The 57117-nt window shown below is 34.6% G+C and carries 62 protein-coding genes and 2 pseudogenes (2 of these 64 cut by a window edge); 36 read left to right on the top strand and 28 right to left on the bottom strand.

Features of this window, described 5'->3' with window-relative positions; all coding sequences use genetic code 11:
• From AC1MPL_RS08280 to AC1MPL_RS08240, 9 genes are all read left to right on the top strand, one after another.
• On the top strand, window positions 1–433 hold the end of the coding sequence (locus tag AC1MPL_RS08280; RefSeq protein ID WP_479765361.1) for an enoyl-CoA hydratase/isomerase family protein. The gene continues 689 nt to the left of window position 1, outside the view; the window shows 433 of its 1122 coding nt (coding positions 690–1122); the start codon falls outside the window, past its left edge; it ends in the stop codon at window positions 431–433.
• The gene (gene tadA, locus AC1MPL_RS08275; protein ID WP_479765359.1) at window positions 433–927 is read left to right on the top strand and encodes a tRNA adenosine(34) deaminase TadA; all 495 of its coding nucleotides are present in this window, start codon (window positions 433–435) and stop codon (window positions 925–927) included. Before AC1MPL_RS08280 ends, tadA begins: the two co-directional genes overlap by 1 nt.
• A gap of 45 nt (window positions 928–972) precedes the next feature.
• The gene (gene cmk, locus AC1MPL_RS08270) at window positions 973–1659 is read left to right on the top strand and encodes a (d)CMP kinase (RefSeq protein WP_479765358.1); all 687 of its coding nucleotides are present in this window, start codon (window positions 973–975) and stop codon (window positions 1657–1659) included.
• A 105-nt stretch (window positions 1660–1764) separates the two neighbouring features.
• The gene (gene rpsA / locus AC1MPL_RS08265; protein ID WP_479765357.1) at window positions 1765–3438 is read left to right on the top strand and encodes a 30S ribosomal protein S1; all 1674 of its coding nucleotides are present in this window, start codon (window positions 1765–1767) and stop codon (window positions 3436–3438) included.
• Between the two features lie 156 nt (window positions 3439–3594).
• Window positions 3595–3900 carry an integration host factor subunit beta gene (locus AC1MPL_RS08260; protein ID WP_479765356.1) on the top strand — a complete coding sequence of 102 codons (306 nt, stop codon included), beginning with the start codon at window positions 3595–3597 and terminating at the stop codon, window positions 3898–3900.
• Between the two features lie 28 nt (window positions 3901–3928).
• Window positions 3929–4291 (top strand): LapA family protein, encoded by a 363-nt coding sequence (locus tag AC1MPL_RS08255; RefSeq protein WP_023272082.1) that lies wholly within the window; start codon window positions 3929–3931, stop codon window positions 4289–4291.
• Between the two features lie 34 nt (window positions 4292–4325).
• Window positions 4326–5009: an orotidine-5'-phosphate decarboxylase gene (gene pyrF / locus AC1MPL_RS08250; protein WP_479765355.1), complete on the top strand. Its 684-nt coding sequence runs from the start codon at window positions 4326–4328 to the stop codon at window positions 5007–5009.
• A 70-nt stretch (window positions 5010–5079) separates the two neighbouring features.
• The gene (zapE, locus tag AC1MPL_RS08245; RefSeq protein ID WP_479765354.1) at window positions 5080–6171 is read left to right on the top strand and encodes a cell division protein ZapE; all 1092 of its coding nucleotides are present in this window, start codon (window positions 5080–5082) and stop codon (window positions 6169–6171) included.
• A 54-nt stretch (window positions 6172–6225) separates the two neighbouring features.
• Window positions 6226–6885 carry an SOS response-associated peptidase family protein gene (locus AC1MPL_RS08240; protein ID WP_479765352.1) on the top strand — a complete coding sequence of 220 codons (660 nt, stop codon included), beginning with the start codon at window positions 6226–6228 and terminating at the stop codon, window positions 6883–6885.
• Here the strand turns inward: AC1MPL_RS08240 and AC1MPL_RS08235 are convergent.
• Window positions 6882–7196 carry an AsnC family protein gene (locus AC1MPL_RS08235; RefSeq protein ID WP_479765351.1) on the bottom strand — a complete coding sequence of 105 codons (315 nt, stop codon included), beginning with the start codon at window positions 7194–7196 and terminating at the stop codon, window positions 6882–6884. The two genes, AC1MPL_RS08240 and AC1MPL_RS08235, sit on opposite strands and share 4 nt — an antisense overlap.
• A gap of 33 nt (window positions 7197–7229) precedes the next feature.
• Here AC1MPL_RS08235 and AC1MPL_RS08230 point away from each other — a divergent pair.
• The 3 genes and pseudogenes from AC1MPL_RS08230 to AC1MPL_RS08220 all read left to right on the top strand — a co-directional run.
• A pseudogene (locus AC1MPL_RS08230) lies at window positions 7230–7574 on the top strand (isochorismatase family protein); the annotation flags it as partial.
• Window positions 7575–7826: 252 nt separating this feature from the next.
• Complete coding sequence (locus tag AC1MPL_RS08225) at window positions 7827–8696, top strand: SDR family oxidoreductase (RefSeq protein WP_479765350.1); 870 nt, start codon at window positions 7827–7829, stop codon at window positions 8694–8696.
• A gap of 33 nt (window positions 8697–8729) precedes the next feature.
• A complete protein-coding gene (locus AC1MPL_RS08220; RefSeq protein WP_479765348.1) occupies window positions 8730–9980 on the top strand; it encodes an AGE family epimerase/isomerase in 1251 nt (416 codons plus the stop codon).
• Here the strand turns inward: AC1MPL_RS08220 and AC1MPL_RS08215 are convergent.
• Both AC1MPL_RS08215 and AC1MPL_RS08210 read right to left on the bottom strand, forming a co-directional pair.
• Window positions 9973–10887, bottom strand: coding sequence for a LysR substrate-binding domain-containing protein (locus tag AC1MPL_RS08215; protein ID WP_479765347.1), 915 nt, complete (start codon window positions 10885–10887; stop codon window positions 9973–9975). The two genes, AC1MPL_RS08220 and AC1MPL_RS08215, sit on opposite strands and share 8 nt — an antisense overlap.
• 67 nt (window positions 10888–10954) lie before the next feature.
• Window positions 10955–11380: an HD domain-containing protein gene (locus AC1MPL_RS08210; protein WP_479765346.1), complete on the bottom strand. Its 426-nt coding sequence runs from the start codon at window positions 11378–11380 to the stop codon at window positions 10955–10957.
• Window positions 11381–11520: 140 nt separating this feature from the next.
• Between AC1MPL_RS08210 and AC1MPL_RS08205 the strand changes: the two genes are divergently transcribed.
• Entirely contained in the window at window positions 11521–11835 is a 315-nt protein-coding gene (locus AC1MPL_RS08205) for a hypothetical protein (protein WP_479765344.1), read from the top strand.
• Window positions 11836–11865: 30 nt separating this feature from the next.
• On the opposite strand, the gene AC1MPL_RS08200 is transcribed toward AC1MPL_RS08205, so the two are convergent.
• On the bottom strand, window positions 11866–12297 hold the full coding sequence (locus tag AC1MPL_RS08200; RefSeq protein ID WP_479765342.1) for an OsmC family protein: 432 nt from the start codon (window positions 12295–12297) through the stop codon (window positions 11866–11868).
• 216 nt (window positions 12298–12513) lie between these two features.
• Here AC1MPL_RS08200 and prmB point away from each other — a divergent pair, with 216 nt between their 5' ends.
• The 3 genes from prmB to AC1MPL_RS08185 all read left to right on the top strand — a co-directional run bounded on the left by prmB (window position 12514) and on the right by AC1MPL_RS08185 (window position 15021).
• Complete coding sequence (gene prmB / locus AC1MPL_RS08195; protein ID WP_479765340.1) at window positions 12514–13524, top strand: 50S ribosomal protein L3 N(5)-glutamine methyltransferase; 1011 nt, start codon at window positions 12514–12516, stop codon at window positions 13522–13524.
• A gap of 12 nt (window positions 13525–13536) precedes the next feature.
• On the top strand, window positions 13537–14622 hold the full coding sequence (gene aroC / locus AC1MPL_RS08190) for a chorismate synthase (RefSeq protein WP_479765339.1): 1086 nt from the start codon (window positions 13537–13539) through the stop codon (window positions 14620–14622).
• Window positions 14623–14781: 159 nt separating this feature from the next.
• Window positions 14782–15021, top strand: a complete 240-nt coding sequence (locus tag AC1MPL_RS08185; RefSeq protein ID WP_479765337.1) for a hypothetical protein — start codon at window positions 14782–14784, stop codon at window positions 15019–15021.
• Window positions 15022–15053: 32 nt separating this feature from the next.
• Here AC1MPL_RS08185 and accC read toward each other — a convergent pair whose 3' ends face one another.
• The 4 genes from accC to AC1MPL_RS08165 form a co-directional block, all read right to left on the bottom strand.
• Window positions 15054–16427: an acetyl-CoA carboxylase biotin carboxylase subunit gene (accC, locus tag AC1MPL_RS08180; RefSeq protein ID WP_479765335.1), complete on the bottom strand. Its 1374-nt coding sequence runs from the start codon at window positions 16425–16427 to the stop codon at window positions 15054–15056.
• A 15-nt stretch (window positions 16428–16442) separates the two neighbouring features.
• Window positions 16443–16868, bottom strand: coding sequence for an acetyl-CoA carboxylase biotin carboxyl carrier protein (gene accB, locus AC1MPL_RS08175; RefSeq protein WP_479765333.1), 426 nt, complete (start codon window positions 16866–16868; stop codon window positions 16443–16445).
• Between the two features lie 23 nt (window positions 16869–16891).
• The gene (gene aroQ, locus AC1MPL_RS08170; RefSeq protein ID WP_479765331.1) at window positions 16892–17341 is read right to left on the bottom strand and encodes a type II 3-dehydroquinate dehydratase; all 450 of its coding nucleotides are present in this window, start codon (window positions 17339–17341) and stop codon (window positions 16892–16894) included.
• 240 nt (window positions 17342–17581) lie between these two features.
• Window positions 17582–19006, bottom strand: a complete 1425-nt coding sequence (locus AC1MPL_RS08165; protein WP_479765329.1) for a coniferyl aldehyde dehydrogenase — start codon at window positions 19004–19006, stop codon at window positions 17582–17584.
• A gap of 220 nt (window positions 19007–19226) precedes the next feature.
• On the opposite strand from AC1MPL_RS08165, the gene AC1MPL_RS08160 reads away from it, so the two are divergent.
• The gene (locus AC1MPL_RS08160; RefSeq protein WP_479765327.1) at window positions 19227–19712 is read left to right on the top strand and encodes a hypothetical protein; all 486 of its coding nucleotides are present in this window, start codon (window positions 19227–19229) and stop codon (window positions 19710–19712) included.
• Window positions 19713–19714: 2 nt separating this feature from the next.
• Here AC1MPL_RS08160 and AC1MPL_RS08155 read toward each other — a convergent pair whose 3' ends face one another.
• Genes AC1MPL_RS08155 through tusD form a run of 4 tightly spaced genes read right to left on the bottom strand, consistent with a single transcriptional unit; the run spans window position 19715 to window position 21077 of the window.
• Window positions 19715–20026: a TusE/DsrC/DsvC family sulfur relay protein gene (locus AC1MPL_RS08155; RefSeq protein WP_479765326.1), complete on the bottom strand. Its 312-nt coding sequence runs from the start codon at window positions 20024–20026 to the stop codon at window positions 19715–19717.
• Between the two features lie 9 nt (window positions 20027–20035).
• Window positions 20036–20317 (bottom strand): hypothetical protein, encoded by a 282-nt coding sequence (locus tag AC1MPL_RS08150; RefSeq protein WP_479765325.1) that lies wholly within the window; start codon window positions 20315–20317, stop codon window positions 20036–20038.
• Window positions 20318–20322: 5 nt separating this feature from the next.
• Entirely contained in the window at window positions 20323–20673 is a 351-nt protein-coding gene (locus tag AC1MPL_RS08145) for a hypothetical protein (RefSeq protein WP_479765324.1), read from the bottom strand.
• Between the two features lie 35 nt (window positions 20674–20708).
• The gene (gene tusD, locus AC1MPL_RS08140) at window positions 20709–21077 is read right to left on the bottom strand and encodes a sulfurtransferase complex subunit TusD (RefSeq protein WP_479765323.1); all 369 of its coding nucleotides are present in this window, start codon (window positions 21075–21077) and stop codon (window positions 20709–20711) included.
• Window positions 21078–21813: 736 nt separating this feature from the next.
• On the opposite strand from tusD, the gene AC1MPL_RS08135 reads away from it, so the two are divergent.
• From AC1MPL_RS08135 to AC1MPL_RS08125, 3 genes are all read left to right on the top strand, one after another.
• On the top strand, window positions 21814–22827 hold the full coding sequence (locus AC1MPL_RS08135; protein ID WP_479765322.1) for an SDR family NAD(P)-dependent oxidoreductase: 1014 nt from the start codon (window positions 21814–21816) through the stop codon (window positions 22825–22827).
• 83 nt (window positions 22828–22910) lie between these two features.
• A complete protein-coding gene (gene fumC / locus AC1MPL_RS08130; protein WP_479765321.1) occupies window positions 22911–24305 on the top strand; it encodes a class II fumarate hydratase in 1395 nt (464 codons plus the stop codon).
• Between the two features lie 81 nt (window positions 24306–24386).
• On the top strand, window positions 24387–24878 hold the full coding sequence (locus tag AC1MPL_RS08125) for a hypothetical protein (protein ID WP_479765319.1): 492 nt from the start codon (window positions 24387–24389) through the stop codon (window positions 24876–24878).
• A 46-nt stretch (window positions 24879–24924) separates the two neighbouring features.
• Here the strand turns inward: AC1MPL_RS08125 and AC1MPL_RS08120 are convergent, their stop codons facing one another.
• The 3 genes and pseudogenes from AC1MPL_RS08120 to AC1MPL_RS08110 all read right to left on the bottom strand — a co-directional run.
• Window positions 24925–26214, bottom strand: coding sequence for a dicarboxylate/amino acid:cation symporter (locus AC1MPL_RS08120; protein WP_479765318.1), 1290 nt, complete (start codon window positions 26212–26214; stop codon window positions 24925–24927).
• Between the two features lie 288 nt (window positions 26215–26502).
• A complete protein-coding gene (locus tag AC1MPL_RS08115) occupies window positions 26503–27876 on the bottom strand; it encodes an ABC1 kinase family protein (protein ID WP_479765316.1) in 1374 nt (457 codons plus the stop codon).
• A gap of 166 nt (window positions 27877–28042) precedes the next feature.
• Window positions 28043–28558, bottom strand: a pseudogene (locus AC1MPL_RS08110) (SulP family inorganic anion transporter); the annotation flags it as partial.
• Between the two features lie 303 nt (window positions 28559–28861).
• Here AC1MPL_RS08110 and AC1MPL_RS08105 point away from each other — a divergent pair.
• A complete protein-coding gene (locus AC1MPL_RS08105) occupies window positions 28862–29473 on the top strand; it encodes a superoxide dismutase (protein WP_479765314.1) in 612 nt (203 codons plus the stop codon).
• A gap of 44 nt (window positions 29474–29517) precedes the next feature.
• Here AC1MPL_RS08105 and AC1MPL_RS08100 read toward each other — a convergent pair whose 3' ends face one another.
• Entirely contained in the window at window positions 29518–30405 is an 888-nt protein-coding gene (locus AC1MPL_RS08100; protein ID WP_479765312.1) for a LysR family transcriptional regulator, read from the bottom strand.
• A 134-nt stretch (window positions 30406–30539) separates the two neighbouring features.
• On the opposite strand from AC1MPL_RS08100, the gene AC1MPL_RS08095 reads away from it, so the two are divergent.
• Both AC1MPL_RS08095 and AC1MPL_RS08090 read left to right on the top strand, forming a co-directional pair.
• Complete coding sequence (locus AC1MPL_RS08095) at window positions 30540–30938, top strand: CidA/LrgA family protein (RefSeq protein ID WP_479765310.1); 399 nt, start codon at window positions 30540–30542, stop codon at window positions 30936–30938.
• Between the two features lie 12 nt (window positions 30939–30950).
• The gene (locus tag AC1MPL_RS08090) at window positions 30951–31634 is read left to right on the top strand and encodes an LrgB family protein (protein WP_479765308.1); all 684 of its coding nucleotides are present in this window, start codon (window positions 30951–30953) and stop codon (window positions 31632–31634) included.
• Here AC1MPL_RS08090 and AC1MPL_RS08085 read toward each other — a convergent pair whose 3' ends face one another.
• Entirely contained in the window at window positions 31635–32840 is a 1206-nt protein-coding gene (locus AC1MPL_RS08085) for a sigma-54 interaction domain-containing protein (protein ID WP_479765306.1), read from the bottom strand.
• Between the two features lie 170 nt (window positions 32841–33010).
• On the opposite strand from AC1MPL_RS08085, the gene AC1MPL_RS08080 reads away from it, so the two are divergent.
• The 3 genes from AC1MPL_RS08080 to AC1MPL_RS08070 all read left to right on the top strand — a co-directional run bounded on the left by AC1MPL_RS08080 (window position 33011) and on the right by AC1MPL_RS08070 (window position 35768).
• Window positions 33011–33712, top strand: coding sequence for an MBL fold metallo-hydrolase (locus AC1MPL_RS08080; RefSeq protein WP_479765305.1), 702 nt, complete (start codon window positions 33011–33013; stop codon window positions 33710–33712).
• Between the two features lie 4 nt (window positions 33713–33716).
• Window positions 33717–34505 (top strand): sulfite exporter TauE/SafE family protein, encoded by a 789-nt coding sequence (locus AC1MPL_RS08075; RefSeq protein WP_479765303.1) that lies wholly within the window; start codon window positions 33717–33719, stop codon window positions 34503–34505.
• Between the two features lie 72 nt (window positions 34506–34577).
• Window positions 34578–35768: an aldose 1-epimerase family protein gene (locus tag AC1MPL_RS08070; protein WP_479765301.1), complete on the top strand. Its 1191-nt coding sequence runs from the start codon at window positions 34578–34580 to the stop codon at window positions 35766–35768.
• A gap of 89 nt (window positions 35769–35857) precedes the next feature.
• Here the strand turns inward: AC1MPL_RS08070 and AC1MPL_RS08065 are convergent, their stop codons facing one another.
• The 3 genes from AC1MPL_RS08065 to AC1MPL_RS08055 all read right to left on the bottom strand — a co-directional run bounded on the left by AC1MPL_RS08065 (window position 35858) and on the right by AC1MPL_RS08055 (window position 38342).
• Window positions 35858–36058 (bottom strand): hypothetical protein, encoded by a 201-nt coding sequence (locus AC1MPL_RS08065; RefSeq protein ID WP_479765299.1) that lies wholly within the window; start codon window positions 36056–36058, stop codon window positions 35858–35860.
• A gap of 471 nt (window positions 36059–36529) precedes the next feature.
• Complete coding sequence (locus AC1MPL_RS08060; RefSeq protein WP_479765297.1) at window positions 36530–36871, bottom strand: class I SAM-dependent methyltransferase; 342 nt, start codon at window positions 36869–36871, stop codon at window positions 36530–36532.
• Between the two features lie 7 nt (window positions 36872–36878).
• Window positions 36879–38342, bottom strand: a complete 1464-nt coding sequence (locus AC1MPL_RS08055) for an FAD-dependent oxidoreductase (RefSeq protein WP_479765294.1) — start codon at window positions 38340–38342, stop codon at window positions 36879–36881.
• Between the two features lie 301 nt (window positions 38343–38643).
• Between AC1MPL_RS08055 and AC1MPL_RS08050 the strand changes: the two genes are divergently transcribed.
• A complete protein-coding gene (locus AC1MPL_RS08050; protein ID WP_479765292.1) occupies window positions 38644–39810 on the top strand; it encodes an aminotransferase class V-fold PLP-dependent enzyme in 1167 nt (388 codons plus the stop codon).
• A gap of 39 nt (window positions 39811–39849) precedes the next feature.
• Here AC1MPL_RS08050 and tauD read toward each other — a convergent pair whose 3' ends face one another.
• From tauD to AC1MPL_RS08025, 5 genes are all read right to left on the bottom strand, one after another.
• A complete protein-coding gene (gene tauD / locus AC1MPL_RS08045; RefSeq protein WP_479765290.1) occupies window positions 39850–40692 on the bottom strand; it encodes a taurine dioxygenase in 843 nt (280 codons plus the stop codon).
• A gap of 12 nt (window positions 40693–40704) precedes the next feature.
• On the bottom strand, window positions 40705–41568 hold the full coding sequence (gene tauC / locus AC1MPL_RS08040) for a taurine ABC transporter permease TauC (protein ID WP_479765289.1): 864 nt from the start codon (window positions 41566–41568) through the stop codon (window positions 40705–40707).
• Window positions 41565–42344 carry an ATP-binding cassette domain-containing protein gene (locus tag AC1MPL_RS08035; protein ID WP_479765287.1) on the bottom strand — a complete coding sequence of 260 codons (780 nt, stop codon included), beginning with the start codon at window positions 42342–42344 and terminating at the stop codon, window positions 41565–41567. Before AC1MPL_RS08035 ends, tauC begins: the two co-directional genes overlap by 4 nt.
• Window positions 42345–42358: 14 nt before the next feature.
• Complete coding sequence (gene tauA / locus AC1MPL_RS08030) at window positions 42359–43375, bottom strand: taurine ABC transporter substrate-binding protein (RefSeq protein WP_479765285.1); 1017 nt, start codon at window positions 43373–43375, stop codon at window positions 42359–42361.
• A gap of 456 nt (window positions 43376–43831) precedes the next feature.
• A complete protein-coding gene (locus AC1MPL_RS08025; RefSeq protein ID WP_479765283.1) occupies window positions 43832–44593 on the bottom strand; it encodes a glutathione S-transferase family protein in 762 nt (253 codons plus the stop codon).
• 178 nt (window positions 44594–44771) lie between these two features.
• Here AC1MPL_RS08025 and ychF point away from each other — a divergent pair, with 178 nt between their 5' ends.
• Window positions 44772–45863, top strand: coding sequence for a redox-regulated ATPase YchF (gene ychF, locus AC1MPL_RS08020; protein WP_479765281.1), 1092 nt, complete (start codon window positions 44772–44774; stop codon window positions 45861–45863).
• A gap of 134 nt (window positions 45864–45997) precedes the next feature.
• A complete protein-coding gene (locus tag AC1MPL_RS08015) occupies window positions 45998–46462 on the top strand; it encodes a MarR family winged helix-turn-helix transcriptional regulator (protein ID WP_479765279.1) in 465 nt (154 codons plus the stop codon).
• Between the two features lie 70 nt (window positions 46463–46532).
• Here the strand turns inward: AC1MPL_RS08015 and map are convergent, their stop codons facing one another.
• Entirely contained in the window at window positions 46533–47327 is a 795-nt protein-coding gene (gene map / locus AC1MPL_RS08010) for a type I methionyl aminopeptidase (protein ID WP_479765277.1), read from the bottom strand.
• 191 nt (window positions 47328–47518) lie between these two features.
• On the opposite strand from map, the gene brnQ reads away from it, so the two are divergent.
• The 3 genes from brnQ to AC1MPL_RS07995 all read left to right on the top strand — a co-directional run bounded on the left by brnQ (window position 47519) and on the right by AC1MPL_RS07995 (window position 49712).
• Window positions 47519–48817 (top strand): branched-chain amino acid transport system II carrier protein, encoded by a 1299-nt coding sequence (gene brnQ / locus AC1MPL_RS08005; protein WP_479765275.1) that lies wholly within the window; start codon window positions 47519–47521, stop codon window positions 48815–48817.
• Between the two features lie 328 nt (window positions 48818–49145).
• Entirely contained in the window at window positions 49146–49346 is a 201-nt protein-coding gene (locus AC1MPL_RS08000; RefSeq protein WP_479765273.1) for a hypothetical protein, read from the top strand.
• A gap of 150 nt (window positions 49347–49496) precedes the next feature.
• A complete protein-coding gene (locus AC1MPL_RS07995; RefSeq protein ID WP_479765271.1) occupies window positions 49497–49712 on the top strand; it encodes a hypothetical protein in 216 nt (71 codons plus the stop codon).
• Between the two features lie 47 nt (window positions 49713–49759).
• Here the strand turns inward: AC1MPL_RS07995 and AC1MPL_RS07990 are convergent, their stop codons facing one another.
• Window positions 49760–50209 carry a hypothetical protein gene (locus AC1MPL_RS07990; protein WP_479765269.1) on the bottom strand — a complete coding sequence of 150 codons (450 nt, stop codon included), beginning with the start codon at window positions 50207–50209 and terminating at the stop codon, window positions 49760–49762.
• A gap of 172 nt (window positions 50210–50381) precedes the next feature.
• Between AC1MPL_RS07990 and purT the strand changes: the two genes are divergently transcribed.
• From purT to dapC, 3 genes are read left to right on the top strand one after another with little or no spacing between them, the layout of a single operon-like run.
• Window positions 50382–51584 (top strand): formate-dependent phosphoribosylglycinamide formyltransferase, encoded by a 1203-nt coding sequence (gene purT, locus AC1MPL_RS07985; protein ID WP_479765267.1) that lies wholly within the window; start codon window positions 50382–50384, stop codon window positions 51582–51584.
• A 17-nt stretch (window positions 51585–51601) separates the two neighbouring features.
• Window positions 51602–54274, top strand: coding sequence for a [protein-PII] uridylyltransferase (glnD, locus tag AC1MPL_RS07980; RefSeq protein ID WP_479765265.1), 2673 nt, complete (start codon window positions 51602–51604; stop codon window positions 54272–54274).
• An 8-nt stretch (window positions 54275–54282) separates the two neighbouring features.
• Complete coding sequence (gene dapC / locus AC1MPL_RS07975; RefSeq protein ID WP_479765263.1) at window positions 54283–55452, top strand: succinyldiaminopimelate transaminase; 1170 nt, start codon at window positions 54283–54285, stop codon at window positions 55450–55452.
• Between the two features lie 33 nt (window positions 55453–55485).
• Here dapC and AC1MPL_RS07970 read toward each other — a convergent pair whose 3' ends face one another.
• Window positions 55486–55956: an Lrp/AsnC family transcriptional regulator gene (locus tag AC1MPL_RS07970; RefSeq protein ID WP_479765261.1), complete on the bottom strand. Its 471-nt coding sequence runs from the start codon at window positions 55954–55956 to the stop codon at window positions 55486–55488.
• Between the two features lie 466 nt (window positions 55957–56422).
• Here AC1MPL_RS07970 and AC1MPL_RS07965 point away from each other — a divergent pair, with 466 nt between their 5' ends.
• A protein-coding gene (locus AC1MPL_RS07965; RefSeq protein WP_479765259.1) for a GNAT family N-acetyltransferase crosses the window boundary here: on the top strand, window positions 56423–57117 show its 5' portion. Its footprint extends 19 nt past the window's final position; 695 of the gene's 714 nt are visible here — the first part of the coding sequence; its start codon is at window positions 56423–56425; the stop codon falls past the right edge of the window.

Here is a 57117-nt window from a genome sequence, read left to right as displayed (position 1 = left end):
TCCTGTTGCTGTTGGGCCATTACAAAGTTCATTGGACGCAATACATATGGTTTGTCGTGGGCATCATTTTGAACAAGACTATGACGCTATTGTTGGCTTAAGTGAAGCAAGAAGTGATTGGCTAAGGCAAGCAAGTGAGAACCTACAAAAAGGATCTCCTGCAACAGTTGCTATTACTTGGTTATTGTGGAAATGGGGGCGTCAAGGGCACTCATGGGCTGAAGTTTTTGCTTTAGAGAAAGAAATTTCTGCATGGAAGATTAGACATTTAGATTTTGTAGAGGGTGTTCGAGCACGTCTTATAGATAAGGATTTATCTCCTCAATGGCAAGCAATTAAAGAATATACACTTATGGGTATTCTTGCTTCGTGTCCACCTGTGACTACGATTGAAAGTTGGAATACTCTGCTAAAGCAGTACGATATTATTTAATGAACGAAGAGTTTAGTGTAGAAGATTTTCAGTGGATGCAGCTTGCTTTTGAGCAAGCAGAAATTGCTGCAAATAGTCAGGAAGTTCCTGTAGGTGCTGTTATTGTAAGTGAGCATAAGCTACTTGGCATAGGCCGAAACCAACTGATAACCTCTCATGACCCTACAGCACATGCTGAAATTCTTGCAATTCAAGATGCTTGTAAGAATATTCAAAATTATAGATTACCTAAAGATGCTGTGCTTTATGTGACATTAGAGCCTTGTACGATGTGTGTTGGTGCACTGATTCATGCAAGAATAAGTAAAGTTATTTTTGCAACCCCTGAGCATAAAGCAGGTGCATTAATAAGTGCTCGGGCTTTATTAGATGAAGGTTATTATAATCATAAATTTGATTTTCAATATGGGTGTATGGGGCGAGAGTGTTCTACACAACTTAGTAATTTTTTTAAAATGCGCCGTGAACATAAGAAACTAGAACGGAAAAAATAATTTTTTATTATTTAGAATAGCCTAAGTATTTTGGAAATAGAACTTATGACAACACATATTATTACTATTGATGGTCCAAGCGGATCAGGTAAAGGAACACTTGCTGCAAAAATAGCGGCTCATTATCAATATCACTTACTTGATTCAGGTGCATTATATCGCCTTTTAGGTTTGGCGCTAGTGAAAGAGAATCGTTTAGATACTTTAACTGATGCAGAGAATTTAAAAATCTGTATTGAAATTGCAAAAAGCTTGGATATTCAGTTTAATCCAACAGAACAAGGGGTACTTGTAGTCTTAAATGGTGAAGATGTAACAAAGCTAATTCGAACTGAACAAGTGGGTGAATATGCATCTAAAGTTGCAGTTGTTCAGGAGTTAAGACAGGCTCTATTAAGCCGTCACTATGCTTTTGTACAAACACCAGGTCTTGTTGCAGATGGTCGAGATATGGGAACTGTAGTATTTCCAAATGCAATTGCAAAGATATATTTAACAGCATCTGCCAAATCTCGAGCAACACGTCGATATAACCAGTTGCAGGGAATGGGTATTGATGCTAAAATATCTGCCATTTTAGCCAACATAGAAGCTAGAGATAAGCGAGATACGGAGCGTGAAGTCGCGCCGTTGAAGCCAGCTTCAGATGCATATATCATTGATAGTTCAGAACTAACTATTGATGAAGTGTTTCAAATCATGAAGCAATATATCGATAGCTTGTTAGCGTAACGAATTAGTTTGTATACTGCTCGATCAGTAACTTAGTAGATAGTGTATAAACGTAACTAAACCGGCCTTGACTGATCCAAGACCGCTGACTTTATCAGGTATATCATGACCGAATCTTTTGCAGCCCTCTTTGAAGAAAGCGAATTAAACTTAAACGTTGAAAAGGGTGCAGTCATCCAAGGTGTTGTTGTAAACATCGATTCTGACTGGGTAACTGTTGACACTGGCCTTAAATCAGAAGGTATTGTTGACCGTGCAGAATTCTTAAATGACCAACGTGAGCTAGAAGTTCAAGTTGGTGATAATGTAGATGTTGTTGTTGAAGCACTTGACAACGGCATGGGTCAAACAGTTCTATCACGTGAAAAAGCGAAGCGTGCTGAAACTTGGACTAAACTTGAAAAAATCTTTGAAGATGGCGAAATCGTTACTGGTGTTATCTCTGGTAAAGTTAAAGGCGGTTTCACTGTTGACATCGGTCCTGTTCGTGCATTCTTACCAGGTTCATTGGTAGATACTCGTCCAATCCGTGACACAACTCACCTTGAAGGTAAAGAGTTAGAGTTCAAAGTAATCAAACTTGATGCTAAACGTAACAACGTTGTTGTATCTCGTCGTGCAGTAATGGAAGCTGAATCTTCAGCTGACCGTGAAGCATTACTTGCTCAACTTGAAGAAGGTCAAACAGTTACAGGTACAATTAAAAACCTTACTGACTACGGCGCTTTCGTTGATCTTGGCGGTATTGATGGTCTTCTTCACATTACAGATATGGCTTGGAAACGTATCAAGCATCCTTCTGAAGTTGTTGAAGTTGGTCAAGAAGTTACAGTTAAAGTACTTAAGTTTGACCGCGAGCGTAACCGTGTATCACTAGGTCTTAAACAACTTGGTGAAGATCCATGGTTAGCAATCATGAGCCGTTACCCTAAAGGTTCAATTGTTAAAGCACGTGTAACTAACTTAACTGACTACGGTTGCTTTGCTGAAATTGCTGAAGGTGTAGAAGGTCTTGTACACGTTTCAGAAATGGATCACACAAACAAAAACATCCACCCATCTAAAGTTGTTCAGATTGGTGATGAAGTTGATGTTATGGTTCTTGAAGTTGATGAAGAACGTCGTCGCATTTCTCTTGGTATTAAACAAACTCGTGCTAACCCATGGGAAGAGTTTGCTAAGAACCATGACAAAGGTGAGAAAGTTTCTGGTACGATTAAATCTATCACTGACTTCGGTATCTTCATCGGTCTACCAGGTGGTATCGATGGTCTAGTTCACTTATCTGACATTTCTTGGAACGAGCAAGGCGAAGAAGCTATTCGTCGTTACAAGAAAGGTGACACTGTTGAAGCAGTTATTCTTTCTGTAGATGCTGAAGGTAACCGTATCAGCTTAGGTATCAAGCAGTTAAATAGCGATCCATTCAATGACTTCCTGGCTACAAACGAACGTGGTGCGTTGGTTAAAGGTACAATCACTGCAGTTGATGCACGTGGCGCTACTGTTAAACTAGCTGACGAAGTTGAAGCTCAATTGAAAGCTTCTGAAATCAACCATGATCGCGTTGAAGATGCAACTAAACTTCTAGAAGTTGGTCAAGAAGTTGAAGCTAAAATTGTAAACGTTGACCGTAAGTCACGTACAATTAACCTTTCTGTTAAAGCGAAAGATGAAGCTGAACAACGTGAGGCTGTTGCTAACTTACGCCAAACTAATTCGTCTCAAGACAAAGGTCCTAAGACAATTGGTGACTTAATTAAAGCACAAATGAAGTAATTCAAAAAAGTTGATATTAGTGTAACTAATTGATACTTTATTGGTTAATTACTGTAAACGGTAGTGTAGTATAGACTTACTACGCTACCGTTTTGTATTTAAACAGGTTATTATAAACTTACAAATAAAAGTCGCTAGAAATCAATGAGGTCATAGATGACTATAGAAGCACTAAATAAATCTGATTTAATACAACGAATTGCTTTAAAAAACCCCCATCTTGCAGAACCTTTGGTGGAGGAAGCGGTTAAGATCATGATTGATCAAATGATCGATACATTATCCTCTGATAATCGTATAGAAATTCGTGGTTTTGGCAGTTTTGCATTACATCACCGTGATCCTCGTGTTGGGCGTAATCCTAAAACAGGTAAGTCTGTTGAAGTTGCTGCAAAGGCTGTACCACACTTTAAGCCAGGAAAAGCCCTAAGAGATGCAGTAAATGATTCTCTAAATAACTAAAATTTAAAATAAGCATGGTGAAATTATGATGCGCTTTATACTAATTATTTTATTGATCGTCATATTTGCATACTCTTTGGGGCTTGTTCTTATAAATAGTACACCTGTTACTGTGGATTTATGGTTTACCCATGATATTCCTGAAATGCGCTTAGGGTTACTTGTTTTAATTACATTAGCGCTAGGTGTTGCAATTGGCTTGTTGCTTGGTGTTCAAGTATTCCGAGTTTTTCAGAACCGTTGGGAAATTAAACGCTTGCATAAAGAAATTGAACGTTTAAGAAAAGAGCAAATTGAAATTGCAAAAACTGCCGCAGCAGATGCAGTTGCTCAAACTCGACATGAAAAAACTGTATTAGATATTAACTCAAACAATCAAAGCCCATTATAATGGGCTTTGATATTATTTAGTTAGGGCTAAACCTTTGAGTATTATTGTTGCCTTAGATGCAAAAAGTGAAAAAGATGCTTTAACGTTAGCAGATCAGCTTGACCCTCAGCTTTGCCGATTAAAAGTTGGCAAGGAGCTATTTACACATGAAGGGCCACAGGTTGTTAAATCACTTCATCAACGTGGTTTTGATGTATTCCTAGATTTAAAGTTTCATGACATTCCAAATACAACGGCGCAAGCTGTTTGTGCAGCTGCTGATTTGGGTGTGTGGATGGTTAATGTTCATGCATCAGGTGGCCGAAAAATGATGGAAACCTGTGTTGAGCGTTTAAAAAATGGTAATTACCAAACACAGCTTATTGCTGTGACCGTGCTTACTTCTATGGAACAAGAAGATTTAAGAGAAATAGGTTTAGATGTTAATCCTATGGATCATGTAAGACGTTTAGCACGACTTACAAAAGATTCAGGTTTAGATGGTGTAGTATGCTCTGCACAGGAAGCAACTTTTTTACATGATGAACTTGGTTCAGATTTTTCATTGGTTACACCTGGAATTCGTCCTGTAGGTACAAATACAGATGATCAAAAAAGAATTGTTACGCCAAAGCAAGCCATAGAAAATGGTGCTACACATTTAGTAATTGGTCGTCCTATTACTCAGTCAGAAAATCCAGGGCAGACTTTGGTAAACATACTAAATTCTATTGCCTGAGGTAGATTGTTAAGCCCACTTTTATGTGGGCTTTTTAGACAATGGATTGTTTAATTTAAAGAATTGATTTATGAAAATATTATCCCCTATAGCTTGTTATGAGGATGCAATTGCATCAGGGCTGTTTATTGCAGATGAAGCACAAGAAAATGCAGTAAAAGCACTTGATATTGTATGGCATCAACTTATAGAACAAGAAAATACATCTAAAAGCTTCTTTTCTTTCTTTAAGAAAAAAAGTTATCCAATGGGTGTGTATATGTGGGGAGGTGTAGGGAGAGGAAAAACTTGGCTAATGGATCGTTTTTTTGAAACATTACCATTAGAGAAAAAAATAAGATTACATTTTCATCATTTTATGCAGTATGTTCATAAAGAACTTCATAAACATACGGGAAAACAGAACCCTTTGGATATTGTGGCAGATCAAATTCATAATGATGCGACAGTGATTTGTTTTGATGAATTTTTTGTATCTAATGTACCCGATGCAATGATCCTTAGTGATCTGTTTCAGAAGCTTTTTCAACGGGGATTAACACTGATTGCAACATCAAATATTGCACCTGATGGGTTATATAAGGATGGATTGCACAGAGATAGATTTTTACCAACGATTGAAATGGTGAAAAGCAACTGCCATATCCTTAACGTAGATGCTGGCGTAGATTATAGATTGAGAATACTTAAACAAGCACAATTATTTAAGACTCCATTAAATGAAGAATCTAAACTGTGGATTCAAGAAAGGTTTAATGCATTAACACAGTCACAAAAAGAATCAAATGAAGTCATAGAAATAAATAATCGTCAAGTAAAAACACTTGGCTTAAGTGATGATGTATTATGGTGTCACTTTTCTGAGCTATGTTTGCAGCCTAGAAGTCCATCTGATTTTATCGAAATTGCAAATAGATATAAAACAGTTTTATTAAGTGATGTACCTCATTTAACTGATAATTTGAATGATGCAACAAGAAGATTTATTTATTTAGTTGATGAATTCTATGATCGAGGTGTTAAGTTATTATTAACTTCGGATGATTCAATTATTAATTTGTATCAGGGGGAAAAGCTTGCATTTGAGATTGAAAGAACACGATCTAGATTATTAGAAATGCAGTCTGATGACTACTTAAATGCCACACATAAAGTAGGCTAACATAAGCTATTTAGAGTTTTTTACGATTAAATTTAGGGTTTCGGTATTTTTTTAATGTGTGCTAATTTTAAACCAATTACATGCTTGCAGATAGAAGAACTTGGGTTGCCAGCAATTACGTTCCCGTATCCTGATGAAGTATATCCGATGGGTGAGTTGCCATTTTTATTCCATTCAGGTCGTGGCTTTGAGTGGAGAGAAGTACTATTTGGTTTAGTCCCTAAATGGGCAACATATGAACAAATTGCTAAGAAGACATATAATGCTCGGCAAGAAACCTTATTGCAAAAACCGAGTTTTCAACAGGCTTTGCAACGTAATAAGTTTGGCGTTATTCCCGTTACTGAATTTTATGAAAGTAAATATATAGATGGAAAAGCTCAGAGATGGGGTGTAAGACGTAAAGATGGGCAAGCTTTTTTTATTGCAGCACTTTATGAAATATGTCAAATAAATGAAAAGATTATACGATCTAGCACAATGCTCACTATGGATGCTATAGACCATCCAATGATGAAAGATTTTCATGAGCCGGGAAATGTAAAGCGATCCGTCATTGTTATTCCACATCATCGTCTCTATGAATGGCTTACATTAAAGACTATAAATATTTCAAGCTTTATAGAAGGATTTCCCGTAAATGAGTTTGAGTGTTCACATGTACCAAAAGAAAAAATAGTGAAAGAAACACCTCAATTGAATATGTTTGGTTAGAATTTTTTCATTACTACAGATTCAACGGTATAGCTTGCAACATCTGAAATATTTTCTAAAAATGTATTAAGTTCTGTATGTGTAAAGTGACTGATAATTATATAACATGCATGACCAGAAGTTTTATCAAATGATTGAATCTTTTGGTTGGAATATATCTTTTCTTCTAATTCTTTGGATAATGGCGATTTTAGAAAAATCCTAATAAACTGCTGCTCAGAAGCATGAATTTGTATTGTATATTTTTCAATAATACCAATATCTATTAAGCGTTGTACTCTAGCACCTACAGCTTGCCCAGTACGATGCACCTGCTCGCCTAGTTCTTTATGTGTTAATCGCGAGTCTTGCGATATAATTTAAATATAGGTGGTAAAGCAATTATTGTTGAAAAGCAATATCCAAATAGCTTTTTTAAAACGAACTTACTTGAAATTTTAAAAGCTCATGAGATAGAAACACTAGTAATTACAGGTATGATGACACATATGTGTATTGACTCGACAACAAGGGCAGCCAAAGAATATGGTTTTAATAATTTACTTATTCATGATGCAACTGCAACAAGAGATTTAGTGAGTCCTAATGGTAAAAAAGTTCAAGCAATAGATGTACAAACTGCTTATTTATGCGCTTTAATGAATTTTTCTAAGATTTTGTCTACGAATAAATTTTTAGAAAATGAATAAGTTTCTTTTTAAGGTAAGAAGAACATCATAAATATTATATTTAAGATTATCTAAATAATTAACTCCACAAAAAACTCATTTTATGCTTTTTATGTGGGGTTAAAGTTAAGTTTATCTAAATAATAATGAATTTTTTTAAACATAAAAATGATAAAAATTACAACACAGTAAAATTATAAAACATATTCTAAGCAATTGGACTCACATTATTCGAATATTATTTATTCATGAAATAATAATGGATGATTCAAAATGAATAAATTTGATATACATGCACAACAACAAGAATTGCCAGGAAGTGATGAACAGTTAAAACCTCATGCAGAGTTTATTCATGAAAGCTACTTGGGTAGCCATAAGCTACAGGGAAAAGTTGCACTTATTACAGGAGGTGATAGCGGTATTGGTCGCTCGGTTGCCTTACATTTTGCGAAAGAAGGTGCAACAGTTGCTATTACATGTCTAGACACAGAGGTAGAGAAAAAAGATGCTGAATGGGTAAAATCATGGATTGAAGATATAGGAGGTAATTGTAAAATTTACCCTGTCGATTTAAGAAGTAGTGAAGCATGTAAAAAACTTATACAAGATGTATTATTGGATTTCAAAAAAATAAATATTTTGGTAAATAATGCAGGAACACAATTCCCTAATGAAGATTTAGCGACACTTTCTGATGAGCAGTGGCTTGATACTTTTGCCATTAATATTCATGCCATATTCTATTTAACAAAAGCCCTTTTACCACAGCTTTCTGCTGGCGATACAATCATTAATACAGCATCAGTCAATGCATATGTTGGACCAAAAGCACTTGTTGATTATTCAGCAACAAAAGGTGCAATTATTTCCTTTACGCGTGCTCTGTCAAACCAAGTCGTGAGCAGAGGTATTCGGGTAAATGCTGTTGCGCCGGGTCCTGTTTGGACACCATTACAGCCTGCAACATGGGGACAAGTCGACCCCGAAAGTATGGAAAACTTTGGTTCTGATACACCAATTGGACGTTGTGGTCAGCCGAGTGAGTTAGGGCCTGCATATGTGTTTTTAGCAAGCCAAGATTCATCATTTATTTCGGGTCAAACGATTCATCCAAATGGCGGTATGATGGTAGGTGGTTAATTATAAAACTATAAAAATAACAGGATGAGAGTGATGAAACTACTGACGAAAGTAAGGCATAGCTGGTTAAATCAAACTGCACATATTGATTGGTTAAAGATGCAGACACTGAATTTACTTGATTTTTATCAGGATGCACAGTGTCAATATGGTGGGTTTGTTGATTTAGACCGTTATGGTTTACCATTACATCAACGCCCAAATACGCTGAATACGGCAAGATTCACTTATTGTTATTCACTTGCTGCGATTCGAGGTTATGCTGGAAGTGTAGAGCTTGCTGAGTGGGGGGTGAAAAGTCTAAATGAACATTTATTTGACCATAAGCATGGTGGATGGCTTTCGTCTTTAGCTGATGAGAGTCCTAATGATCGTAAAAAGTCATATTTGCATGCATTTGTTTTATTGGCTGCAAATAGCGCAAAACAAGCAAATATTGCAGGTGCAGATGCGCTTTTTGATAAAGCAGTAAATATTTTTAATGAATATTTTTGGTCAGAAGCTGAAAATTGTGTTTTAGAAAGCTATGCACCAGATTGGTCTGATCTAGAAAACTATCGTGGTGCAAATTGTAATATGCATTCTTTAGAAATGTTTATGCAACTTGCAATTACAACGCAAGATTCAAATTGGCTTAAAAAGTCACTTGCGATTGTAGAAAGAATTATTCATGAACATGCAAAGAATCATGATTATAGCGTAGTTGAGCATTTTGATGAAAAATGGAAACCAAATTATGAGTTTAATAAAGATAAACTTATTGATGATTTTAGGCCTTATGGTGTGACACCAGGACATGGTTTTGAATGGTGTCATTTGCTTATTAATTTAGAACAAGGTCTTCATGCTATGGAGCTTGATGTACCTAATTGGTTACTTGAAGATGCTCAGGGACTTTTTGATACAGCATGGAAAAATGGTTGGCAAGAGAAGCCACATCGTGGAATTATTTATACGTATGACTGGAAAAGCGAACCTGTAGTAAAAGAGCGGTTGCACTGGGTACATGCCGAAGCAGCAGTTGCTTCAGCAACACTCATGAAACGGTTAAATGATGAAAAATATGAGGTCTATTATCGAAAAATTATAGGCTATATTCATCATACTTTAGTTGATGAAAAACATGGAAGTTGGTTTCAAGATTTAGATAAGCGTAATAACATTTCCAATTTAATTTGGAATGGAAAGCCAGATTTATATCATGCATTTCTTATGACGCTTAAATTACCAATGCTACTCGACCAAGTATTACTACAGCAACTTCAGCCTGTAAAAATTAAATAGATTGAATATTTTCTTCGCTTAGACTCTCAACGAGATAGTCTATAAATACGCGAACAGCAGGAAGCATGCCTCTACGTGAGGCATACACTGCATGTAAAATACCATGATGAACCTTCCAATCACATAGTAAACGTACTAGCTCACCACTTTTAACAAATTCTTGAGTAATTGAGTTTGGTAATAAAGAAATTCCAGATCCTTGTCTTGTAAGCTCACGTAACATAAGCAGATCTGAAGCCATAACTATTGGGTTTACTTTAATTTTAACAGGAATTTGTTGATCATTATAAAGTATCATGTGTTGATCTGTATGTTCATCTGACATACTTAAAATTCTATGTTGGCTTAGCTCTTCAGGATTTTTTATATTTCCAAACTCGTTTAAATATGCTTGGCTAGCAAATAAATGTAATTCTTCTCTTGAAAGTTGTCGGGCAATTAAATTCGGATCATCATCTATGTTAGCACGCACACGTAGTGCAACATCAATATTTTCATTAATAATATCTACACGACGATTACTTACTATCATTTGTAAGCGAATTTCAGGATATTGCTTGAGAAATTGAGGCAAAATTTTTGAAAATGCATTTTGTGCAATAGAAACAGGTACACTGACACGTACAATACCTCTTGGTTTAACACTAAGATGATCTACCATGTCGTGTGCTGCTTGCGCTGCATTGAGCATTGTTTGAGCATGGTGGTAGACGTTTAAACCAATTTCAGTCACGGTAAATTGTCGTGAGCTTCTTTGAATTAAGCGAACACCTAGATTTTCTTCAAGGTTATGAACACGGCGACTAAGTTTGGATTTTGGAATGTCTGTAGCACGCTCTGCTGCACTAAAACCACCGTGTTCGACGACTAAAGCAAAACAATAAAAGTCGTCTAAATCGCTCAACATGGGGTAGGCCTTTTTAATATTTTAACAATATAAGAACGATAAATGTTCTAGGTATTAAATACAATATCTATACTCCTGCAAGTAATATCTCCTGTACTTTTTGATATTCTTGTAAGCGTTTTTTATCTCGAAGTGTAGGGTTTTTTATACGAGTTAAATCCATATTATCAGCAATATCTGCTAACTTAACTTCACGTGCAATCGTATTTTTTACAGTACGAAAAGCAGCCTCTATTCGACTTTCATTATTTTTTTTGGTGAGTGCAAGAACAGCATCAATAATATGAGGTGCAAAACCTAGAGAGATTAGATCAACAACTGTAGTATCTGTATCTTCAAGTACATCGTGTAAGACAGCCACAATTCTTTGATCATCATCTTTCATTTTTAACATAATACGAAGAGGATGAAGAATATAGGCTTGTCCTGCTTTGTCTGTTTGCCCTGCATGTTTCTTTGTTGCCAAAGCAATGGCTTTTTCTAGATTGGCCATTGGGTATCCTTTAAAAACGAATTTGATGAATAGGGTTTAAGGTTTAATGCGTAGAATCTATACCTCATACATGAAAATTGCAATGCAGTGACCATGAAAATATCTTACAATATTTTACAAAGTGTTTAATTAGATGAGAAATGAACTTTAAATTAAAGGAATTAGACAGCGCAACAGAAAATGTGTTTTGTCCTATATGTAACCATATTGCGTTGAACTGGTCAGAAGAACAGTATATTCAGCCTTGTGAGCATACAGCATTTATAGCGCTAGATTTAGGTTTTGAATATGTTGCTGATTTTTTTGAAGATGAAATGCAGTCTAGTGTAGATGAAATTCATGATCAATCACTCAATGTATTTGATGCTATAACAACAGCACATTGTAGTTTAACAATCTATAAAATGCCTTTAGGGGTAGCACATTATAACCGTTATGTTGGTTTTGTAATGTAGCGAACGGATGCTCGCTACATTTGCTAATGATTAAACCAGTTTTGCATCTAATAAAATTTCTGCATTGAATAGTCTTGAAACAGGACAGCCTTCTTTCGTTGCCGTTGCAATTTTTTGGAAGGTTTCATCATCAAGGTCTTTCACTTTAACATGACTTGTCAGGTGTACTTGTCGAATAAAAAAGCCTTTTTCATCTTTAGATAAAGTTACGGCAGCTTCTGTATCAATTGCATCTGCTGTAAAACCTGCTTCTCCAAGCTGTAACGAAAGTGCCATTGAGAAGCATGCTGAATGTGCAGCACCAATAATTTCTTCAGGGTTTGTTCCTACTTTATCTTCAAAGCGTGTATTGAAACCATAAGGTTGCTGAGAAAGTGCACCACTTTCAGTAGATACTGTACCTTTACCTTCTTTGATTGATCCTTCCCAATGTGCAGAACCTTTTTTAATAATATCAACCATTTTTATTGTCCTTAGTTGTTTGTGTTGAGGTGAAAATATAATCTACCATTTTGGATGGTTTGGCATGTGATAAGCCAGTTTTGTTTTTGTTTTAATTTGTTTATCTTTATCTATAGGCTTTAATCTTGATTTATTGATGATTTAGGCATTATCAATAATGTGAAAACAGGCTAAAATGCAAGATATAGCCTTAATAATGATTACTTGGAGTAATGCGTGGAGCGATTGACTATTCTTCCTGAAAACTTAACAGAAGCTGCTGAAAATTTAACAACAATTCGAGATTTCATCCGTTTTGGTGTAACAGCTTTACGTCAATACGATGCGCACTTAGGTCAAGGTACAGAAGATTTTTTTGCAGAAAGCTCTGCTTTAGTATTGCAAACATTGGCATTAGATTGGGAAGCAAATAACGAAATTCTAGATGCAAAACTTTTACCAAGTGAAAAAGCACAATTTTTAGAGTTACTTGCACGCCGTATTAATGATCGTATTCCAACATCATATTTGCTTAATCTGGCTTACTTTTGTAATAAACCATTTTATGTAGATGGAAGAGTACTTATTCCTCGTTCACCAATTGCAGAATTAATTAATCAGCGTTTTGCACCTTATTGTTTAGATGAAACAGGTAATATGCGTGAAGCGTTAAATGCACTACCGACGTCAGACACGCCAAAAAAACCACAGCGTATTTTAGATATGTGTACTGGTTCGGGTTGTATTGCAATTGCTTTAGCATATGCATATCCTGAAGCAGATGTTGATGCAACGGATATCTCGAGAGATGCACTTGAAGTTGCAGCATTAAACGTTGAACATCACAATATGCAGTATCAAGTTGCACTATTAGAGTCGGATTTATTTAGTAAAATTCCTGCTGAAAACCAATATGATTTAATTGTTACAAATCCACCTTATGTTGATGCTGAAGATATGGCGGATTTACCTGAAGAGTTTTTATATGAGCCTGAGCTAGCACTCGCTGCTGGGCAAGATGGTTTAGACTTGGTACGTAAGATGTTAGCAGAAGCAGCTGACTATCTTACAGAAGATGGGCTTATTGTGATTGAGGTTGGTAATTCTGAGTGGGCAATGCGCCAAAACTTTAATACAGTAGACTTTCATTGGTTAGAATTTCAAAAAGGCGGTTCTGGTATTTTTGCATTAACTGCTGATCAATGTCGCCGTTATAAGAAAATTTTTCAGGATGCTGTAGGAATTTAAAGGAAAGTAGTAATGGCTGGAAATTCAATAGGACAGTTATTTCGTGTAACCACCTGTGGTGAGTCACATGGTTTAGGTTTAATGGCCATAGTCGATGGCGTACCTCCTGGTATTACTTTATCTGAAGCAGATTTACAAAAGGACTTAGATCGCCGTAAACCTGGTACTTCAAAGTTTGCAACACAGCGTAAAGAACCTGATCAAGTGAAAATTATTTCAGGTGTTTTTGAGGGTAAGACGACAGGCACATCTATTGGCTTGCTTATTGAAAATACTGACCAAAAATCAAAAGATTATGGCAATATTGCGCAAACGTTTAGACCGGGTCATGCAGATTATACCTACACACAAAAGTATGGTTTTAGAGACTACCGTGGCGGTGGGCGTTCAAGTGCGCGTGAAACTGCAATGCGTGTTGCTGCAGGTGCTATTGCCAAGAAGTATTTAGCTGAAAAGTTTAATATCGTTATTCGAGGTCATGTTACTCAAATAGGAAATGAGCTTGCTCATCAGTTAGATTGGTCTGAAGTTGAAAATAATCCATTTTTTTGTGGTGATGTTAATGCTGTTCCAAGATTTGAGAAATTAGTAACATCTTTACGTGAACAAGGTACAAGTTGTGGTGCTAAACTTGAAGTGATTGCTGAAAATGTACCTGTTGGTTGGGGTGAGCCTGTTTTTGATCGTTTAGACGCAGATTTGGCACATGCATTAATGAGTATTAATGCTGTAAAAGGTGTTGAAATTGGGGATGGTTTTGCGGTTGCAGGGCAGTTTGGTCATGAAAGTCGTGATGAACTAACATCAAGTGGTTTCTTAGCAAATCATGCAGGTGGAATACTTGGAGGTATTTCTTCTGGGCAGAAGATTCGTGCAGCAATTGCTTTAAAACCAACAGCAAGTATTACCACTGAAGGTAAAACAATTAATTTACAAAGAGAAGATACGGATGTTTTAACAAAAGGGCGTCATGATCCTTGTGTTGGTGTCCGTGCAACTCCTATTGCTGAAGCAATGATGGCGATTGTTCTTATGGATCATTTTTTACGTCATCGTGCGCAGAATGCGGATGTGATTGCACCATTTGAACCTATTTAATCTATATTGTGTGAATAAAAGCCTCAAATGAGGCTTTTATTTTTCTTACCGTTTGGCTGAATTAATAAATATTAAGCAAATAAGAAAAAATAATGTTTTCTTTGATGGGAAAAACTGTTAAATATAAAAATAAAGTGCCTTAAAAACTTGGAGTTATAAATGAAAACAATCGTGAAGTATATTGTACTCAAAAGTAAGGAATATCAACTAGGTAGCCAATTACCTGAAGTTGAACTGAATGAGTCAGCGGATTATTTTGATCATATACCAGATATTATCGAACATCAGAATCATAAATTTAAAGTACTTTCTAAAGAACTTAGCCGTAAAAAAACTTTAGATGATGATATTGAGGAGTTTCAACAGATAGTTATAAAAATGGTTGCTGTTGTTGCATAAAAAAAGAAGTGGCAAGCCACTTCTTTTTCACTTTAATCAGATTTTTTATCTGATACGGGTGCTTCTAATTGCTTCAAAAGATGTTTTTCAAGATAGTGAATATCCATAGCATCCTCACAAAAAGCTTCATCTTTTAAGATCAAATCTTTATGAAGAGGGATATTTGTTTTTACACCTGTCAAAATCATTTCATCGAGTGCTTGGCGCATACGAGCAATGGATGTTGCACGATCTTTACCATGTGAAATGAGTTTTGCAATCATTGAGTCATAATATGGTGGAATGCTGTATCCTGGATAGATATGAGAGTCTAAGCGGATACCAGCACCGCCCGGTGCATAGAATGTTTCAATTTTACCTGGAGAAGGCATAAATGTTGTTGGGTCTTCGGCATTGATACGACATTCGATTGCATGACCTTTAACTTCAACATCATCTTGTTGAATGCTTAAACCAAGTCCTGCAGCAACACGTAACTGTTGTTCGATAATATCTACACCAGTTACCATTTCTGTTACAGGGTGCTCAACTTGAACACGTGTATTCATTTCAATGAAGAAGAACTCGCCATCTTCAAATAAAAATTCAAATGTTCCTGCACCACGGTATTGCATGAGTTCACACGCATTCACACAAGCTTTTAAGATATCTGCACGCGCTTGTTCTGGAAGTCCAGGCGCAGGTGCTTCTTCTAAAACTTTTTGGTGACGGCGTTGTAGTGAGCAATCACGGTCATATAAATGAATTGCTTTACCATTACCATCTGCAAGTACTTGTACCTCTACATGGCGCGGCTTTTGTAAAAAGCGTTCCATATACACTGTATCATCACCAAACCACATTTCAGCATCACGCTGTGCAGCTTGTACAGACTCTAACAGTGTATCTATACGCTCTACAATACGCATACCACGACCACCACCACCAGAAGCTGCTTTTACAATAAGCGGGAAGCCAATTTTTGCAGCTTCTTCTTTTGCATTTGCAGGAGTAACTGCATGTTGTGAACCTGGTACAGTAGGTACGCCAGCTTTACGCATTGCCGTAATTGCTGAAACTTTGTTACCCATTAGGCGAATATGTTCAGGGCGAGGGCCAATGAATATATATCCTGAGCTTTCTACCATTTCTGCAAATTCGGCATTTTCAGATAAAAAGCCGTAACCTGGATGGATAGCGTCGGCACCTGTAACTTCAGCTGCTGTAAGTAGTGCAGGAATGTTTAAGTAACTTTCACTCGTTGCACCTGGGCCAATACAAACCGCTTCATCGACGAAGCGTAAATGCATGAGATCTTTATCTGCATTGGAATAAACGCCTACAGTTTTTATTCCAAGTGTTTTACAAGCACGTGTAATGCGTAGAGCAATTTCACCACGGTTTGCAATTAATACTTTTTGCAACATTATGACACTCCGTGCTTATGCGCGGTAACGGAATAATGGTTGACCGAATTCAATAACTTCGCCATTTTTCACAAGGATTTCTTCAATGACACCGCTTTGAGTTGCCTCAATTGGGTTCATAATCTTCATTGCTTCGATGATACCTAAAGTTTCACCCGCTGAAATGGTTTGACCAACTTGTACAAAAGGTGCTTCACCAGGGCTTGCTGCTGAGTAAAACACACCAACCATTGGTGCGGTTTCTACGCTACCACGTGATGTTTTTGCAGCAACAGGAGCAGCTGATGGGCTTGCAGGAGCAGCAGGCATTGAAGCAATAGCAACAGGCTCAGGATTACGGCGAGTCAACGCAATTGATTGATCGCCTTCTTTAACTTCAATACCTTGAAGATCAGATTCGATCATTAAATCAATAAGTTTCTTGATTTTACGAATATCCATAGTATTAATATTCCTTATGAAAATTAATGAGAAGATTGAAGGGTACGAAGAGCATAATTAAGTGCAGCTTGATAGCCATAAGCACCGAGTCCACAAATAACACCTTGTGCTTTATCGCTAAGATAAGAGTGATGTCTGAATGTTTCGCGGGCATGGACATTTGACAAGTGCACTTCAATAAATGGAATATTTACACCGAGAAATGCATCACGTATAGCGATTGAAGTATGTGTGAATGCTGCTGGATTGATAATAATAAATTGAATATTTTCTGCGTATGCTTGGTGAATGCGGTTAATAATTTCACCTTCGGTATTGCTTTGAAATACCTCTAAAGCACAGTCATTTTCTTTTGCATGTTTTACCAAGTTCTGATTAATGTCATTGAGTGTTTGATGACCGTATACTTCGGGTTCTCGCTTTCCTAACAAATTTAAGTTCGGTCCATGAATAACCAAAATATTAAAAGTCATGTAACTTGCTCCGATGAAAAGACACTAAGTTTTTGCAAGATATCTGCAAAGTTACTCTATTATGAGAGCAAAACCTACAATTTATATGAAATTTTATAAAAAATTGCAAACTTGCATAGTCAAAAAGTGCGTATATCTTGTAAATTTTTGCTTCAATTGACAATGTTAAAAAGTGCCATTTTTTGCAGATTATTTGATGTTTTTGAACAAGTATCGATAAAAAATGACTTTTTATGGGCTTTACTTTATAAACATTCTTAATAAAGTTTTTTGTAGCCATTTTCCATAAGGTGGATAAACCAGTTTCATGAAACTTAATTTAGGTCTAGCAAATACAGCTTTAGCATGGCTAAAGGTTTTAAAGCCCTCATGGCCATGATAATTCCCCATACCAGAAAGTCCTACACCACCAAAAGGTAAGTCTTCTTGTCCAACATGTATAATTGTTTCATTAATGCAGACACCACCACTGTGCGTGTTTAAAAGGACTTTTTGTTGCTCTTCAGCTTTATATCCGAAGTAATATAAAGCAAGTGGTCTTGGGCGTTCATTGATATATTGAATGGCTTGATCTAAGGTTTCATAGGTAATAATAGGAAGAATAGGGCCAAATATTTCTTCTTGGCATATTTTAAGTGAAGCATTTGTATGTGTAATTACGCAATGTGGCAATTTTCGCCCATCTTTTTCATTGGATAAATAATGTACTTTTGCGCCATATTCTTCAGCTTCTTGCAAATAAGATCGAAGACGAGAGAGCTGAGAGTCGTTAATAATAGCTGTATAGTCATTATTGTTTTTTATACTTGGGTAGAAGCCTCTAAGCGCCGTAAAATAGGAATGAATAAAGTCATCTTGTCGTGCTTCGGGTATAAGCACGTAGTCGGGTGCAACACAGGTTTGTCCAGCGTTAACACTTTTTCCAAAAGCAATACGCTGTGCGCTTTCGAATAGATCTGCATCTTGTGCAATAAGCGCAGGTGATTTTCCTCCAAGTTCCAGTGTTACAGGTGTTAGGTTATTAGCGGCAGCCTGCATGACTTGTTTCCCTACATTTGTCGAACCTGTAAAGAGTAAATGGTTAAACGGAAGTGTAGAAAACTGCTTTGCAATATTAGCGTTGCCTAGAGTAATAGAAATGAGATCTATTGGAAAATTATCTTGAATAAGTTTCTGAAAAAATAAAGAAAAATTTGGCGTGAACTCACTCATTTTTAGCATGACACGGTTGCCTGCGGCAATGGCTTGGCAGAGTGGGCCAATGGCAAGGAATAAAGGGTAATTCCAAGGAACCATAATGCCAATGACACCGAGTGGCTGTGCAATGACATAAGCTTTAGCAGGCTGAAAGATGACAGAAATATCACGATAGTCAGGTTTTATCCATTTTTTAAGATGTTTCAAACAATATTTAATTGCTGAAAGGCTTGGAATAATTTCTACGAGCCGTGTTTCATCATGACTTCGGTTTGAAAAGTCCTTACAAATAGCATCGGCTATTTTTTCCTGATTATTTAGAATAATTTTATAAAGCTGAGCTAGCCGCTGTTTACGTGTATCATACGTGGGATATGTTTCATTTTGGTAAGCGACTTGCTGTTGTTTAAATATAGCATTTAAAGCATCTGCTTTTAAATTGTTATTCGTATAATCAGGTGTGGGCACTCTAGTCTCTTATCATCATAAAGCAATAGTTTATTTTAGCGTATAAAAATAATCATGTATTGTTTGTTCTGTTATATTAAGTTGCACTCTCTAGTTATTTAGAAGGGGGATTGGGTAGTAGAAAAGAAAATAGAACAAAAAGTATTGTCTTATTCGTTAGATTTTTATGTTTTTGTGTTAATTTGAATAAAGTTTTATAAATACTTAATAAAAGGCGCATATGAAGCAATTATTCACAGCAAGTCTATTGCTTATAAGCTCGACAATCATCTTTGCTGCAAACTCAGCTCCAATAGCCAAAAGTAAGCTTTCACCTGTTGATAATACAAACGCAACAGATGATATTACGATAGTTACTCGTCCTGTTATCTATGGCTTATGGGGGATGGAAGTTCCAAATAATAAAAAATGTACGGAATTTTATAATTTTAAAACTATGAATCAGCTTGTTATAAATAGTTCTGCTGAGTGGGCAACAGGGGTATATGAATACCAACCATCGCCCGATAATGACATCAAGTCAGGTGCATTAGCAATTCAAATGCAATTTGATAATAATCAACCTGATTGTTCAGGGCATAGAACTGAGATGAATGCAGATGTTTCTCAATATTATATTCATTGGAAAGATCAAAATAGTATTCAGTTCTGTACATCTGCCGATGGCGATCATTGTTTTGCAAATTTAAAGCGTATTCTTCCTTAAATTCAAAGACAATTTGCAGGTTTAGGTACACCTGCAATTCGACTAAGCTGGCGTGCCACTAAACCTGTATTAAATGCTTGTTGGAGTTGAGTATTTGTAATTTGACTATCTACGGTTTTAATTAAAAACTTAATTAAAGGTCTGGTTGAAGGTGAATAACCAAATTGTTGATGGAATGCGCGTACGCCGTTTAATATTTTAAAATGCCATTCGTTAAGTTGAATATTTAAACTATCTGCTAATTGCTGTGCAATTGTTTCATTCCAATCTGTGTAATTAATCAAATGACCATCTTGATCGAGTTCTAAATACATGAAATTTCTCTAATTTAAACGTATACACTGTGTACTTTGTAATACAATTTTAGCAAATTGTTTATAATCGATAAATTTTAAGTTTAAAGGTAATGTTTTTGAGTTTACTAACAGTTTTTCTGCTGGAAGAATATATATATTTTCAAATACTTGAAGTGAAGGTGAGTTATAATGCAAAGCAGCATCTCCCATGAGTAAAATAGGGTCGCTTTGATCTGCAATTTGGGCTAAAGAAGATAGGTGTATCTGCGTTTTTAGATAATCGCTTTGTATTAAATAGACTCTTTGCATATAAACTACCAGTATAAGACATGGTGAAATTTTTTCAAAAATTCTGAATTTAGCTCAATATAATCCAGATTTTGTGATGTTTGTTGAACGAATGGGTGATCTTTGTCTTTTTCTTGAATGTAAATAGGGTCTATATCATAAAATTCAAAACTTTCCCTCATATTTGATCCAAATTTAAAAGAGTTTTCTTGCTTATGAAAATGTAAGTCATCTTGTAGTAGGGAAAGAGCTCCATCTTTGAATACAACAGTTACATGACTACCAAAAGTAGCTAAAACCATTGCAATGGATAAACTTTCATTGGTTTTCAAATCAGTTACGTTTGCTTGTGTTAAAATGATGAGTATTTTCTTCATAAATATCTTTTAAAAATTAGCGAACTAAAAATAAATTAGAACTGTATAACATGATCACTTGATTCGATAGCATCTGCTAGTTCCCCAAGGCCAACAAGCTCAAATGATTCTGCAAGGTTGTTGTGTGTAAGCTGATGACGTATTGCATTATCTTGATCTGTAATTCCTCTATTAAGCGCTGCACTAACACAAACAGGAAGGCGAATATTCAGTTTCTGCCATTCATGTGTGAGATTGCGTTGATCATCTGGAAGCCAAATTAATGCATTCGCAATATATACAGCATCTTGATAAAAAAACACACTAAAAGGCGTATCCTCTTTTTTAAAAGCTTGTGCAAGTCCTAGTGCATGCCATGCCATTATCGAAGATGGTGAGGATGTCATTAAAATGAGGGTGCTCATAAATAGTTAGGCCGTTTGTCAGACTTGTGCATTAAGCACTTTAGTAAAATATCAGTATACAATTATAATAAATAAATGAAACATATTTGAGATTAAGAAAAATAAGTTGTTTTCATATAAATTATGGCGATTAAAAAATACCCATAGAATAACTTTTTATTAAAAACCTATTCATTATCATTTAAAAATTAAGTTGATTATGTTATATGTATTTAACATTTAAACAATAAAATAATAAAGAAGATATCAAATGAATAGTAATAAATTTATTGTTCAAGTAGTTCTCGCGAGTGACTTTAATCATAATGTAGCTAAGAAAAGTTTCTTATCTATAGATACAAAAGAGCTTGACCAGCATGATATTTGCATGTGTATGACTACAGGGCAGAATGTCACTGTCTTTACTAAAGAAACCTTTAAGCAATGTTTGCAGTGCATTAAGCGGAATTTAGATACTAGATATGGTAATCATTGGCGATTGAAGCCTCTAATGATTAAAAACTTATCATCATAAATAAGTAAAACAATTTTTAGTATTTATAAAAGGAAAAGCGAGAAGCTTTTCCTTTCTTATTTTTAATAACCAAAAGTATAACTAAAATGACTAAAACCCATTCATTTAATATGCGAATATTAAACCTGATCTACTAGGTATATTTGGACTAGTTTTATCTTAATTTTTACTATAGTGCCAAATAATCATAAGTAATTGATTATAATAAGGAGTATCCAAATAATGATTTTAATTACTGGTGGTCTTGGTTTTATAGGTTCTCACCTTGCATTGTATTTAATAAAACAGGGTAAAGAAGTTGTTTTAGTCGATAATTTAGTAAATAGTAATGTGCATATGTTAGATAGATTACAGTATCTTGCAGGCAGATACATTCCATTTTTTGATGGTGATTTAAGAAACACACCAGCATTAAATAAATTTATCGAACAATATTCAATTGAATTGGTTGTGCACTGTGCAGGCTTTAAGTCTATTGCTGAATCTTATCTGAAACCTATAGAGTATTATAATAATAACCTTAGTTCGTTAATTAGTTTAGTTCGTGCAATGCAACGAGCGGGTATACGAAAGCTAATTTGCATTTCTAGTCTAATGGTTTATGGTCAATCAGAGTTAAACTTATTTGAGAAAACTACATTTAATTATGAAACAACAAATCCATATATTAAATCGCAGCAGATGATAGAACAGATATTAAGGGATGTTGTTGCGACTGATGCTGAATGGAAAATAATACTACTTAGAGTATCAAATGTAGCAGGTGCCTTTGAAGATGGCTATGTGGGTGAGTTTATTGCTACAGTCCCTAAGAGTATTTTTGGATTTATGATGCAAACGGCAAAGCATGAAAGAAGCCATATTGATTTATATTTAAACAACACCACAAATGATTATTCAGATGAACGTAGTTTTATACATATATTAGATGTATGTCAGGCGATTTCTAAATCTATAAAATGGTTAACCCCTAATACGGATTATCATATATTGGAAACGTTAAATATTGCACATGATAAAACACATAGTATTTTCGATTTGATCCATACCGCTGAAAAAATTATTCAAACTAAAATTCCTGTTATTTCTCATCAGCCTGACTTAAATCTATATTCTGATCATGGTATTGCACAGCTTGGTGCAAACTCTCAAAAAGCAAAAACGATGTTAGATTGGCATACGCAATATGATTTGGATGATATGATCTATCATCAGTGGAATTTTTATACATGTTAATGTAAATAGTTATTATTTACTATTTGGCGTGAGTTGATTATTATGAAATAACAGTATGGATATAAGTAAATAGTGAGGAAGTAATGGCTGTGCGTATAGAACATGACACAATGGGTGATGTTGAAGTTCCAGAACAAGCTCTTTGGGGGGCACAAACGCAGAGAAGTTTACAAAACTTTAAAATAGGGCAAGAGCATCTCCCAAGAATAATGATTCGTGGTATGGGACTTGTAAAAAAAGCAGCAGCTCTTACAAATGCATCTTTAAACCAAATTCCATCAGAGCTTGCCGAACATATTGTAGGGGCTGCTGAAGAAGTAATAGGTGGAAAATGGGATGAGCAGTTTCCTTTAGTCGTTTGGCAAACGGGTTCAGGTACTCAAAGTAATATGAACTGCAATGAAGTTATTGCCAATATTGCGAATCAGAAGTTAGGTAACCCATTAGGTTCACAAAAACCGATTCATCCTAATGACCATGTAAATCGTGCGCAGTCTACCAATGACTCTTTTCCAACTGCAATTCATGTTGCGGCAAGTTTGCATATTAATGAACTGCTTATTCCTGCTGTTAAAGCATTAAGAAATACATTGGCGAAGAAGTCAGAAGCGTTTAATAGTATTGTTAAGATTGGTAGAACACATTTACAAGATGCTACGCCGTTAACACTTGGGCAAGAGTTTAGTGGGTATGTATCACAACTTGATCATGCACTTGTTCGTTTAGATCAGGCTTTAGCTGGATTATATGAGCTTCCTTTGGGGGGGACGGCTGTAGGAACAGGGTTAAATGCACATCCTGACTATGCAGAGCAATCTGCTGCACAGTTAGCTAAGCTCACAGGGTTACCCTTTGTGACAGCACCGAATAAATTTGAAGCTCTTGCAGGTAGAGATGCTGCTGTTTTCGCTTCAGGTGCATTAAAGACGCTCGCCGTCAGCTTAAATAAAATTGCTAATGATATTCGCTGGCTAGCAAGTGGACCCCGCTGTGGTTTTGGTGAAATTTGCATTCCTGAAAATGAGCCTGGCTCAAGTATTATGCCTGGTAAAGTGAATCCTACACAGAGTGAAGCGATGACTATGGTTGTTGCACAAGTATTAGGTAATGATACAACCATTAATATTGCAGGTGCATCGGGTAATTTTGAGCTAAATGTATTTATGCCTGTCATTGCTTTTAATCTTGTACAATCAATTCGTCTATTAGGTGATGCATGCCGTAGCTTTAATGATAACTGTGCTGTGGGTATAGAACCAAATCACGATAAAATAGAATACTTCTTGCAGAATTCTTTAATGTTGGTTACGGCACTTAATCCTGTTATTGGTTATGAAAATGCAGCAAAAGTGGCAAAGACTGCCTATAGGGAGGGAAAAACACTTAAACAAGTTGCTGTTGAATTAAATCTAGTTACGGAAGAGCAATTTGATCAAGTTGTTAAACCTGAAAATATGGTTTCACCGAATGTGAAATAAGCATTAAGGTCATCAGTAGTTTTGAATCATCTTGCTTATGTTTTACAATAGTAACAATTCTTAATTGCTGATGATCAATTTATGCTTGATATATATTTAACAGATGAAAAACAACATGTTCAATTTCAAGATTATCCTGGTGATCATCCTGTCAAATTTATATTAAATTTTAAGAAAATTTTTCCTTGTGTAATGGAACTATTGTTACCTGTCTTACCTGAAGATAATGATTTAGAGAAAATGAAATGGGAGTCTAATCAAAAAGACTTTAAGATATTTCAATTATTCGTACGTGGTTGGGGGATTGTTGAACTACGCTTAACTGCACTTGCACAGTTTAAAGATCGAACTTATGCAGATAAAATTGTTAAAACTGCAAAAGCTAAGCGTCAGGAATATAGTAAAAAACATCCACAACTAAAAACAGTTGAACTTGATTATTTGTTTTTGCAAAGTTTACATGCTTTGATTGATGCTGATTTAGTTGAAATTGGTGAAAAGTTTTACTTACCAACATTGCATGGCTTATGGAAGGATTATCTATCTCAGAAAGTATTAAATGCAACTTTGTAAAAATAAAAAACCGCCGTTTAGGCGGTTTTTTATTTTCGGTTTTTAATTAATCAGCGTGGTGTTGCTTTAAAACACGATCACATGTTTCTTTGTCTAAAGCATTGTCCCAACGCGCAACAACGATCGTTGCGCATGCATTACCAATAATATTAGTGATTGCACGGCACTCAGACATAAAGCGGTCTATACCTAAAATTAAAGCCATACCTGCAACAGGTACATCAGGAACAACAGAGAGTGTTGCAGCAAGTGTAATAAAGCCAGCACCAGTAACTCCAGCTGCACCTTTAGAACTAATCATGGCAACAAATAATAATGTGAGTTGCTGACCAATGCTTAGGTCTATATTACATGCTTGAGCAATGAATAATGCTGCCATAGTCATATAAATGTTTGTACCATCAAGGTTGAATGAATAACCTGTAGGAATAACAAGACCAACGATAGATTTTTCACAACCTGCTTTTTCCATTTTCTTCATAAGGTTTGGTAAAGCTGCTTCAGAAGAACTTGTACCAAGGACTAACCATAGTTCATCTTTAATATAACGAACAAGGTCAATAATAGAAAAACCATTATATTTCGCAACTGCACCTAAAATAATAACGACAAATAGAATAGATGTAATATAGAAGGTGGCAATAAGTAATGCTAAATTACCAATAGAGCCAACGCCGTATTTACCAATTGTAAATGCCATTGCACCAAAGGCACCAATAGGTGCGAGTTTCATTAACATACCAACCAGTTTGAAAATGGGTACGGTAAGTGTGTTCAAAAAATCGATAATAGGTTGCGATTGCTTGCTAGTTGATGCAAGTGCAATTCCGAAAAGTACTGCAACAACAAGAACTTGTAAAATATCACCACCAACAAGTGGGCTAATTAATGTTTTTGGAATGATGCCCATTAAAAAGCCGACAACTGTAGAATCATGTGCTTTTTCTACATATTGAGCGACTTTATCGCCTTGTAAAGAAGATGGATCGATATTTAGTCCATGACCTGGTTGAATTACGTTCGCTACAATCATACCTATAAATAAGGCAAGAGTAGAAAATGTCACAAAGTAAAGCATCGCTTTACCTGTGACACGTCCAACACTACCCATATTATTCATACCCGCAATTCCTGTAACAACAGTTAAGAAAATAACAGGAGCAATAATCATTTTGACAATATTGATAAACGCATCGCCTAAAGGTTTAAAACTTTCCCCAATAGCAGGGTAGAAATGACCCAATAGAATGCCGAGCGTAATTGCAAAAATTACTTGTACATATAATATTTGGTAAAATTTAGGCTTTTTACTTGGTGTATGAGGATGAACATCCATTATTAATCCTAATGTTTTAGAAACATAAAATAACTTAAAGGTAATTTTACTTAAAAAACTATTACAAGTCGAAATGTTCGTCATTTAAAAAATAAATGGATAAAAGAGGAAAAATAGATTACATAAATAATTTATTTATTTATTATATTAAAAACAGTTAGTTATATAGTTTAATTGATAAGTTAAAGTTTGCTAAATTGTGCTGTTATACTTTAGTCGAAATTAATAAATAGCCTAAGTATTTTATTTAAAAACATAAAAAAGCCTAGAAAATCTAGGCTAAACAAGCTAATTTAAACGAGAAATCATCTTTCTAAGGTTTGTTTTAGCATCTATAACTGTCATAAAAGTATATGCACCAATAAACTTACGGCTAATAAACATAAACTCTTTAGGGGGGATGCTAAAATAACGAGAGGCCATAGACTTACTTGCTCGTTGCATTACTCTATTATGTAGATGACTTAACTTCCAGTCATATCTATCTTCTTCATCCATTATTCCTTCAGGAATATCTGGATTATTTTTTAAAGAGCTAAAAGGTTCTGTCGCAATTAAAAATACTTTCGCCATATCAGGTTTAATATTTGTAGGTATCTGTTCAAAGAAAGAGTAGCCACGCATTGCAAGAACCATTTTATCTAAATCATGATCGTAACCCGCTAAAATTAAATCATGTGCAACAGATAAAAGATTCTTATCAAACTGACGAATTGCACCAAAATCTAAAAGTACTATCTGATCTTGTTCATCACTTTTTTCTGCTAATCTGACTAAATAATTACCAAAATTAGGGTCAGTTTGCATTTCTCCCCAAACAAATAATTCATTAACTGCTATTTCTAAGGCAGATTCACCAATTAAGTTACGTCTTTCTTGAGATAATGTTAATACATCAGGACTATTTACAGAGATTCCACTTTCATATGTCATGCATAAGACTTGACTAGAACAATAGTCATCAATAATTTTTGGTACAACATAACGATTATCATCTTTTAAATAATAAGCAAACCGTTTAGTCGTTTCTGCTTCTAAATGATAGTCTACTTCACGATGCATCATCTCACGTACTTCTTCAAACCATTGATCAAATTCACGTGTTTGTGGAAGTAGGTGAGTAAGTTTAAGCATTTGCTTAAATAAATTCATATCAGAATCAATAGCACTAGCTACACCAGGATACTGTATTTTAAGTACAATATCTAAATTATCAGACTTTCTTTTTGCACGATGCACTTGGGCAAGGGAGGCTGTACCAATTGGATTTGGATCAATTTCTAAATCTAAAATTTTTGAGCCAAGCTCATTTTTTAAATGGGGATAGATAGAATCCCAATCGAGTGCAATTGTTTGGTTATTTAGCGTATTTAATTCTTCGGTAACTTCACGAGGTAAGAAGTGCTCACCATAGAGTGCCATCATTTGACCAATTTTTACAATAGAGCCTTTTAGTTTTCCGATTTCAGAAACAAGATACCTTGCTTGTTCTCGTAAAACTTGTTTTCTCTTTTTTTCCTTTTCTTCTTCACTTGAAAAGAAAGAAGTTGCATTTGATGTTGCCCAACGTGTCCCTGCAAGAAATGATGCCTTTGCGATAGATAATCGTCGATCAATAGAAGATGTTTTTAAGTTTTTTAATATATCTTTTTGATCAGACATAGCGAAAATCCTTTAGTTGGGTGTACTGATTTAAATTTACGGATATATCAGTACATATCTACTTTCTTATATTGTATCGGAAAAAGTATGATATATCCGTATTAAAAAACCTCAGTTAAACTTCTATTACAATAAAAATAGCCTAAGCATATTTTTATTAAAATTTAGATGGTAATAGGCTACCAATGTTAGGAACTTTCGGGAAAAGATAAATAATGGCAAGACCTAATGCAACAAGCCCATAAACCAAATAAGGTACATGAGTCAGTTCAGGTAGCTGTGCAGAAAAAATTAGAATTGCGAGAGCATTTACGAACCCAATAACAACAGATTTAGAAACAAATCTCATCAGCTTAGCAAGTTTAATCTTTCCAATAATAATCTGAAAAATACCTGTAAGAATCGTTGTTGCGAATAAATACTGTAATCCATGCTCTTTAACTAATGTCACCATTAATAATGCCATAGCACCAGTTGCAGCAGAAATCATTGCAGGTCTACCACCCATAAAGGCAATAACTACAGCCATAGAAAAAGAGGCATATAGCCCAACACTTGGATCGACACCAGCAATAATTGAAAAAGCGATTGCTTCAGGAATAAGAGCTAAACCAACAACTAAGCCAGCTAGTACATCTCCTCGAATATTGGAGAACCATTCTTTCTTATAGTTTGCAAGCATATAAAAACCCGTAATAGAAACTGTACCAATAGTATGTTTACTATTAGCATATTCATCATTTAAGTAATTTGATTTTAACCGAGCGGTTATAAGGTAATTTTGACCCACTTCTGATAAGCGATCGAATATAAGGTGCGAAATTATCATAACATGATTTTTAGGCATCAGATCATCTAATTTCTTTAAATGTAATTTAGAATTACAGAAAAGTATAAATATTTCACTTTAGAATGGATTGTCTTTATATAAAAAATATCGTAATGTTATTGATATTAATTATTATTTATATTCAAGGATGTAAAAATGGCATATACATTACCTAAATTACCGTATGCGTATGATGCACTTGAACCAAATCTTGATGCACAAACTATGGAAATTCATCATACAAAGCATCACCAAACTTATATTAATAATATCAATGCTGCAATTGAAGGAACAGAATGGGAAAAGCTAAGCGTAGAAGATCTTGTTTCTAAAGTAAACGAAGTTCCTGAATCACTAAAGAATGTTGTTGTTAATAACGGCGGTGGTCATGCCAATCATTCTTTATTTTGGACAGTAATGAGTCCACAGGGTGGTGGTGAACCTACTGGTGATTTAGAAAAAGCAATTGAAAGTGATATAGGTAGCTTTGAAGAATTTAAAGAAAAATTTACTAAAGCTGCACTCACTCGATTTGGTAGTGGTTGGGCTTGGTTAAGTGTTACACCAGAAAAAAAATTAATTGTCGAAAGTAGTGGTAACCAAGACTCTCCATTGATGCATGGAAATACACCAATTTTAGGTTTAGATGTATGGGAGCATGCATACTATTTAAAATACCAAAACCGTCGCCCTGAATATATTGCTGCTTTTTATAATGTTGTAAATTGGGATGAAGTTGCAAAACGCTATAAAGATGCGATGGCATAATTTATTTCACCATAAAATAGAGGGCAAAATTTTGCCCTCTATTTTTAGATATTTTTTCTCATACTTTCAAGCCACGCATTTACGGCGGGTGAAGGTAGAATATCTTTACGCCATGCCATCACTAAATGCCATTCAATATTGGGGGATTGTAATGGAATAGCAGAGAACCGTTTATCTAACATATCTGTATAGTATTTTGGGAGTAGTGTAATTCCCATACGTGCGAATACCATATCTGTTAATAAATTCCATTGACTACTTTTACATACAATGTTGGGTACAAAATTGTGTATTTTGCATGCATCTAGTATGCGACCATTTAAAGAAAAATTATCTTGAAATAAAAGAAAGGACTGATATTTTAATTCATCTAATGCAATAACTTCTTTCTTTGCCCATTCAGAATCTTTTCTAACAACAACCATCAATGGATAATTACATATTTCCATTTTATAGAATTGTTCGTCATTAATTGGCTCAAGCAATACACCTACATCAAGTTGGTTACTTAAAAGTGCTTTTTCTATTCCTTTTGATCCTACTTCTAAAAATGACAATTCGATATTTGACCATTTTTTATGAAAATCAAATAGTGTTGATGTCAATAGTTGTGCCCCGAGCGGAGGAACACCCATACGCAGCACTCCAACCTTTAAATCTCTATAGTTCTGAATATCTATGAGTAAGTCATTTTGATTATTTAAAATCTTTATTGCATGTTCATAAATACGTTGACCAATTTCTGTAAGGTGAATGGTTCTTTTCTTAGCCAACTCTGCTTTAACCAACAACGTCACATCAAGCTCATTTTCAAGTTGATAAATATTTTTACTCACCGTTGGTTGTGTAATATGAAGCTGTTCAGCAGTACGTGTAAAACTCTTTGTTTCCACAAGTGTAGTAAAGCACTTTAGTAATTTAAGTGAAACCATGTCATAGAACTCTATCATTCTTATATTTATTATTATGCCAAAATAGAATAATTTTTCATTATATAAATCATGTAGTCTATAAGTATGTTCAATTAGAATAAGTACATAGGTCGTTAATCAGATTAGGTAAGATCATGAATATCAAAAATTTAATGATAACCTTTATACAGCTCTTAAGCTTACTCGGTTTTTGGTTTGTGGGTGGGCTCATTCAAAAAACATTACATTTGCCCATTTCTGCAGGCATATTAGGTATGTTTCTTTTACTATTTTGCCTATTTTTTAAAATACTGCGCATTGAACATGTAGAGATTGGTGCAAATGCAGCTTTAAGAGAGCTGGTACTTTTCTTTTTACCTATTATTGTGGCAGTGGTTCAATATAAATCACTTTTTATTAATGAAGGATGGCAACTTGCAATTTGTATTATTTCTGGAACGGCGCTTGTGATGTTAAGTACAAGTCTAACCATTCACTTTATATATCGACTTAAAGACCGAAAAAATAATAAAGCATTAGAAGCTATCAAGTAATAGGAAAATAAAATGAACATTTGGTCTATTCTTTGCCTAATATGGACAGTTGTTGCATATGTATTTGCTAAACAAATTTATAAGAAGCATACCAAAGCTTGGTTATCACCAGCACTTACTGTACCTACAGCGACTATTATATTAATGGTAATCTTTGGTATCTCATACCAAACTTACTCACAAGATACACAATGGATTGTCAATTTACTTGGGCCTGCAACAGTTGCATTTGCTGTACCTATCTATAGATATCGTGAAACAATCAAACAGCATATTGGTGTACTAACCATTGCAATTTTTGTAGGGATGAGTGTTGGCGTTTTTAGTGCTTATAAAATGGCTCAACTCTTTGGATTTGACAGTGAGGTAACACACAGCTTAATGGCGAGATCTATTTCGACACCATTTGCAATTGTGCTTGCCGAAAATATTCATGGTTCAGCTACACTAGTTTCATTATTTACTGCACTTACAGGTCTAATCGGAATGATCCTTGGTGATTTAATTCTCGCAATTACACGAATTAAATCCAATATTGCTAACGGCGCAGCATTTGGGAGTGGAGCACATGGTTTTGGTACAGCACGTGCACAACAAAGAAATAATGAAGAAGGCGTCATTGCCAGTTTAACTATGGTGATATCTGGGATATTAATGGTGGTTATTGGACCTGCATTAATTAATTTGTTTTTTTAATTAAAGATTCCATTTCTTACGATATCGCCATAAAGTACTACGACTAATATTTAATTGTTTCAGCGTTTCCTGAATATCAAATTCTGTTTCCTGCAACGTTTTGCTTAACAGTGCTTTAGATATTTTAACTTTTTCTTGCGGTTTGGCTAAACTGTTCGTTGTAGATGTATATAAGGAATCTAATAAAAGCTCTTGAGGTAAGTCTTGGGTAGTAATTTTATATTCCCCATATGCCATCGTTAACGCATAAAGTAATGTATTTTTGAGTTCCCTAATATTTCCTGGCCAGTCGTAAGACTCAAAAACATTAAAAACCGCAGGGTCAATAACAGGTTGGGTAGGATAGTCCTTTGCATATTCAGAAATAATCCTTTTCGCCAATAAAGGAATATCTTCCTTTCTTTCTCTAAGCGGAGGCACAAAAATTGGAATAACCCTTAGCCTGTATAGTAGATCATATCGAAATCTTCCATTTTTTGCTTCCTCTCTTAGTGCTCTATGGGTTGCAGTAACAATACGAACATCTGTGACAATGGTTTTTTCTCCACCTAACGGCGTAAACTCACCAGTTTCTAAGACCCTTAAAAGCTTTGCTTGTAGGTTTAAAGGAAGTTCTGCAATCTCATCTAGGAATAATGTACCTTGATTTGCACGTTCAAAAACACCTTTATGATCACGGATAGCACCTGTAAACGCACCTTTGACATGTCCAAAGAGCTCACTTTCTAAAAGATTTTCATTCAGAGAAGCACAGTTAACACTAATAAAGGGTGAGTTAAATCTTTTTCCAAACTGATGGACTAATTGCGCAACTTTTTCTTTTCCTGCACCTGACTCTCCGCGAACCAATACTGGAAAAGAGGTCTTTGCTACTTTTTTTAATATATTAAACATTTTTTCCATTGAGGGAGACTGACTTGTTAAATACTTAGTAAGTTCTTTCTGACAATCACCTAAATACTCTAATTTAGAGATCTGAGGAATAATGCATAAATATCCGTGATTTAAATTATTAATATACACTTGAGCTTGAATATAATTCTCTAAAAGTACATCTTCTAAAAGTTGCATAGACTTTGGATAGAAAACATAGAATATTTTATTATCTTTTTGATGTTTTTCTAAACTTAATTCATTATTTAAGACCAAATATTGAGTCGTAAAATCTTGAAAAGATAAGATATTAGCAAAATAAATCTGTTTCATGTTTCATAATTTTGTTTCATGTTTCAATATATAGTACCTTTCTTTAGAATAAATATATACTTTAAAAAATAAGTAACTGATAAATATGATAATTAAATTCATTGAAAAATTGGCACAATGTATGCATTAAACTGAATAGATATATTTAATATTCTTATATAAGAGGCACTATGTTCTTAAAACAATTCTTTGAAGAAAAAAGCTCGACATATACCTATTTACTTGCAAGCACTCAGTCTAAAGAAGCAATTATTATTGACCCTGTACTGTCAGAAATAGAACATTATTTAGATATCATTAATGAACAAGGTTTCAATCTTCTCTATATCTTGGAAACGCATATTCATGCAGATCATGTCACGGCGGCTTCTGAGCTTAGAGAAAAAACAAAAGCGAAATCTATTGTTCATAAAAATGCACACATCAGTTGTGCAGATATTCTCATTACAGATGGCTGCGTAATTCGATTTGGTGAGTATAAAATAGAGGCACGCTATACACCTGGTCATACAGATGCTTGCACAAGTTATTATATTGAAGAAGCAGGTATCATATTTACAGGAGATACTTTATTGATTAATGGCTGTGGTCGAACAGACTTTCAGCATGGAAGTGCTGTTCAGCTTTATCAAAGTATTCATAACAAAATTTTTACGCTTCCCGAAAATACAGTAGTTTACCCAGCACACGATTATCGTGGAGAAAAATCATCAACTGTTAAAAAAGAAAAACAAGAAAATGTAAGATTAGGACAGGGGAAAACCCAAGATGAGTTTGTAGAGTTAATGCAAAACCTTAATTTACCATATCCTAAACAAATAGATACTGCATTACCTCTAAATCAGACTTGTGGTCAAGATAAAGACGCTTAATACCATGATGCTTTTAATAATAGAAGGTTTATTTATAGGTACTTTGTTAGGAATGACAGGTGCAGGAGGGGGAATTTTAGCAATCCCCATTCTAATGTGGTCACAAGGTTGGAGTATCCTAGAAACAGCACCTGTTGGATTAATTGCGATTACAATTTCAGCTTTTGTGGGTACTTTACAAGGTTTAGTTGAAAAAACAGTCAGATATAAAGCTGCTATCTGGATTGCAATCTTTTCCTTACCATCGGTTTATATTGGGCTAAATCTGAGCCATATATTGCCTATATTATGGATCACAATACTTTTTTGCCTAGTTATGCTTATTATTGGTCTAAAACCTTTAATATTTAAATCTAAATGTTCATCAACAGCTTTGTGTAAGACAAATCCCCAAACAGGGCGTTTCATTTGGAATTGGAAAACAAGACTTTCTTTAGGAGGTATTGGCATATTATCGGGAGTGCTTACAGGGCTACTTGGTGTTGGTGGTGGATTTATCATTACACCATCATTACAAAAGATGACAAACCTTAAGTTTTATAGCATAACCAATACTTCTCTCATGGTGATTTTTTTGATTGGTTCAATCACCTTAATCATGCATATAATGCAAGGGTATCATTATCCTTTATCAGAAACCTTTATATTTACAAGCACATGTATATTAGGTTTAGTTATAGGGAGATTACTTTGTAAATATATCCCTGTTCAAATTGTAAAAGCTGTATTTTCTTCTACACTTATTTGTATTTCTTTGCTTCTCGCATATAAGACAATTGGCTATGTATCTTAATTATATAAGATCCAATATTATATAAATATGGCGTAGTCAAACACCATATAAAGAAATCATAAGGAATATGAAATGAAAAAATATAGTGTAATTATTGGTGCAATTATAGGACTTAGTGCAATGAGTATTCATGCGAAAACATATGTACTTACAGATACTCAAAACAATATAGAAATTGGAAACTGGAAAACAGCAGGTCAAAACTATACGATAGAACAAAAGGTACTACACGGCGGAAAGCAAGAAGGGAGTAAAGTTATTACCATCACAAGTCCTGATGGATTAACTATCGCAATTTCCCCTACAAGAGGTATGGGGTTGCTTCATGCTGAAGGCAAGGGTATCCATCTTGGTTGGAAGTCTCCTGTAACCGAGGTTGTTAATCCTGCATATATTAACTTAGATAGCCGTAATGGATTAGGTTGGCTTGAAGGATTTAACGAAATGGTTGTTCGCTGTGGATATGAGTGGACGGGACATCCAACAACGATTGATGGTCAAATATATTCATTGCATGGTAAAGCCCAAAATACACCTGCATCATATGTTGCAGTTGAAATTGATGATAAACCACCTTTTGCTATACATGTCAAGGGCTTAATTAAAGAAAGTACCTTTAAAAAAACTGATTTGCAAACAATGACACAGCTAACATATATTCCCGGAGAAACTTCATTCAAATTACATGATGTGCTGACAAATCATGCAGATTATGCACATGATTATCAAATTATCTACCATAGTAACTTTTCTCAACCAATACTAGAAGACGGTGCAAAATTCTTGGCACCAGTCAGCGAAGTCAGTCCTTTCAATGATTACGCGAAGAAAGGTCTAAAAGATTGGACAACATATTTAGGTCCAACTAAAGATTTTGATGAAATGGTGTTCAATTTAAAGCCATTATCAGACAAAAATGGTAATACAATTGCTGCATTAGTTAATAAAGATAATAGTAAAGGTGTTGCAATTGAGTTTAATACAAAGCAACTTCCTGTACTTACTTTATGGAAAAATACAGATACTTTAAAACAAGGTTATGTTACAGGTATTGAGCCTGGAACGAGCTATGCATATCCTGTGAATATTGAAAGAGCTCAAAAAAGAGTTAAAAAAATTGAGGCTGGTCAAAGCGTAAGTTTTGATTTAACGTATTCATTACTTAGTGATCGTTCACAAGTACAAAAAATTGAAAATAGTATTAATCAAATCCAAGGATCAACTACAGTAAAACAAGTTGAGACTCCTATAGCTAAAGAATAGTTTTATAGCCAGCAGCAAGTTTGAGTTGTTGTTGGTTCTTATACAGAAGTTCGTATAATCAATATTATGTTAAATAGAGTCTATTAGTATTAAATACTCTCAAATACTTTTACGATTTCATCAATTACAATACGAACTACTTTTGTCTTATAGCTATCTTTATGCATTGCTAACCAAACTTCATAATTTTGTTTACGTTTTTTATTTGGCCAAATGCGTTGAAGATTATTCTTTTTAGCAAAGTAACTGCATAGCTCCCCAATTGCTGAACCTGAGCTAATCATATGCATGAGAAAAACTAGAATTTACCTGAGTAATCATATTGGAGTGATCCATCACTTCACCAACTAGCCTATCATTTTGATATGGCAAACAGCAGTTGCTTCAGGTATATTGGGATTTTTACAAATAGGTACTGCTGGCGTTACTTCTTATTTAATTAGTCATATTTTTGGACAAAGTATAGAAACCTTAGGTCATTCAATATTCGTGCTTAGCAGTTTATCAATAATTCTTTTTATCTTTAAGTTGTTTCGGTATAAATTATTTTTTCTTTAAAATGACTGTGAAGATATCCCAAAACTTGATTAGGCCACTTGCCAAAGGACGTTCCTCTTGCAAGTGGTCTAGATACACAATATCAAAGTATTCGCTAAAAATCCTAAAAAATACATGTGGAGATTCTTCTACCCAAGCATCATTTATACCTAGTAAATTGCATGCAAAAATCCCATTCTTGGGTAAAGCTTTCTTTATATTTTCTAAAACATCAAAAATTGTTTTTCAGGAACAAAGAAAAGACTAAAAAATGCTGTAATGAGACTAGCTTCAACAAATGGATAGTCATGAAACAAGTTATTTGAAAATATAAAGCGATTAGCATATTTAAATCTTGTTCGACAAATTTCTTCAGCCTGTTTAGACTGATCAAAATCATGGACTGTAAAGCCCTGATCTAGTAGAAGAAATTGAACTTCATTTCCTGCACCACAGCCACAATCTATTGCAACTTTAGGTAAATTATTATTTAAATAACCTAATACGACTTCTAAAACTGGCCTATGCCTCATATAGAGTGTCTGTTCGGCAAAGCTTTTCTGCATATTTACGCTACTCAATTTTTCTTTTTGTGCTTCTATAAGTTTTATCTGTAACCCATTCATCACCTTGCAATTCAAAGTCTTCACTTGCTTTCACATACTCGATTTGAGCACTGTACTGTTCCATATATATTTTTTTAGCCAAAGCCTCTGCTAATGTTTCTGCACCCTTTGCAACACCACCAATCATACCAACCAAAGGACCTTGACTCATATGTGCATTATAGTTAAAACAATATAAACGAGATACGTCTAAACTTTCAGACACTTTAGGAGTAAACTCAAAGTTTGGACTAAGATATGGATACTCCCCCATTTCATCATATGATTGGCTTTGTTCAGGGGTATAAACTTCTTTCCATTTTTTTACCTGATGCTGTAAACGTTCAAGCCAAATATTTTTTGTCCAATCTAGCTTAAATCCTGTCGCAAAAATTAAGTAATCAAGAATAAAGTGATGATGCTGAGTATGAACATGTAGCTTATTACCCTGTACGATGACTTTATCAATTGTTTCATTAAAATTGAAATACACATTTTCATGTTTAGAGACACGCAATGTACTTCCAAAAGGTGGCGGTGTCCCTTCTTTCTTTAAATAGTATTGAAAATCCCATTTTTGGGTATCACTCCAATATGCATAAGAAGAAAGATAACCTTGATTAGAAGCAGCCTTACTTCGATTTACTCTAGGAAAATCATCTGTACGGCAGAGTATTTCAACTACTTCTGCACCATGCTCTAATGCAGTTGCAGCACTGTCCATTGCTCCTGCACTTGACCCAACAACCCCAATATTTTTACCCTTAAATTGAGTGTAGTCTGTTCCAGCATAGCTATGTTCCCAAAAATTTTGAGGTAAATGGTTTGCATAATCGGGTATATTTGGAGAGCTTAAGCTATCAATACCCATTGCAAGCACACAATGTTCTGCAGTGTATATTTGTTCTTCATTTTCTGTTTTGAAGGTCAATTTAATACTTTTTCTTTCTATAATTAAATCGATTAATTCATGTTTATAATAGATTTTGGGAGCTGTTATGGTTTTAAACCATTGTAGATAGTGATGCCATGTAACACGCGGAATCTTCTCTAGTTTATCCCACTGTGCTGTACCAAATTGTGCTTTATACCAAGCTTGAAATGTCAATGATGGAGAAATTAAAGCAGGTCCTGTTAAATTTTTAGGAGATCTCAAATTTTCCATAAGCGCAGGACTCAGCCAAGGTCCTTCATGCCCCTCTTCTTCTTTTTCAAATAGAGTACATGGAATCCCTTTTATTTTTAAAGCAAAAGCTAAACATAAGGCAGACATTCCTGCACCAATGATCACAATCGGTGGATTATTATTTACAGAGCTTATCCAGTCTTTAGGTGGAATATTAAAATTTTCTAAATCTATCTTTATTTGTTTTTCGAGTTCTTTTAAATTATTTTGTGGGTACATAAAACGCTTACCTAACTGAAATTCCAAATAAAAACGCCCTATTGAATAGTATAGATGATATTATATCATTTACTTTTTATAATATCTGATGAGTATTTCATAAAAAATGCTAATTGAATAATTTTCCTTAAATTTATTCTTTTTACACTGATATTACTTTTATTCATTAATATATGTATTTTTATTCATTTTAATTATTTATAAAATATTCTATAACTATAAAAGAAACAATTTCAGTTGATATATTGAGCTGTGATATATATTCTTATGACTTTAGAACTTTTTCTGATATAGAAATCGTTAAAATAGATATGGAGACCCTAAGGACATGAAACAGCAAATTTACTTAGATTATGCTGCTACAACACCAGTTTACCCTGAGATTATAAAAAAGATGGCAGACTGTTTATCCTTCGATGGTCTCTTTGGTAATCCTGCATCAAATGGTCATTGTTTTGGTACAGATGCAAGAAGTCAGATTGAAGAAGCAAGACAGTATGTTGCAGACCTTATTGGCGCAAAAGCAGATGAAATTATTTGGACGTCGGGTGCAACAGAATCGAATAACCTTGCATTAAAAGGAATAGCTGAGCGTTATGCACATCGCGGTAAGCATATTATTACCAGTCAAATCGAGCATAAAGCAATTCTAGATAGCTGTATAAAGTTAGAATCCCTTGGTTTTGAGGTTACCTATCTTCAACCTGAAAAAGAAACAGGTTTAATTTCTCCTCATTCTGTACAAGAAGCACTTCGACCAGATACGGTATTGGTATCACTCATGATGGTAAATAATGAGATTGGTACAATTACAGATATCGCTCAGATTGGTAAAATAACGAAAGCAAAAGATATCTTTTTCCACGTAGATGCTGCACAAGCTGCAGGTAAGCTCCCTATCAATGTTCATGAGCTTGGCATAGACCTTCTAAGCCTTTCTGCACATAAAGTTTATGGTCCTAAAGGAATTGGTGCACTTTATGTAAACCATGAAAATTCATTTGAGATCGAGCCACAGATTCATGGTGGTGGACATGAACAAGGTTGTCGCTCAGGTACACTAGCAACACACCAAATCGTTGGTATGGGCGAAGCATTTAGACTAGCCAAAGAGAATTTAGTTACAGAACAGGCGCGTTTAAAAATTTTACAAGAGAAATTGTTTAATGCCCTTAACGATCTCACAGACATTATATTAAATGGTGATAAAACACAACGCGTTGCCAATTACTTAAATGTATCATTCTTAAATGATGATGCATTTATTATTATCAATGCAATTAAAACTTTAGCAGCTGTTTCAAGTGGCTCTGCATGCAATTCAGGGCATGGTGGACCATCACATGTATTGGTTGCACTCGGTAGAGATGAACAAACTGCTAGAAATGCTGTACGATTTAGTTTTGGTAAATATACAACTGAAAAAGATATAGATACTCTGATTGATCATCTAAAACAAGAATATCAGTCAACAAATTTTGTGAGTTTTGCTTAATTTTAAAAAAGGTCAGTAAAATTACTGACCTTTTTTTATTTATGCCGCTTTATAAAATGGTACATCACCATTAATTGTTGCTCTATGCATAATTCGATGCGCATCTCCATAATCAAAAAGTGCTTTATGCTGGGTACAACGGTTATCCCAAATAGCAACATCTCCTTCAGCCCACTGCCAGCGCACATGTAAATTGGGTTGTGTTGAATGTTCAAATAGGAACTTTAATAGTTCATCACTTTCAGATGTTTCTAGTTCATTAATTTTTGTTGTAAACCCTTCGCTCACAAATAGAATAGGCTCTTTTGTTATAGGGTGTGTTCTTACCACAGGGTGAATAACAGGTGGATTTTTCTCAAAAATTTGAAGTAACTTTTGTCTGTCTTCATTGGTTTTTGCATAACGCTCAATAGGAAATGATTGGCGAATATCGTGTACCGCCGTTAAGCCCAATATTTTATGTTGAATTTCTTTAGGTAATGTATGGAAAGCACCTATACCTGTAGACCAAAAGGTATCGCCACCAAATGCTGGAATTTTTTTAGCTTGTAAAACGCAGCCTAAAGGTGGTGTTTTACTAAATGTTACATCTGTATGCCAAAGCTCGTTATCTCTCAAATCTTGCTTCAAGCTATCCAAAATAAGAATTTCAGGTACATCTTCTACATTTGGAAAAATAGGATGAATATGTAGTGAACCAAAACTATTTGCTAAATTGGCCTGATTACGTGGCGATAAATTCTGATTACGAAAAAATATGACTTGATGGTCGATAAGTGCCTGATGAATTTGCACTAAATTTTCATCATTGAGTTTATTTAAATTTACGCCGTGAATGACTGCACCAATCGCAGGTTTAATTTTTTCAATTTGAAGTTGCATTTTTTATTTCTCCTACAACTGTTTGCTATACCAAGGCGCGAGTTCTTTTTGTAACCAACGTAAAAATAACTCAAAGCTGACAGCAACAACAGCAATAACAATAATGCCTAAAATAACTGTATCTGTAATTAAGAACTGTGCGGCAGATTGCACCATGAATCCAATTCCTTTATCTGCTGCGACCAGTTCCGCTGCAACTAAAGTAGACCAACCAACCCCTAGCCCAATACGAACACCTGTAATGATATGAGGTAAAGCTGTAGGTACAATTACATACCAAAATACCTGTGAACGGCTTGCACCAAGTGAGAGTGCTGCTCGCTCTCTATTCTGTTGATGACTTAACACGCCATGTGTACTACTAATAATAATTGGTGCCAAAATTGAAAAGAAAATAAGTAATACTTTTGTTGTTTCACCAATACCGAACCAGATGACAAGCAATGGTAAGTATGCTAAAGGCGGAATAGGTCTTAATAGCTCAACTAATGGGTCAATGATTGCTCTTGCCCATTTATTCAATCCCATCCAAAGCCCAATAGGCACACCAATAATAATGGCTGCTACAAGTGCAACCAGTACACGGCTAATACTCGCAGCCAAATGCTGCCACAACGTTGCCTTCATAAATCCATGTTGACTCACTTCAATAAATTTATGAAAAACTGCTTGAGGGCTCGGTAAAAATAATGGAGATATTAGTCCTAAAGTAGTTACTAGAAACCAAATGACAATTAATGTTGAAACACTCAAAATACTTAGAAGTAGACTCTGATACTTTTCCCAAAAATTCTCATTTGATGATGTTTCTCTTTTGCCTTGTGCCACACTATGCCCTTTTTTTTCTTTATCCCGAGTATCTACGATGCTACTCATATCTGCGACTCCACTTCATGGCTAAGCTGTGAGAATAATTGTTCGCGAAGTTCAATAAATTGAGAATCAGATTTAATTGAGCGGATATTTTCTCCATCGCGATAACGATGTGAAAAGTCCAATTGCAGTCTTTTCGCTACTCTTCCTGGTTTTGCTTGCATAATAATAAGCTCTTCACTCAATAGAAGTGCTTCTTCAATATCATGTGTAATTAGAAAAAAACTTTTATTCCGCTTAGACCATAAATCGAGTACGAGTTTTTGCATATTTTCTCGTGTAAATGCATCAAGTGCAGCAAACGGCTCATCAAGTAAAATAAATTTTGCATGGCTAATCAATGCACGAGCAATGCCAACGCGTTGTTTCATTCCGCCTGATAATTCCCAAATATTGGATTTAGCGACATGACTAAGCCCAACAATTTGAAGAATTTCTGTTACTTTCTGTGCAATTACCTGTTCTTTCTCTTTTTTTATATCTAGAGAAAATGAAATATTTTCCTCTACATTTAGCCACGGGAATAATGCATGCTCTTGAAAAACCACAGCCCTCGTTTCATCAGGTTCATGTAGGATTTTTTCATCGAGTAAAATGTGTCCAATAGTCGGTTTCTGAAATCCTGCCAATATATTTAATAAGGTGGTTTTACCGCAGCCAGATTCACCGAGTACAACAGTAAGAGAGCCTTCTGAAAGACTTAAATTAATATTTTCAAGTGTTGGTATTTCTTGTTTGGCAAATGTTAGTCCAATATTTTCAGCAACTAATGTACTCATCATATTCTCCTTATTTATTGCAAAAATGCTGTAGATACATTGTCGTTATAATCGGATTTCACTTGATCGACTTTGCCTTGCCCCTTTAAAAATTGCGCCGTATCTAAAATGTTTTTAGAAAATTCATTTGACAGCGTTTCAATTTGCTGTTTTCTACTCAGGTAAGTATTTCCTGAAAGAAGCAATGCAATATCTGCAGGACTAGAGCCTGTTAATGTTGAAATTTCATTTATACTTCTCTCGTCATGTGAAAATGCTTCAGGATTCTGGTTATATTTCTCAAGCTGAGTTAATGCAGTGTTCACAAAAGATTTTAAAAACTCAGGATTTTTTTGTGCAAAATCTTTTCTTACAACCCATAAATCATAAGTTGGTGCACCCCATTCACCTACTTGATGCGAATCGACGAATACATTACCTGTTGCTTTAACCTTACTTAAAGCAGGCTCCCATACATAAGCAGCATCAATATCACCACGATTCCAAGCAGCAATTATTTCAGGTGGACGTAAATTAATAATTTTGACTTTATTTTCAGGAATATTCCAATGCTTTAATGCAGATAACAAACTGTAATGTGTGGTTGATACAAATGGTACAGCAATGGTTTTACCAATTAAGTCACTAGGTTGTTTAATACCTGACTTTTGATTCACCACAAGTGCTTCAGAGCTTCCTAATTTTGCTGTGATTAGAAATGCCTCAATCGGCACACCTCTACTTGTTGCCGCAGCAAAAGGACTTGAACCAATATTTCCAATAGAAACATCGCCAGATGCTAGTGCATTAACTACATCAGGTCCTGTATCAAATTTTTTCCACTCGATGGGTTGATTACTATTCTTCTCATACAAGCCTTCGGCCTGCGCAACTTTACTTGGATCAACACCTGTCTGATATGCAATTATAACTGGCTTTTTACTTGTATTTGCTATATCTATATTTCCACGCGTTTGATATACCAAAAAACCAACAAGCGCAGCCAATACAATAATTGTTGTAAACAGTGGTTTCTTATATTTTTTTCGCATGGTCATAGTGCTAAGTTATGAATAATACGTATATATTAGAGCCAGTATAAGTAAGACAAAAATAAGAAAAACTGTATTACTTATTTAAATTTAATAAATAGATTTTTCTAATATGCTTCTCACAAAATGGGCTAAAAACAGTTTTTTTAGTAAAAACCCCATTGAAATTTATGAATTAAATCTAATTTATCTAATCATGGATAAGTTAAAAAATGATGGTGAGAGCGATTTAGAAAAAATATAACTAATATGCATAGCTAAGTAATTATAGTTAGTTTCTAAAACTTATTTGAGATTGTATTTATTACTATAGCTAATTCATCATACCTTTCACACAGTATTTTGAAGCGTAACCAAAACCGTTTTAATATGTATCAGCTAAGATATAAATTTATTTTACAAATGAAGTTTTATAAACTCTTTAGCTTAAAATTAAATGTGACGATTACTTTAATTTTAGATTCCTCTCCAATCAATGCGTGCATTTCGTTCAGTGTCATAGATTCTTTGAACATATCTACCAAGTGCAGTAGACTGTATAAAATCTTGCATATTTAATGATTCTTGGTTTTGTTTACTCTCCAGTATTTCCCAAGGTGTTCCATAAATATTCATCATAGGTGCTAACATTGAGCATATAGATATGTCTGCTAGTGTAAGATGTTCACCTACTAAATATCCTTTTGATGATTTTTCAAAGTGTAGATCTAGCTTCTCAATAATTTCAATAATTCTAAGATGATCGTATTCAACTTGTTCATTACTTAAATGAAGACTTTGACTAATTATGTTTTTAAGTACTGGTTTAGAATATTTCTCAAACTTTCTAAAATATCCTCTTTCATTAATCATATTATCAATCGTTTTTTCATCTATAAGAATTATATTTTGTAATGTCCAACGCCGTACATGTTCTCCAAGCTCATTTGCTATATTGTTAAAATAGTAAACTGGTTCTTTTAATAAGCGATTTTGTGGAATGAGATTTTTTTCAGGATATATTCCATCTAAATATTCTGCGATTTTTGTTGAATCGTAAATCCACAAATCATTGTCTTTTAAAATAGGTAATGTATTTTGCTTGGTTTTCAACTTAGAAAATGCACGATGTACAATAGGTGTTAAATTTTGCGCAACATAGTCTAATTCTTTATAGTCTAATAACCAGCGTGCTTTCTCGCAAAAATGAGATAATGGGAACTGGTAAAGAATACGCATAAATAATAACCTACCAATCTATAATATTTCTTTACTTTAGAGGGCACATATTAAAAAGGCAATGATCTTTTCATCCTATTTCTTTTAAAATTATTCTTGTATGAATGATTGCCTGACTTTACTTAAACTTTAATGTAAAATCGAAAACAATTTTATATAACATCTTTGTGAGTATTGCATGGGTTTTAATTGCGGTATTGTAGGTCTTCCAAACGTTGGTAAATCAACTTTATTTAATGCCTTAACAAAAGCTGCTATTGCTGCTGAAAATTTTCCATTTTGTACAATTGAACCAAATACAGGTATCGTGCCTGTACCAGATGAACGTTTAGATAAACTATCTGCAATTGTAAAGCCACAACGTATTCTACCAACAACAATGGAATTTGTAGATATTGCGGGATTAGTTGCTGGTGCCTCTAAAGGTGAAGGTTTAGGTAACCAATTTTTAGCAAATATTAGAGAGACAGATGCTATAGCACATGTTGTACGTTGCTTTGAAGATGAAAATGTTATTCATGTAAATGGTAAAATTGACCCATTAGATGATATTTCTACTATTAATACAGAATTAGCACTGTCAGATTTAGATACTGTAAGTAAATCTCTTCTGCGTCTTACAAAAAATGCAAAGGGTGGTGATAAAGAAGCAATTGCTACAAAAGCCGTTCTTGAAAAAATATTGCCTCTTTTAAATGAAGGTCGCCCTGCTCGTGCTGCAGATTTATCTGATGATGATAAAAAAGCCCTTCGTGGTTATGGTCTACTGACATTAAAACCAACTATGTATATTGCAAATGTGGCAGAAGATGGGTTTGAAAACAACCCTTATCTAGATGCTGTACGTGAACTTGCAAAAGAAGAAAATGCTATCGTTGTTCCTCTATGTAATCAAATCGAAGCTGAAATTTCTCTATTAGAAGATGAAGACCGCGCAGAATTCTTAGAAGCGATGGATATGGAAGAACCAGGACTTAACGTTGTAATCCGTGCAGGATACGGGTTGCTTGGTTTACAAACTTACTTCACAGCTGGTGTTCAAGAAGTTCGTGCATGGACTGTAAAAGTTGGTGCAACTGCACCTGAAGCAGCTGGTGTGATTCACACTGATTTTGAAAAAGGCTTTATTCGTGCAGAAGTTGTGGCTTATACAGATTTCATTCAATTTAATGGTGAGTCTGGGGCTAAAGATGCTGGTAAATGGCGTCTAGAAGGTAAAAGTTATATCGTTCAAGATGGTGATGTAATGCATTTCCGTTTTAATGTTTAATTAAAAGTATATTTTAGAAGCAAGTTTTAAATATAAAGCTTGCTTAATAACTAAAAAAATAAATTATATATTTGTATTTTTTTGTGAAATAGGTCACAATTATTTGAAATTTTATTGTCTTAGTTTGGTTTTTAATGTCTAAAAAATATTTAAGGTTTTTACCTTCAACTGATATGGAAAATCAGGATTTTTTATTTTTTCACTGGGTTACTCAAGTGTATGCACAATATGTTCAAGGCGTTGATCATGTACTTAAGAAATACGGGATTGATCATTCTCGACAACGTATACTAAATGCTTTACTTATTACACCTCATGCAAGCATTTCTGAAATTTCAGAGATGCTTATACTTAAAATGTCGACAACAACAAAGATTATTTACCGCTTAAAAAATGAAGGATTAGTTGACACCTACTCATGTAATGATGATGGCCGTATTACACGTGTAAATATTACAAAATCTGGTTTAGATATTTTAAATAAAACAAATGATTTAACGAATGCAATTTTAGTAAGAACATTTGATGGATTAACCCCTCTTCAAATTGAAAAAACTATGGGTAATTTACAATTAGTATTTAAGAATTTGAAATATTAATTAAAAATTCTTATGCTTAGGCTATTTTAAGTTTAAAGCAAACAATCGATGCTTTTAAGCATCGATTGTTTTAAATTTTAGAGTAAGTTCCTGTTCCTTCAGGCCAAGGAGTTAAAAGTTCAAAGCCGGACTGGGTTACAACGATCATATGTTCCCATTGTGCAGATAATGATTTATCTTTTGTAACTACAGTCCAACCATCTGATAACTCTTTTACACCAGCTTTTCCTAGATTTACCATTGGCTCGATAGTAAATACCATTCCCTCTTTTAGTTTTAATCCGTGACCTGCACTTCCATAATGAAGTACATTAGGCTGCTCATGATAAACTTTACCTATTCCATGACCACAATATTCTCTAACAATGCTATATCCATTTTTCTGTGCCAATGATTGAATAGCATGACCAATATCCCCTAAAGTTGCTCCTGGCCTAACTTCGTAAATCCCTGCTTTCATAGCTTCGTATGTCACTTCAATTAAGTTCTTTGCCTGTGATGTAATTTTTCCTACAGGATACATTCGACTTGTATCTCCATAATAACCATCTTTAATAATTGCAACATCAATGTTTATAATATCACCATCTTTTAATATTTCTGTTTTTGACGGAATTCCATGACATACAACTTCATTTTTAGATATACATGTTGTTTTAGTATACCCATAATATCCTACATTTGCAGGAATAACTCCCAAAGTATTTACAATATAATCATTACATATATCATCTAAATATTCTGTACTTACACCTGGTTTAACATGATCTTTAATCATATATAAAACTTGCGCAGCTAGTCGTCCAGCTATACGAAGTTTCTCAATTTCCTCTGTTGTTTTTATACTTACTTTAGGGTTATACATCTCTTTACCTTGGTATTTGTGAAAATAATTTCTTTCCTAAAATATTACGCTTAGGCTATTTGAAAAGAAATATTAATTACTTTCCTCTATAGTAAAATATTTCCCTTTTTTTTTAAAGAATTAAACAATAATTTCAAAATACTCCCTTTTGCACTACAATATAACATTACTTTTTATTATTGTTCGATGTTATGACTAAACTTAGTATTAGGGATATCATTGCTTTGGGTTTTATGACCTTCGCTCTTTTTATTGGAGCTGGCAATATTATTTTTCCGCCTATTGTGGCACAGCAAGCTGGAGATCACGTTTGGTTAGCTGCCTTTGGTTTCTTAATTACAGGTGTTGGTCTTCCAGTTCTAACAATTATTGCTTTAGCTCGTGTTGGTGGATCTATTGAAACATTAAGTGCACCTATTGGAAGATTCGCGAGCCTTATTTTAACAATTGTCTGTTACTTAGCGGTAGGCCCTCTATTCGCTACACCTCGCACAGCTACTGTTTCATATGAAATTGGATTATCTCCATATTTTGGCAATTCATCATCATCTCTTGTAATTTACAGCGCAATTTATTTTATTATTGTAGGTATCGTATCTCTTTATCCAACGAAATTATTGGATACCATCGGTAAAGTCCTTGCACCATTAAAAATAGCTGCATTAGCAATTTTATGTATTACAACACTTATATTACCTATTATATTTGTTGCACCACCAATTAATAACTATGCTATCCGTCCTGTATCTGAAGGATTAGTGAATGGCTACCTGACTATGGATACTCTAGGTGCTTTAGTATTTGGTATTGTTATTACACAAGCAATTGCTTCACGTGGTGTAACTGACCATAAATTAATAACTCGCTATGCTATTATTGCAAGTATTATGGCAGGCGTTGGATTAACGGCGCTATATTTATGCCTATTCCGATTAGGTATTCAAAGTCATTCCTTTATTCCAAATGCAAGTAATGGTGCTGTTATTCTTCATGCTTTTGTCCAGCATTCATTTGGAAATTTAGGTTCGATCTTTTTAAGTGCACTTATTTTCTTAGCATGTGTTGTTACTGCAATTGGCTTAACATGTTCATGTGCAGAATACTTTCATAGACTAACAAATATATCTTATAAGTTACTTGTATTATTATTAGTTGGATTTGCCTTTATTATTTCAAATCTTGGCTTAACAAAGTTAATTGCTTTCTCTGTTCCTATTTTAACAGCCATCTATCCACCAGCAATTATTGTTATTGTTTTAAGTTTCTTTTGGAAATTCTTTAATAGATCTTCTTCTGTACTATTCCCTGTAACAGGTGTTGCACTTATTTTTGGAATTATTGAAGGCATTAAAGCATCATCTTTTGCTTCAATCGTACCTTCATTTTTACAAACATTACCTTTAGCAGAACAAAATTTGGCTTGGGTTATACCATGCGGAATTGTTTTATTAATTTCTGTGATTTTCGATAGAATGAATAAAAGCGTATAGTATGTATGCCACTCTGGCTCAAAAGTAATTTTTGAGCCATTTTTATTTCTCAAATCAGTTTATTACCTTAAATTTCCTACCGAAAAATTATCTTTATTTCTATATAAAGCTCACAGCTTTGGTGAGCTAAGTCAATAAATTTCACCGATTATTGTATTTGAAGCTAAATTTATTATGTATTTTTTAAAATTACTTAATTGTGTCATAATTTAGTAATAAAACTTTGATAGCAATAAATTGACTTTTCAATAATTCCAAGTAAAATACTAAACTTAATCTAACTTATCTGAAGATATTTTTTATCTAAGTATATATATTGGAGGCAATCATGAATGTAAAAATAAATCCCAATATTGCTATTTATGTGGTTATGACTGTAGCGCTTTTACTTACTCTAAGTATTCAGGGTGTTATTAGTGGTAACTTAAAAGCTGAGCAGTTTTTATATGCAATTTTTGCATCTATTGCTTTTTCTGTTTGGGCAATGGTTGATGCAAAATTTCGTCAAAAAAATGCAAATTCACAATAAAAAGAACTAGATTCATCTAGTTCTTTTAAATTACATTAAAAATAACAAATTAAAATCAATAAAAAAACGAGTTATTTCTTGCAGTTTGTATTTTTAATTGATTATCCTTATATTGTTTAAATATTTTCTATCCTATATAGGTAAAATACAATGAAAAAACTACTTTCTACTTCTATTCTTGCATTAAGCGTTGCAATACTAAGCGCAGGTGCGATGGCTTGCCCTAAAGGCTCATCTTTACAAGGTGGCACAGGCCCACATCATAAAGGTGGAAAATGTGTTGCTAAATCTGGTTCTAATGCAGCTAAATCAGACAAAAAAATGAGCCACGATTCAATGTCTAAAATGCCAATGAATCAAAAGTAATAAAATTTTCATATCCAAAAAAAGAAGGTGATAATCACCTTCTTTTTTTAACTGTTTCCTAACGAAGGATTATCTAGTGCACTTTTACACAAGCCTTTATTATGTAAGTAACTTTCCTTTTCATTAGCTTGAGAATTATCATTAGATTGCACAGCACGTGCCCATGTATCCAAACTAACCATTGCTTTTCTACATAATGCAAAGTTACCTTCTGCTACAGAGTCACCCATTTTTACATTAATCATCCATTGACTACCAAGCTCTCGCAAAGGCTTACGTACTTCACTATCAATTTTTGTCAACTCATGATTTTCAACCATTGGCTCAACTCGATTCATTAATTCCCAAGATTTTTTTGCATATGCTGTTGCATCTTTGCTCAAATTAGGTGCAGGCTTAATTTCAACCTTTTGACCATTGTTATTATTACATGCGGTTAACCCGAGCATCACACCAATGAGTGCTAGAGCCATATACTGTTTTTTGTACAACATCATAACGATTTCACTTCTTACTCATGCGATACACTACGCTATAAGATACATCAAATTACTGCAATATAAAAAATATGCCTAAATTGGTAATTTTATTCACAAATTATGCTTTTGGATACTTAACACTATTGTGAGTTCTGTTATTCTAAAATAACCTGAAACAAGGAATAATGACATGAGTATTACAATTGGAACGCCTCTACAATCATCAGCATTCAAAGTATTATTATTAGGCTCAGGAGAACTTGGTAAAGAAGTTGTTATCTCCTTACAGCGTTTAGGTGTTGAAGTACATGCTGCCGACCGCTACTCTAATGCACCTGCAATGCAAGTTGCTCACTTCTCACATACTTTAAATATGGCAGATCCAATTGCATTACAACAACTCATAGATGAAGTACAACCTAATCTAGTCGTTCCTGAAATTGAAGCCATTGCAACTGAGGTTTTACTTCATATAGAAAAACAAAATAAAACAACGATTATCCCTTCAGCAAAAGCGGTCAATCTGACAATGAATCGCGAGGGTATTCGTACCTTAGCAGCAGATGAACTCGGCTTACCTACATCAAATTTCCGTTTCGCAGACAATCTAGCATCTTTTCGTGCTGCCTGTGATGATATTGGCTACCCAAATTTTGTTAAGCCTGTGATGTCATCATCCGGTAAGGGACAATCTCACATTAAAAGTTTTGAGGAGGTCGATGCTGCATGGGAATATGCAATGCAAGCTGCACGTGTAAACCAAGGCAAAGTCATTATAGAATCGCAAATCGACTTTGATTTTGAAATTACACTACTTACCGTACGTGCAAAGAACCCTTCATCTGATGCAATTGAAACCCACTTTTGCAACCCCATTGGTCATCAACAACAAAACGGCGACTACATCGAAAGTTGGCAACCACAGCCAATGTCTCAAACTGCATTAGAGTCCGCACAACATATTGCCGATAAAATCACAACTGCATTAGGTGGCTGTGGTATTTTCGGTGTTGAACTTTTCGTAAAAGGCGATAAAGTTTGGTTTAGTGAGGTTTCACCTCGCCCACACGATACAGGCTTAGTTACCCTTGCCTCTCAATTTCAAAATGAGTTTGAGCTTCACGCACGTGCTATTTTAGGTTTACCTGTAAATACTGAACAGCATAGCACTGCTGCAAGTGCTGTAATCTATGCAGGTAAAAATAGTGCAAACCTTTCATTTAATAACTTAGATACAGCACTTGCAAACCCTAATACGGACTTACGCCTTTTTGGTAAGCCCGAGGGCTTCTTAAAGCGTCGTATGGGCGTCATTACTGCACGTGCAACAACAACTGATAGTGCTCGTGAAATTGCACGAGAATCTGCAAAACAAATAAGTGTAAAAGCATAAAGAAAAGGGCAAATACAATGGTAAAAATGCATGCTTTAACCGAATATATTCAACATGACCAAGATGTTTCTTCATTACAACAATGGCGAAATGATATAGAACAACAGCTTGATCAAAACTTTGAGGAATATGGTTACAGCATCCGCGACATTGTATTGGCTCGATCTAATGCAATTGATGATGCACTTACATTTTTATGGAAAATGACTAAATTCTCAGAAGAAACAACCATTTCTCTCTTTGCTGTTGGTGGTTATGGTCGAAGAGAAATGTTGCCTTATTCAGATGTAGACATCATGATATTATCTACATCTGAACTTACAACAGAACAAGAAGAAAAAATTTCAAAGTTTATTGCGCTCTTATGGGATATAAATATTAAACCAGGCGTCAGTGTACGCACCCTACAATCATGTATAGAACAATCAAAATCTGATCTTACCATTGCGACATCTCTTATTGAAGCTAGGCTTATTATTGGCAATGAAACTTTAGCGAAATGGCCACGGCGTACTGTTAATGATGTCTGGACCGATCGTGAATTCTTTGATGAAAAAATGCTAGAACAAAAGAATCGCCATGCTCAACATAACAATACTGAAAGCAACCTAGAACCTGATATTAAAAATGCCCCGGGTGGTATTCGAGATATGAACCAAATTGGTTGGGTTGCAAAGCGACATTTCCGTGTAAATCGTATTTATGATTTAGTTCACTTGGGCTTTATCTCTGAATTTGAACTAGAAATGCTAGAACAAGCCGAAACTTTCTACTGGGAAATTAGGCACCACCTACACAAACTCACCAAACGTGATGAAAATAGATTGCTATTTGATTATCAACGCGAGATTGCAGCAAAATTTGGCTATGCCCATCAAGAAAACCAACACCGTAACTATTCTATAGAACAGTTTATGAAACGCTACTATAGAATGGCACAACAAGTATTTACGCTAAATGAAATTCTATTAGATTATTTCAATCAAGTTGCAATTCAGCCAAGAGACCAAAATACAGAAAAAAATATTGTTATCCTGAATGATCGTTTTAAACTGATTGATGGAAAGATTGCAGTTCAACATCATAAAATATTTGCAGAACAGCCTAGTGCTATCTTAGAAATATTTTATCTTATTGGTATTCATCCTGAAATTACAGGAATTCGTGCACGCACATTACGTCTGCTTGTACTTTCAGCAAAAAGTATAGATGAAAATTTTAGAGACAACCCTGAACATCGTCATTTATTCATCAATATTATTCGCTCATCTACACGCCTCTACGAAACACTTTCACATATGCGGCGGTATGGCATACTCGGAAAGTATCTACCTGCTTTTGGCCAAATTATGGGTCTCATGCAATACGATTTATTCCATATATATACGGTAGACCAACATACGCTACTATTACTCCGTAATTTAGAAAGATTTCAAGAGCCTGAGTTTGCCAAATCATTTTCTGTTGTCAGCTCTGTATATCAGCGCCTTAGACGTAAGGAAATTATTATGATAGCTGCACTCTTCCACGATATTGCAAAGGGACGTGGCGGTGACCATAGTGAGCTTGGCGCACAAGATGCTTATGACTTTTGTGAAGCACATGGTATTTCTAAGCCCGATACAGAGCTTATTGTTTGGCTGATACAGAATCATTTACTGATGTCACTTACCGCACAAAAGAAAGATATTTCCGACCCAGATGTTATTAAAGCATTTGCAGATAAACTTGGAAACATAGATTATCTCAATTACTTATATACGCTAACCGTTGCAGACATTAACGCCACCAATCCTAAACTGTGGAATACATGGCGCGCTTCTTTAATGCGTCAGCTCTATACACAAACAAGAGAAGTCATTCGTCACGGATTAGATCGGCCTGTTGACTATCAAATGCTCATAGAAGATACAAAATTCACTGCCAGTGAGAAACTTGTACATGAGTTTTCACTTATAGAAGTCGAAAAAGTTTGGCAAGCACTTGGTGATGAATACTTCATCAAAGAATCTGCTGATGAAATTGTATGGCATACTAAAGCCATTCTTGAGCACGGCGACAACCCAACACCTCTTATACTCTTACGAGCACAGCGTCAGGCGGCTCAAGATGCCATTCAAGTATTTATTTACACACAAGATAAACCCAACCTATTTGCAACCACTGTTGCTGTACTCGACAGAATGAATCTTGATGTACAAAATGCACGAATTATTACATCAAATACAGACTTTAGTTTAGATACCTATATTGTATTAGACCGTTTTGGCACATTACTAAATGATCCCGAACGTCAAGATACCGTAAAAAATGCCCTTATCAAAGCACTTAGCCATTTAGACCAATATCCAAATTTAATGCAACGCCGTATTCCTAGACAACTTAGACATTTTAATATCGAAAATAAAGTATCTATTCGTTTTGATATATCACTACAAAAAAATATTGTAGAAATTTCTACACTTGATCATCCTGGCTTACTTGCAAAAATTGGTGGATTATTCATGATGCAAGGATTAGATATACACTCTGCTAAAATTGTCACACTTGGCGAAAAAGCTGAAGATATATTCTTTGTCACAAAAAAAGATGATATCCCGCTTTCTCAAGAAGAATCTAATCTTCTTACACAACAGTTAAAAGCTGCTTTAGATGAAGCATCTAATCAAGTTACTATTCAACATCGGTAAGCATATTTATGAATCATCATTTATCACAATTACACCCATATCCTTTTGAAAAGTTAAATAAACTTTTTTTAGATATTCAAACTGTCGACTTACCACTTATTCCACTATCTATTGGCGAACCAAAACATCCTGCGCCACAGATTGTTATTGACTCTTTAAACCAAAACTTTAAACACCTTTCAACATACCCAAGTAGCAAAGGTCTACCTGAACTACGCGAAGCAATCGCAAATTGGCTAAAAAAACGGTTTCATTTAAATACCATTAGCGCTGATGCAGAAATTTTACCCGTTTCTGGTACACGTGAAGCAATATTTTCATTCGTACAAGCAGTTATTAACCGTGAAGACAATCCATATGTAGTCATGCCCAACCCTTTTTATCAAATCTATGAGGGGGCAACAATATTAGCAGGAGGCACACCATACTTTATTAATTGTACAGCAGAAAATGGATATTTAGGCGATTTTGATGCAGTACCTGCAGAAGTATGGAAAAAAGCAACACTTCTCTTTATATGTACTCCAGGCAACCCAACAGGAGCAACATTTTCTAAAGAACAACTTCAAAAACTGATTAAACTCTCTGATCAATACAACTTCACAATTGCTTCAGATGAATGCTATTCAGAACTATGGTTTGAACAACCACCAGTCGGATTGCTTGAAGCATGTGCAGATATGGGACGCAATGATTATAAAAATTGTGTTGTATTTCATTCATTGTCAAAACGTTCAAACTTACCAGGGATGCGCTCTGGCTTTATCGCTGGCGATACAACACTATTAGCACCATACTTACAATATAGAACCTATCATGGTGCAGCAATGCCTGTACAACACCAAATCGCTTCTATGATTGCATGGAATGATGAAACCCATGTAGAAGAAAATAGAAAACTATATCGTCAAAAGTTTGATCTATTCCAAAACGAGCTAGGTCATTTACTCCCATTACAAAAACCAGATGCAGGATTTTACTATTGGTTAAAAGTAGATAATGATGAAACCTTTGCCAAAAAATTATTACAACAGGCAAATATTAAAGTACTTCCTGGGCGTTATTTATCTAGAGAAACTGCTCATGGTAATCCAGGAAAAAATCATGTACGTATGGCACTTGTCGCAGATATTCAACAATGTGAGGAAGTCGTCAAGCGACTAAAAAATATTTTATAAAGATATGGGGAGTTATACTCCCCATTTATTTTATTAAATATGACTCAACATACTATGACAATTAAACACATCATACTTTTTAATTACGAAACTCGAATGTAGTGCAGTCACATTGTCTATTTTTGCAATATGGCGCAGAAGAATTTCACTATAGTTTTCCATATCTTTAGCAACAAGTTCTACAATAAAATCTGCACTCTGTCCTGTTACCAAATAAGCATTAATTACCTCAGCAATCGATTCAATTTCTGCTAAAAAAATATCAAAAGTTTCACTGTCATGCTTACTTAAGGAAACTTGCAAAAGAATATGTAATTTAAAACCTAATTTTGCATAATTAATTTCTCTTTTTAAGCCTGTCATCACATTTGCTTCAATAAGTAGCTTAATACGGCGATGTACAGAACTAACAGATAAATTTATTCGCTCAGATAATTCATTTAAATTTAAATCTTCGTGCGTTAAAATTTCAAGGATTTGTTTATCAAAACGATCGAGTTGCATATTTTCCCTTATAGTTAAGATTTTTAAGGAAAATATATCGAGGTAGGTATAAAATTTTAAGGGTCAAGGGAAAACAATTAGTTTACTTTAAACAGCTCTATGTTGGTAACATATTACTGATACAGATCAACTTTTGGTTTACTGTGTTTAAAGCCGAGAACGAACCTTTTGAGTTAAGTCAGCAATCTCCCAATCTAACTGACGATATTCTCGATCCCCATCACACCCTGATTTATAATATAGCGCTAACCGAATCGAATTATTTTCCTAAATAAAATAAATATTGACTTATTTCTAGAAAAAATTCCACAAAAAAAACATTAATTACAATTTTTTCCCAATTGTTTTATTTACAGCCTATTTTTTTATTGTTTTTCGAAAAATACAGGGAAATATTTCTAGTAGCTATTTACATTCCTATACATCATATTAGATATTAAGATAATCTTTTAAAAAGGTATTTATCATGCATACAAATAAATATGATCAACCTATTGGCGAGCCTTTACCCAACTGGAGTGAGCGAGCTTATCCCCAAAGGAAAATACTTGATGGCCAATACTGCAAATTAGAACCTTATATCGTAAATCAGCATGCACAAGATTTGTATGATGCTTATAGTCAAGCACCAGACGATAGAGATTGGACATGGTTACCGATAGGGCCTTTTCAAAGTTTTAATGATTATCTTGAATATGCAAGACAATTTGAAATGACCCAAGATCCTATACATTATGCTGTAATAAATAAAGAAAGCCAAAAAGCCGTAGGCTCTATTGCTCTTATGCGTATAGATACAGCAAACGGTGTTGTAGAAATGGGGTATGTACTTTATTCACCTTTACTTAAAAAAACCACAATCGCAACAGAAGCTCAATTTCTCCTCATGCAATATGTATTTGACGAACTTAAATATAGAAGATATGAATGGAAATGTGACTCTTTTAATGAGCCATCTAAAAAAGCAGCACTACGTTTAGGATTTACCTACGAAGGTACTTTTAGAAAGCTCATTGTTTATAAAAATAGAAGTAGAGACACATCTTGGTTTTCTTTAATAGATAGTGAATGGTCACTCAATAAATCTGTACTTCAATCTTGGTTAGATCCAAATAACTTTGATCAAGATGGTCAACAGATTTTATCTATTCAACAAATACG

Source organism: Acinetobacter sp. N1-1 (assembly GCF_056711485.1).
This window is presented reverse-complemented; position numbering and strand designations above follow the sequence as displayed.

Bases quoted from the DNA above. Each gene is read 5' to 3' on its own strand.
- tadA (WP_479765359.1), top strand. From the start codon at position 433: ATGAACGAAGAGTTTAGTGTAGAAGATTTTCAGTGGATGCAGCTTGCT.
- cmk (WP_479765358.1), top strand. From the start codon at position 973: ATGACAACACATATTATTACTATTGATGGTCCAAGCGGATCAGGTAAA.
- rpsA (WP_479765357.1), top strand. From the start codon at position 1,765: ATGACCGAATCTTTTGCAGCCCTCTTTGAAGAAAGCGAATTAAACTTA.
- AC1MPL_RS08260 (WP_479765356.1), top strand. From the start codon at position 3,595: ATGACTATAGAAGCACTAAATAAATCTGATTTAATACAACGAATTGCT.
- AC1MPL_RS08255 (WP_023272082.1), top strand. From the start codon at position 3,929: ATGCGCTTTATACTAATTATTTTATTGATCGTCATATTTGCATACTCT.
- zapE (WP_479765354.1), top strand. From the start codon at position 5,080: ATGAAAATATTATCCCCTATAGCTTGTTATGAGGATGCAATTGCATCA.
- AC1MPL_RS08240 (WP_479765352.1), top strand. From the start codon at position 6,226: ATGTGTGCTAATTTTAAACCAATTACATGCTTGCAGATAGAAGAACTT.
- AC1MPL_RS08225 (WP_479765350.1), top strand. From the start codon at position 7,827: ATGAATAAATTTGATATACATGCACAACAACAAGAATTGCCAGGAAGT.
- AC1MPL_RS08220 (WP_479765348.1), top strand. From the start codon at position 8,730: ATGAAACTACTGACGAAAGTAAGGCATAGCTGGTTAAATCAAACTGCA.
- AC1MPL_RS08215 (WP_479765347.1), bottom strand. From the start codon at position 10,887: ATGTTGAGCGATTTAGACGACTTTTATTGTTTTGCTTTAGTCGTCGAA.
- AC1MPL_RS08210 (WP_479765346.1), bottom strand. From the start codon at position 11,380: ATGGCCAATCTAGAAAAAGCCATTGCTTTGGCAACAAAGAAACATGCA.
- AC1MPL_RS08205 (WP_479765344.1), top strand. From the start codon at position 11,521: ATGAACTTTAAATTAAAGGAATTAGACAGCGCAACAGAAAATGTGTTT.
- AC1MPL_RS08200 (WP_479765342.1), bottom strand. From the start codon at position 12,297: ATGGTTGATATTATTAAAAAAGGTTCTGCACATTGGGAAGGATCAATC.
- aroC (WP_479765339.1), top strand. From the start codon at position 13,537: ATGGCTGGAAATTCAATAGGACAGTTATTTCGTGTAACCACCTGTGGT.
- AC1MPL_RS08185 (WP_479765337.1), top strand. From the start codon at position 14,782: ATGAAAACAATCGTGAAGTATATTGTACTCAAAAGTAAGGAATATCAA.
- accC (WP_479765335.1), bottom strand. From the start codon at position 16,427: ATGTTGCAAAAAGTATTAATTGCAAACCGTGGTGAAATTGCTCTACGC.
- accB (WP_479765333.1), bottom strand. From the start codon at position 16,868: ATGGATATTCGTAAAATCAAGAAACTTATTGATTTAATGATCGAATCT.
- aroQ (WP_479765331.1), bottom strand. From the start codon at position 17,341: ATGACTTTTAATATTTTGGTTATTCATGGACCGAACTTAAATTTGTTA.
- AC1MPL_RS08160 (WP_479765327.1), top strand. From the start codon at position 19,227: ATGAAGCAATTATTCACAGCAAGTCTATTGCTTATAAGCTCGACAATC.
- AC1MPL_RS08155 (WP_479765326.1), bottom strand. From the start codon at position 20,026: ATGTATTTAGAACTCGATCAAGATGGTCATTTGATTAATTACACAGAT.
- AC1MPL_RS08150 (WP_479765325.1), bottom strand. From the start codon at position 20,317: ATGCAAAGAGTCTATTTAATACAAAGCGATTATCTAAAAACGCAGATA.
- AC1MPL_RS08145 (WP_479765324.1), bottom strand. From the start codon at position 20,673: ATGAAGAAAATACTCATCATTTTAACACAAGCAAACGTAACTGATTTG.
- tusD (WP_479765323.1), bottom strand. From the start codon at position 21,077: ATGAGCACCCTCATTTTAATGACATCCTCACCATCTTCGATAATGGCA.
- AC1MPL_RS08135 (WP_479765322.1), top strand. From the start codon at position 21,814: ATGATTTTAATTACTGGTGGTCTTGGTTTTATAGGTTCTCACCTTGCA.
- fumC (WP_479765321.1), top strand. From the start codon at position 22,911: ATGGCTGTGCGTATAGAACATGACACAATGGGTGATGTTGAAGTTCCA.
- AC1MPL_RS08125 (WP_479765319.1), top strand. From the start codon at position 24,387: ATGCTTGATATATATTTAACAGATGAAAAACAACATGTTCAATTTCAA.
- AC1MPL_RS08120 (WP_479765318.1), bottom strand. From the start codon at position 26,214: ATGGATGTTCATCCTCATACACCAAGTAAAAAGCCTAAATTTTACCAA.
- AC1MPL_RS08115 (WP_479765316.1), bottom strand. From the start codon at position 27,876: ATGTCTGATCAAAAAGATATATTAAAAAACTTAAAAACATCTTCTATT.
- AC1MPL_RS08105 (WP_479765314.1), top strand. From the start codon at position 28,862: ATGGCATATACATTACCTAAATTACCGTATGCGTATGATGCACTTGAA.
- AC1MPL_RS08100 (WP_479765312.1), bottom strand. From the start codon at position 30,405: ATGGTTTCACTTAAATTACTAAAGTGCTTTACTACACTTGTGGAAACA.
- AC1MPL_RS08095 (WP_479765310.1), top strand. From the start codon at position 30,540: ATGAATATCAAAAATTTAATGATAACCTTTATACAGCTCTTAAGCTTA.
- AC1MPL_RS08090 (WP_479765308.1), top strand. From the start codon at position 30,951: ATGAACATTTGGTCTATTCTTTGCCTAATATGGACAGTTGTTGCATAT.
- AC1MPL_RS08085 (WP_479765306.1), bottom strand. From the start codon at position 32,840: ATGAAACAGATTTATTTTGCTAATATCTTATCTTTTCAAGATTTTACG.
- AC1MPL_RS08080 (WP_479765305.1), top strand. From the start codon at position 33,011: ATGTTCTTAAAACAATTCTTTGAAGAAAAAAGCTCGACATATACCTAT.
- AC1MPL_RS08075 (WP_479765303.1), top strand. From the start codon at position 33,717: ATGATGCTTTTAATAATAGAAGGTTTATTTATAGGTACTTTGTTAGGA.
- AC1MPL_RS08070 (WP_479765301.1), top strand. From the start codon at position 34,578: ATGAAAAAATATAGTGTAATTATTGGTGCAATTATAGGACTTAGTGCA.
- AC1MPL_RS08065 (WP_479765299.1), bottom strand. From the start codon at position 36,058: ATGCATATGATTAGCTCAGGTTCAGCAATTGGGGAGCTATGCAGTTAC.
- AC1MPL_RS08060 (WP_479765297.1), bottom strand. From the start codon at position 36,871: ATGCAGAAAAGCTTTGCCGAACAGACACTCTATATGAGGCATAGGCCA.
- AC1MPL_RS08050 (WP_479765292.1), top strand. From the start codon at position 38,644: ATGAAACAGCAAATTTACTTAGATTATGCTGCTACAACACCAGTTTAC.
- tauD (WP_479765290.1), bottom strand. From the start codon at position 40,692: ATGCAACTTCAAATTGAAAAAATTAAACCTGCGATTGGTGCAGTCATT.
- tauC (WP_479765289.1), bottom strand. From the start codon at position 41,568: ATGAGTAGCATCGTAGATACTCGGGATAAAGAAAAAAAAGGGCATAGT.
- AC1MPL_RS08035 (WP_479765287.1), bottom strand. From the start codon at position 42,344: ATGAGTACATTAGTTGCTGAAAATATTGGACTAACATTTGCCAAACAA.
- tauA (WP_479765285.1), bottom strand. From the start codon at position 43,375: ATGCGAAAAAAATATAAGAAACCACTGTTTACAACAATTATTGTATTG.
- AC1MPL_RS08025 (WP_479765283.1), bottom strand. From the start codon at position 44,593: ATGCGTATTCTTTACCAGTTCCCATTATCTCATTTTTGCGAGAAAGCA.
- ychF (WP_479765281.1), top strand. From the start codon at position 44,772: ATGGGTTTTAATTGCGGTATTGTAGGTCTTCCAAACGTTGGTAAATCA.
- AC1MPL_RS08015 (WP_479765279.1), top strand. From the start codon at position 45,998: ATGTCTAAAAAATATTTAAGGTTTTTACCTTCAACTGATATGGAAAAT.
- map (WP_479765277.1), bottom strand. From the start codon at position 47,327: ATGTATAACCCTAAAGTAAGTATAAAAACAACAGAGGAAATTGAGAAA.
- brnQ (WP_479765275.1), top strand. From the start codon at position 47,519: ATGACTAAACTTAGTATTAGGGATATCATTGCTTTGGGTTTTATGACC.
- AC1MPL_RS08000 (WP_479765273.1), top strand. From the start codon at position 49,146: ATGAATGTAAAAATAAATCCCAATATTGCTATTTATGTGGTTATGACT.
- AC1MPL_RS07995 (WP_479765271.1), top strand. From the start codon at position 49,497: ATGAAAAAACTACTTTCTACTTCTATTCTTGCATTAAGCGTTGCAATA.
- AC1MPL_RS07990 (WP_479765269.1), bottom strand. From the start codon at position 50,209: ATGATGTTGTACAAAAAACAGTATATGGCTCTAGCACTCATTGGTGTG.
- purT (WP_479765267.1), top strand. From the start codon at position 50,382: ATGAGTATTACAATTGGAACGCCTCTACAATCATCAGCATTCAAAGTA.
- glnD (WP_479765265.1), top strand. From the start codon at position 51,602: ATGGTAAAAATGCATGCTTTAACCGAATATATTCAACATGACCAAGAT.
- dapC (WP_479765263.1), top strand. From the start codon at position 54,283: ATGAATCATCATTTATCACAATTACACCCATATCCTTTTGAAAAGTTA.
- AC1MPL_RS07970 (WP_479765261.1), bottom strand. From the start codon at position 55,956: ATGCAACTCGATCGTTTTGATAAACAAATCCTTGAAATTTTAACGCAC.